At 73.4% G+C, this 55,545-nt stretch carries 52 protein-coding genes and 3 pseudogenes (1 of these 55 only partly in view); 26 read left to right on the top strand and 29 right to left on the bottom strand.

Annotated elements, in window-relative coordinates:
• Positions 1-468, bottom strand: partial view of a GNAT family N-acetyltransferase gene (locus CCN29_RS01430; protein ID WP_420711898.1) — the 5' portion only. Its footprint begins 15 nt before the window's first position; the window shows 468 of its 483 coding nt (coding positions 1-468); its start codon is at positions 466-468; the stop codon falls past the left edge of the window.
• A 175-nt stretch (positions 469-643) separates the two neighbouring features.
• Positions 644-1,219, bottom strand: a complete 576-nt coding sequence (locus CCN29_RS01425; RefSeq protein WP_086679677.1) for a TetR/AcrR family transcriptional regulator — start codon at positions 1,217-1,219, stop codon at positions 644-646.
• A gap of 296 nt (positions 1,220-1,515) precedes the next feature.
• Between CCN29_RS01425 and CCN29_RS01420 the strand changes: the two genes are divergently transcribed.
• Positions 1,516-2,367 carry an SGNH/GDSL hydrolase family protein gene (locus CCN29_RS01420; RefSeq protein ID WP_199814957.1) on the top strand — a complete coding sequence of 284 codons (852 nt, stop codon included), beginning with the start codon at positions 1,516-1,518 and terminating at the stop codon, positions 2,365-2,367.
• A gap of 14 nt (positions 2,368-2,381) precedes the next feature.
• Here CCN29_RS01420 and CCN29_RS01415 read toward each other — a convergent pair whose 3' ends face one another.
• On the bottom strand, positions 2,382-3,281 hold the full coding sequence (locus CCN29_RS01415) for an SDR family NAD(P)-dependent oxidoreductase (protein WP_086679674.1): 900 nt from the start codon (positions 3,279-3,281) through the stop codon (positions 2,382-2,384).
• A 106-nt stretch (positions 3,282-3,387) separates the two neighbouring features.
• Between CCN29_RS01415 and CCN29_RS01410 the strand changes: the two genes are divergently transcribed.
• From CCN29_RS01410 to CCN29_RS01400, 3 genes are all read left to right on the top strand, one after another.
• Positions 3,388-4,053 carry a TetR/AcrR family transcriptional regulator gene (locus CCN29_RS01410; protein ID WP_086679671.1) on the top strand — a complete coding sequence of 222 codons (666 nt, stop codon included), beginning with the start codon at positions 3,388-3,390 and terminating at the stop codon, positions 4,051-4,053.
• 297 nt (positions 4,054-4,350) lie between these two features.
• Entirely contained in the window at positions 4,351-5,379 is a 1,029-nt protein-coding gene (locus CCN29_RS01405) for a S66 family peptidase (protein ID WP_086679668.1), read from the top strand.
• Between the two features lie 44 nt (positions 5,380-5,423).
• Entirely contained in the window at positions 5,424-6,503 is a 1,080-nt protein-coding gene (locus tag CCN29_RS01400) for a protein kinase family protein (protein ID WP_086679688.1), read from the top strand.
• Here the strand turns inward: CCN29_RS01400 and CCN29_RS01395 are convergent.
• Positions 6,490-6,947 (bottom strand): annotated as a pseudogene (locus CCN29_RS01395) (PfkB family carbohydrate kinase); the annotation flags it as partial. The gene CCN29_RS01400 and the pseudogene CCN29_RS01395 sit on opposite strands and share 14 nt — an antisense overlap.
• Before the next feature lie 56 nt (positions 6,948-7,003).
• Between CCN29_RS01395 and CCN29_RS01390 the strand changes: the two are divergent.
• Positions 7,004-7,404 (top strand): annotated as a pseudogene (locus tag CCN29_RS01390) (GNAT family N-acetyltransferase).
• Between the two features lie 175 nt (positions 7,405-7,579).
• Positions 7,580-8,137 carry a CbrC family protein gene (locus CCN29_RS01385; RefSeq protein ID WP_442538202.1) on the top strand — a complete coding sequence of 186 codons (558 nt, stop codon included), beginning with the start codon at positions 7,580-7,582 and terminating at the stop codon, positions 8,135-8,137.
• A 146-nt stretch (positions 8,138-8,283) separates the two neighbouring features.
• On the opposite strand, the gene CCN29_RS01380 is transcribed toward CCN29_RS01385, so the two are convergent.
• Positions 8,284-8,535, bottom strand: a complete 252-nt coding sequence (locus CCN29_RS01380) for a twin-arginine translocase TatA/TatE family subunit (RefSeq protein ID WP_006132261.1) — start codon at positions 8,533-8,535, stop codon at positions 8,284-8,286.
• 28 nt (positions 8,536-8,563) lie between these two features.
• Positions 8,564-9,139: a TerD family protein gene (locus tag CCN29_RS01375; protein ID WP_086679663.1), complete on the bottom strand. Its 576-nt coding sequence runs from the start codon at positions 9,137-9,139 to the stop codon at positions 8,564-8,566.
• A 210-nt stretch (positions 9,140-9,349) separates the two neighbouring features.
• On the opposite strand from CCN29_RS01375, the gene CCN29_RS01370 reads away from it, so the two are divergent.
• On the top strand, positions 9,350-9,739 hold the full coding sequence (locus tag CCN29_RS01370; protein ID WP_006132263.1) for a BlaI/MecI/CopY family transcriptional regulator: 390 nt from the start codon (positions 9,350-9,352) through the stop codon (positions 9,737-9,739).
• Positions 9,740-9,745: 6 nt separating this feature from the next.
• Complete coding sequence (locus CCN29_RS01365; protein WP_086679660.1) at positions 9,746-10,690, top strand: M56 family metallopeptidase; 945 nt, start codon at positions 9,746-9,748, stop codon at positions 10,688-10,690.
• A 71-nt stretch (positions 10,691-10,761) separates the two neighbouring features.
• Here CCN29_RS01365 and CCN29_RS01360 read toward each other — a convergent pair whose 3' ends face one another.
• On the bottom strand, positions 10,762-11,217 hold the full coding sequence (locus tag CCN29_RS01360) for a tellurite resistance TerB family protein (RefSeq protein ID WP_006132265.1): 456 nt from the start codon (positions 11,215-11,217) through the stop codon (positions 10,762-10,764).
• A 136-nt stretch (positions 11,218-11,353) separates the two neighbouring features.
• Positions 11,354-12,364, bottom strand: coding sequence for a sporulation protein (locus CCN29_RS01355; RefSeq protein WP_442538201.1), 1,011 nt, complete (start codon positions 12,362-12,364; stop codon positions 11,354-11,356).
• A 331-nt stretch (positions 12,365-12,695) separates the two neighbouring features.
• Here CCN29_RS01355 and CCN29_RS01350 point away from each other — a divergent pair, with 331 nt between their 5' ends.
• Together CCN29_RS01350 and CCN29_RS01345 are read left to right on the top strand one after the other, a co-directional pair.
• Positions 12,696-13,400, top strand: a complete 705-nt coding sequence (locus tag CCN29_RS01350) for an SDR family NAD(P)-dependent oxidoreductase (RefSeq protein WP_442538200.1) — start codon at positions 12,696-12,698, stop codon at positions 13,398-13,400.
• Between the two features lie 97 nt (positions 13,401-13,497).
• Entirely contained in the window at positions 13,498-14,007 is a 510-nt protein-coding gene (locus tag CCN29_RS01345; RefSeq protein ID WP_006132268.1) for a DinB family protein, read from the top strand.
• A 27-nt stretch (positions 14,008-14,034) separates the two neighbouring features.
• Here CCN29_RS01345 and CCN29_RS01340 read toward each other — a convergent pair whose 3' ends face one another.
• Positions 14,035-15,438 carry an APC family permease gene (locus tag CCN29_RS01340; protein ID WP_006132269.1) on the bottom strand — a complete coding sequence of 468 codons (1,404 nt, stop codon included), beginning with the start codon at positions 15,436-15,438 and terminating at the stop codon, positions 14,035-14,037.
• Between the two features lie 198 nt (positions 15,439-15,636).
• Here CCN29_RS01340 and CCN29_RS01335 point away from each other — a divergent pair, with 198 nt between their 5' ends.
• Together CCN29_RS01335 and CCN29_RS01330 are read left to right on the top strand one after the other, a co-directional pair.
• Positions 15,637-16,152: a GNAT family N-acetyltransferase gene (locus tag CCN29_RS01335; protein ID WP_031061464.1), complete on the top strand. Its 516-nt coding sequence runs from the start codon at positions 15,637-15,639 to the stop codon at positions 16,150-16,152.
• A gap of 105 nt (positions 16,153-16,257) precedes the next feature.
• Positions 16,258-16,749, top strand: coding sequence for a hemerythrin domain-containing protein (locus tag CCN29_RS01330; RefSeq protein ID WP_006132271.1), 492 nt, complete (start codon positions 16,258-16,260; stop codon positions 16,747-16,749).
• A 100-nt stretch (positions 16,750-16,849) separates the two neighbouring features.
• On the opposite strand, the gene CCN29_RS01325 is transcribed toward CCN29_RS01330, so the two are convergent.
• From CCN29_RS01325 to CCN29_RS01310, 4 genes are all read right to left on the bottom strand, one after another.
• On the bottom strand, positions 16,850-17,323 hold the full coding sequence (locus tag CCN29_RS01325) for an SRPBCC family protein (RefSeq protein WP_006132272.1): 474 nt from the start codon (positions 17,321-17,323) through the stop codon (positions 16,850-16,852).
• Positions 17,324-17,445: 122 nt separating this feature from the next.
• The gene (locus tag CCN29_RS01320) at positions 17,446-18,267 is read right to left on the bottom strand and encodes a nucleotidyltransferase domain-containing protein (protein WP_086679655.1); all 822 of its coding nucleotides are present in this window, start codon (positions 18,265-18,267) and stop codon (positions 17,446-17,448) included.
• Positions 18,268-18,357: 90 nt separating this feature from the next.
• Positions 18,358-19,197 carry a patatin-like phospholipase family protein gene (locus CCN29_RS01315; protein WP_006132274.1) on the bottom strand — a complete coding sequence of 280 codons (840 nt, stop codon included), beginning with the start codon at positions 19,195-19,197 and terminating at the stop codon, positions 18,358-18,360.
• A gap of 127 nt (positions 19,198-19,324) precedes the next feature.
• Positions 19,325-20,479: a serine hydrolase domain-containing protein gene (locus tag CCN29_RS01310; protein ID WP_203350107.1), complete on the bottom strand. Its 1,155-nt coding sequence runs from the start codon at positions 20,477-20,479 to the stop codon at positions 19,325-19,327.
• A gap of 27 nt (positions 20,480-20,506) precedes the next feature.
• On the opposite strand from CCN29_RS01310, the pseudogene CCN29_RS01305 reads away from it, so the two are divergent.
• Positions 20,507-21,208: pseudogene (locus tag CCN29_RS01305) on the top strand (TetR/AcrR family transcriptional regulator).
• A 270-nt stretch (positions 21,209-21,478) separates the two neighbouring features.
• Here CCN29_RS01305 and CCN29_RS01295 read toward each other — a convergent pair.
• Complete coding sequence (locus CCN29_RS01295) at positions 21,479-22,588, bottom strand: TrbL/VirB6 family protein (RefSeq protein WP_086679649.1); 1,110 nt, start codon at positions 22,586-22,588, stop codon at positions 21,479-21,481.
• A gap of 67 nt (positions 22,589-22,655) precedes the next feature.
• A complete protein-coding gene (locus CCN29_RS01290; protein ID WP_006132277.1) occupies positions 22,656-24,974 on the bottom strand; it encodes an FdhF/YdeP family oxidoreductase in 2,319 nt (772 codons plus the stop codon).
• A 182-nt stretch (positions 24,975-25,156) separates the two neighbouring features.
• Between CCN29_RS01290 and CCN29_RS01285 the strand changes: the two genes are divergently transcribed.
• The 3 genes from CCN29_RS01285 to CCN29_RS01275 all read left to right on the top strand — a co-directional run bounded on the left by CCN29_RS01285 (position 25,157) and on the right by CCN29_RS01275 (position 27,790).
• Entirely contained in the window at positions 25,157-26,089 is a 933-nt protein-coding gene (locus CCN29_RS01285) for a PhzF family phenazine biosynthesis isomerase (RefSeq protein ID WP_031019028.1), read from the top strand.
• A gap of 92 nt (positions 26,090-26,181) precedes the next feature.
• Positions 26,182-26,715, top strand: coding sequence for an SRPBCC family protein (locus CCN29_RS01280; protein WP_031061445.1), 534 nt, complete (start codon positions 26,182-26,184; stop codon positions 26,713-26,715).
• Between the two features lie 157 nt (positions 26,716-26,872).
• Positions 26,873-27,790, top strand: a complete 918-nt coding sequence (locus tag CCN29_RS01275) for a hemerythrin domain-containing protein (protein ID WP_442538199.1) — start codon at positions 26,873-26,875, stop codon at positions 27,788-27,790.
• Here the strand turns inward: CCN29_RS01275 and CCN29_RS01270 are convergent.
• The 4 genes from CCN29_RS01270 to CCN29_RS01255 form a co-directional block, all read right to left on the bottom strand.
• Positions 27,732-28,442 carry a phosphodiesterase gene (locus CCN29_RS01270; RefSeq protein ID WP_086679646.1) on the bottom strand — a complete coding sequence of 237 codons (711 nt, stop codon included), beginning with the start codon at positions 28,440-28,442 and terminating at the stop codon, positions 27,732-27,734. The two genes, CCN29_RS01275 and CCN29_RS01270, sit on opposite strands and share 59 nt — an antisense overlap.
• Complete coding sequence (locus tag CCN29_RS01265) at positions 28,439-29,398, bottom strand: Rieske (2Fe-2S) protein (protein WP_086679643.1); 960 nt, start codon at positions 29,396-29,398, stop codon at positions 28,439-28,441. The genes CCN29_RS01270 and CCN29_RS01265 overlap by 4 nt, the downstream gene beginning before the upstream one ends.
• Before the next feature lie 80 nt (positions 29,399-29,478).
• Positions 29,479-30,549, bottom strand: a complete 1,071-nt coding sequence (locus CCN29_RS01260; protein WP_086679640.1) for a sulfite oxidase — start codon at positions 30,547-30,549, stop codon at positions 29,479-29,481.
• A gap of 78 nt (positions 30,550-30,627) precedes the next feature.
• Positions 30,628-31,479, bottom strand: a complete 852-nt coding sequence (locus CCN29_RS01255) for a phytanoyl-CoA dioxygenase family protein (RefSeq protein ID WP_086679637.1) — start codon at positions 31,477-31,479, stop codon at positions 30,628-30,630.
• 165 nt (positions 31,480-31,644) lie between these two features.
• Here CCN29_RS01255 and CCN29_RS01250 point away from each other — a divergent pair, with 165 nt between their 5' ends.
• Together CCN29_RS01250 and CCN29_RS01245 are read left to right on the top strand one after the other, a co-directional pair.
• Positions 31,645-32,658, top strand: a complete 1,014-nt coding sequence (locus CCN29_RS01250) for a LacI family DNA-binding transcriptional regulator (protein ID WP_086679634.1) — start codon at positions 31,645-31,647, stop codon at positions 32,656-32,658.
• A gap of 212 nt (positions 32,659-32,870) precedes the next feature.
• On the top strand, positions 32,871-34,388 hold the full coding sequence (locus tag CCN29_RS01245) for an MFS transporter (RefSeq protein WP_006130914.1): 1,518 nt from the start codon (positions 32,871-32,873) through the stop codon (positions 34,386-34,388).
• Between the two features lie 12 nt (positions 34,389-34,400).
• Here the strand turns inward: CCN29_RS01245 and CCN29_RS01240 are convergent, their stop codons facing one another.
• Positions 34,401-35,450 (bottom strand): zinc-binding dehydrogenase, encoded by a 1,050-nt coding sequence (locus CCN29_RS01240; RefSeq protein ID WP_086679632.1) that lies wholly within the window; start codon positions 35,448-35,450, stop codon positions 34,401-34,403.
• Between the two features lie 90 nt (positions 35,451-35,540).
• On the opposite strand from CCN29_RS01240, the gene CCN29_RS01235 reads away from it, so the two are divergent.
• Complete coding sequence (locus CCN29_RS01235; protein ID WP_086679629.1) at positions 35,541-36,119, top strand: TetR/AcrR family transcriptional regulator; 579 nt, start codon at positions 35,541-35,543, stop codon at positions 36,117-36,119.
• 10 nt (positions 36,120-36,129) lie between these two features.
• Here the strand turns inward: CCN29_RS01235 and CCN29_RS01230 are convergent, their stop codons facing one another.
• Together CCN29_RS01230 and CCN29_RS01225 are read right to left on the bottom strand one after the other, a co-directional pair.
• Complete coding sequence (locus CCN29_RS01230; protein WP_086679626.1) at positions 36,130-36,597, bottom strand: universal stress protein; 468 nt, start codon at positions 36,595-36,597, stop codon at positions 36,130-36,132.
• A gap of 164 nt (positions 36,598-36,761) precedes the next feature.
• Entirely contained in the window at positions 36,762-37,916 is a 1,155-nt protein-coding gene (locus CCN29_RS01225; protein ID WP_086679622.1) for a DUF3103 family protein, read from the bottom strand.
• 258 nt (positions 37,917-38,174) lie between these two features.
• Between CCN29_RS01225 and CCN29_RS01220 the strand changes: the two genes are divergently transcribed.
• The 3 genes from CCN29_RS01220 to CCN29_RS01210 all read left to right on the top strand — a co-directional run bounded on the left by CCN29_RS01220 (position 38,175) and on the right by CCN29_RS01210 (position 43,353).
• Positions 38,175-40,340, top strand: coding sequence for an FUSC family protein (locus tag CCN29_RS01220; RefSeq protein WP_086679619.1), 2,166 nt, complete (start codon positions 38,175-38,177; stop codon positions 40,338-40,340).
• Between the two features lie 160 nt (positions 40,341-40,500).
• The gene (locus CCN29_RS01215; protein ID WP_086679616.1) at positions 40,501-42,060 is read left to right on the top strand and encodes an SDR family oxidoreductase; all 1,560 of its coding nucleotides are present in this window, start codon (positions 40,501-40,503) and stop codon (positions 42,058-42,060) included.
• Positions 42,061-42,210: 150 nt separating this feature from the next.
• Entirely contained in the window at positions 42,211-43,353 is a 1,143-nt protein-coding gene (locus tag CCN29_RS01210; protein ID WP_039986654.1) for a polyprenyl synthetase family protein, read from the top strand.
• A 57-nt stretch (positions 43,354-43,410) separates the two neighbouring features.
• Here the strand turns inward: CCN29_RS01210 and CCN29_RS01205 are convergent, their stop codons facing one another.
• Positions 43,411-43,989 (bottom strand): Dps family protein, encoded by a 579-nt coding sequence (locus CCN29_RS01205; protein ID WP_006130923.1) that lies wholly within the window; start codon positions 43,987-43,989, stop codon positions 43,411-43,413.
• Between the two features lie 183 nt (positions 43,990-44,172).
• On the opposite strand from CCN29_RS01205, the gene CCN29_RS01200 reads away from it, so the two are divergent.
• Complete coding sequence (locus tag CCN29_RS01200) at positions 44,173-44,673, top strand: hypothetical protein (protein WP_006130924.1); 501 nt, start codon at positions 44,173-44,175, stop codon at positions 44,671-44,673.
• A gap of 3 nt (positions 44,674-44,676) precedes the next feature.
• Here the strand turns inward: CCN29_RS01200 and CCN29_RS01195 are convergent, their stop codons facing one another.
• On the bottom strand, positions 44,677-45,582 hold the full coding sequence (locus CCN29_RS01195) for an AraC family transcriptional regulator (protein WP_086679613.1): 906 nt from the start codon (positions 45,580-45,582) through the stop codon (positions 44,677-44,679).
• A 144-nt stretch (positions 45,583-45,726) separates the two neighbouring features.
• Between CCN29_RS01195 and CCN29_RS01190 the strand changes: the two genes are divergently transcribed.
• Together CCN29_RS01190 and CCN29_RS01185 are read left to right on the top strand one after the other, a co-directional pair.
• Positions 45,727-46,059 carry a putative quinol monooxygenase gene (locus CCN29_RS01190; protein ID WP_086679686.1) on the top strand — a complete coding sequence of 111 codons (333 nt, stop codon included), beginning with the start codon at positions 45,727-45,729 and terminating at the stop codon, positions 46,057-46,059.
• Between the two features lie 32 nt (positions 46,060-46,091).
• On the top strand, positions 46,092-47,078 hold the full coding sequence (locus tag CCN29_RS01185; protein ID WP_086679610.1) for an alpha/beta hydrolase: 987 nt from the start codon (positions 46,092-46,094) through the stop codon (positions 47,076-47,078).
• Positions 47,079-47,099: 21 nt separating this feature from the next.
• Here CCN29_RS01185 and CCN29_RS01180 read toward each other — a convergent pair whose 3' ends face one another.
• From CCN29_RS01180 to CCN29_RS01170, 3 genes are all read right to left on the bottom strand, one after another.
• Positions 47,100-47,474 carry a hypothetical protein gene (locus CCN29_RS01180; protein ID WP_086679607.1) on the bottom strand — a complete coding sequence of 125 codons (375 nt, stop codon included), beginning with the start codon at positions 47,472-47,474 and terminating at the stop codon, positions 47,100-47,102.
• Positions 47,474-49,189 carry an aa3-type cytochrome oxidase subunit I gene (gene ctaD / locus CCN29_RS01175; RefSeq protein ID WP_442538198.1) on the bottom strand — a complete coding sequence of 572 codons (1,716 nt, stop codon included), beginning with the start codon at positions 49,187-49,189 and terminating at the stop codon, positions 47,474-47,476. The genes CCN29_RS01180 and ctaD overlap by 1 nt, the downstream gene beginning before the upstream one ends.
• 233 nt (positions 49,190-49,422) lie before the next feature.
• Positions 49,423-51,150: a PP2C family protein-serine/threonine phosphatase gene (locus CCN29_RS01170; RefSeq protein ID WP_086679601.1), complete on the bottom strand. Its 1,728-nt coding sequence runs from the start codon at positions 51,148-51,150 to the stop codon at positions 49,423-49,425.
• Positions 51,151-51,470: 320 nt separating this feature from the next.
• Between CCN29_RS01170 and CCN29_RS01165 the strand changes: the two genes are divergently transcribed.
• Complete coding sequence (locus CCN29_RS01165; protein WP_006130931.1) at positions 51,471-51,839, top strand: STAS domain-containing protein; 369 nt, start codon at positions 51,471-51,473, stop codon at positions 51,837-51,839.
• A 92-nt stretch (positions 51,840-51,931) separates the two neighbouring features.
• Here the strand turns inward: CCN29_RS01165 and CCN29_RS01160 are convergent, their stop codons facing one another.
• On the bottom strand, positions 51,932-53,692 hold the full coding sequence (locus CCN29_RS01160; RefSeq protein WP_006130932.1) for a lectin: 1,761 nt from the start codon (positions 53,690-53,692) through the stop codon (positions 51,932-51,934).
• A 14-nt stretch (positions 53,693-53,706) separates the two neighbouring features.
• On the bottom strand, positions 53,707-55,545 hold a 1,839-nt coding region (locus CCN29_RS01155; protein ID WP_143661262.1), incomplete at its 5' end, for a lectin.

The following is a 55,545-nucleotide window of genomic DNA, read 5'->3' as shown; positions in this document are numbered from 1 at the left end:
CCTTGGGCCCCACACGTACCGGACGTCCGGCTCCCGTTCCTCGTTCTGCCGGCCGTCGGTCCACTCCGCCGCGACGAAACCCTGTCGCTCGTAGAAGCCACGCGCCGCCTCGTTGACCTGGAACGTCCACAGCGTCAGTCCTGACGGGCTCCGCTCCTTCGCCAGGTCCACGAGGCGTCCTCCGATGCCCCTGCCGTGCCAGGCGGGGTCTACGTAGAGCTGGTCCAGGTCCTCGCCGTCCAGCACCATCATCGCGACGACCGTCTCGTCCACCGTCGCCACCCACGTCTCCCGGCAGGGAACGACCACCTCGCGGATCCACGCCCGCACCTCGTCGTCCGTATGCGCCCGGCGCACACTCGGCAGCGCCGCCGCGAAGGAACGCAGCCACACCTCGGCCACGGCGACGGCATCGGAACCGGCCGCACGGCGGACGACAACGTCGTTGGTCTCCACGTCAGTTTTCACGGCCACACATGCTCGCAGCTTCCCGGGGCGGACGCACCCGAGTTCTCCGCGCGCCCGGGTGCTGACGGCGGCGGGCCCCTGCGTGGGATCGGCCCACTCCGACCGGCTGCGACTGCCGGCCGGCGCGGTGACAAGAAGCGATCAAGGCGGCTGCCGGGAAGATACAGCGGGCCGTCTAGAGGACTTGGGAAACCAGGGAGCCCCGGGGAGTCAGCACCTCCTGGAGCAGGGTGCCGTACCGCGACACCAGTTCCGTGCGGTCCAGGCGGAGCAGGACATGGTCCTCGGCGACCCACAGGGCGTAGAGGAGTCCTCCCGCTACGGCGGCCGCCGTTCGCGCGCGGAGGTCGGCGTCGGGGCCGGTCAGCCGGCGGCGCAGGGGTTCGACGAAGAGGTGCTCGTGCGTGTCCCTCAGCCGGTCGCGGATGTGCGGCTCGTCGCCGCCGTGCACCAGCGCGAGGAAGACGCCGCGTGCCGAGCCGCCGAGGTCGAGGAGGAGTTCGGCGAGGCGTTCGCCCAGGCGGTCCAGCGGTGCGTCGAACAGCGGTCCGAGGTCGAGCGTCATGTGCATCGTCCCCAGGAACAGCAGTTCCTTGCTCCTGAAGTGACGGATCACCAGGGCGGGGTCCGTGCCGGCCTCGGCGGCGATCCGGCGGACGGTGGTCCGTGCACAGCCGCTGGTCCGGAACAGCCGGGCGGCGGCCGAGTGGATGAACTCGCGGGTCGAGACGCGGGAGCCGGTCTGCAGCATGCGGGTCAGGATAGGCGGCGCCGTGCTTCGCGACTGCGCGTTCACACGTTCACGGGGGGCGGACGCGGACTGCGTGTGTGTTTCGAGAAGTTCGGTCAACAATGTTGACTCCCGCTCGGGGCGGCTGCACATTACTTGACGGTAGAACCAGCTGGTAACCGCTCGACCAGGCACTCTTTCCCGCCCGCCGCGCCCGCAGCCTTCGCAGCCCCCGCACCCGCAGCTCCGCCCTCCCTCCGGAAAGGGATCACATGCAGAAGCATGTCTCGCGCCGTCATGTCACGTGTCGCAATGTCATGAGCGCATCAGTCGCGCTGGCCGGTGTGCTCGCCCTGAGCGTCACGGCCGGCGGCACGGCCCAGGCGTCGTCCGACCCGCTCCGGTACGTCGCCCTCGGCGACAGCTACAGCGCCGGCTCCGGCGTCCTGCCCGTGGACACGAGTAACCTCCTGTGCCTGCGCTCCACGGCGAACTATCCGCACGTGATCGCGGACCGGACGGGCGCCCGCCTCAAGGACGTGACCTGCGGCGCCGCCGAGACCAAGGACTTCACCTCGTCGCAGTACCTAGGCGTCCCGCCGCAGGTGAACGCGCTCGGCGCGGACACCGACCTGGTGACGCTGACGATCGGCGGCAACGACAACGGCACCTTCATCAACGCCATCACGGCCTGCGGCAGCGCGGGGCTGCTCACCGCGGGCAAGGGCAGCCCGTGCAAGGACCTGTACGGCACGACCTTCACCGACCAGATCGAGAAGAACACGTACCCGGCGCTGAAGAGCGCCCTGCGGGCCGTGCGCGCCAAGGCGCCCAACGCCCGTGTGGCGGTGCTGGGTTATCCCTGGATCACCCCGGCGCAGGCCGACCCGTCGTGCTACCTGAAGCTGCCGGTCGCCGCCGGTGACGTGCCGTACCTGCGTGACGTGCAGACCCACCTGAACGCGGCGGTGGAGCGCGCCAGCGAGGAGACGGGCGCGACCTTCGTCGACTTCGCCGAGGTCTCCGACGGCCACGACGCGTGCACGCCCCTCGGCACGCGCTGGATCGAGCCCCTGCTGTTCGGCACCAGTCCGGTGCCCGTCCACCCGAACGCCCTGGGCGAGCGGCGGATGGCCGAGCACACGATGGAGGTGCTGGGCCTGGGATGAGGCCGGCTGTGCCGTCACACGGGGAACGTCACGCCCGTGAGTTCCTCGGAGACGGTCCACAGGCGCTGCTGCACGGCCCGGTCATGGGAGTCGCGGCTGGACCGCACCAGTGTCGGGTGGCCGCGGACCTCCTGGAAGCCGCTGGGGCCGTAGTACTGGCCGCCGCGTACGTCGGGACCGGTGGCGGCGCGCAGCGTGGGCAGGGCGCCCATCGTGGCATTCTGGGTGATCAGCGGCGCGAGCCAGGTGATCGGCAGGCGGAACGCGGCGGGCGAGTTGCGGAGCAGTTCGGTGTTGGAGACGCCGGGGTGCGCGGCCACCGCGACCGTGGCGCCGTGCCGCGCGAGCCGGCGCTGCAGTTCGTACGTGAACATCAGGTTGGCCAGCTTCGACTGGCCGTACGCGCCGACGCGGCTGTACGAGCGCTCCCACTGCAGGTCGTCGAAGTGGATGGCGGCGCGGATGCGGTGGCCGACGCTGCTGACCGTGACGACGCGGGAGCCGGGGACGTCGAGGAGCCGGTCGAGCAGCAGGCCGGTGAGGGCGAAGTGGCCCAGGTGGTTCGTGCCGAACTGCAGCTCGAAGCCGTCGGCGGTGGTCCGCTTCGGCGGGTACATCACGCCCGCGTTGTTGATCAGCAGGTCGATGCGCGGATGCAGGGCGCGCAGGTCGGCCGCCGCCGACCGGATCGAGTCGAGGGAGGCCAGGTCGAGGGCCTGGACGCCGACGTCGCCGTGGATGCGGGCGGCGGCCTGCTTGCCCTTCTCGACGTCCCGGACGGCCAGGACCACCCGGGCGCCCCGCTCGGCGAGCATCCTCGCCGTCTCGAAGCCCAGCCCGGTGTTCGCGCCGGTCACGATCGCCACCCGGCCGTGTTGGTCGGGGATGTTCCGCTCGTCCCACTTCTCACTCATGACGCACTCCTGAAGCTTTAAGGAACCGTTGGTCTGTTATCAACGAACGTAAGAGACCGGCGGTATGATGTCAAGAGACCGATGGTCTGTAAGCTAGACTGCGGACATGACCTTCAAGCGGGCGCGAAGCGAGGAGCAGCGGGCGATACGCCGCCGGGCGATCCTGGACACGGCGGCCGCGATGCTCGACGAGATGCCGGTGGCCGAGGTCAGTCTCAACGGGCTCAGCCGGCGCGTGGGCCTGGCCAAGTCCAACGTCCTGCGCTACTTCGAGTCGCGCGAGGCGGTGCTGCTGGAACTGCTCGACGACTTCCTGGGCAGCTGGCTGGAGGCGCTGGCGGACGAACTGGCCCGGGAGGTCGACGCGGGAGCGGCACCGGAGGTGCGGGCACGCCAGGCGGCCGAGGTGATCAGCCGGTCGCTCGCGGAGCGCACGGTGCTGTGTGACCTGTTCGGCGCGCAGGGCGGCGTTCTCGAACGCAACGTCTCGGTCGAGGTCGTCAAGCGGCACAAGCGGGCGTCCATCGCGAGGCTCGCGACCATGGCCGAGCTGCTGCGCGGCCACGTGCCCGAGATCGGTGACGCCGCGGAGAACTTCTGCCTGATGGCCCTGGCCGTGGCGGGCGCCCTGGACACGTACGTTCCGCCGCCGCCCAGTGTGCTCGCCGCCTACGCGGAGGAGCCCGAACTGGGCGTGCTGCACATGGAGTTGCCGGACGCGCTACGGCTCGCCGTCACGTCCCTGCTGCTGGGAGTGCTCCCCCGCGACTGAACAAGGTCTGCGGCGCCTCGGCGAGCACCGCCTCGACGTCGTCGACGCTGAGCGCCGGCTGGGCCGCCATGTCACCGTCGTGCTGCCGGAGATGCAGAGGGTGCGGGAGTGTCCGGAGACGAGCTCCCCCTGGGGTTGCGGGCGGGGCTGGCCGAACGGGCGAGGGAGGTGGCGGCGCTGTACGAAGACCGGTGACGGAAGCCGGAGTTGACCGCGCGTGTCGGACGCGTCCCGTACGGGCCTGGGCGCGCCGAAACCCGCTGTCGCGGCGACGCCGTCCCGTGTCAGGATCACCGCATGTCAGTGCGCTTTCCGATGCCCCTGCGTCCCGGTGACCGTGTCGGTGTGACCGCTCCGTCGAGCGGAGTGCCGGAAGCGATGCGCGGACGGCTGGACGTCGCCCTCGGTGACATACGGGCACGGGGGTACGAGGTCGTCGTCGGAGCCTGCATGGACGGTTCCGGGCACGTCAGCGCCCCGGCCGCCGAGCGTGCGGACGAGCTGATGTCGATGCTCACCGACCCCGCCGTCAAGGCGATCGTGCCGCCGTGGGGCGGGGAGACCGCGATCGACCTGATCCCGCTGCTCGACTGGGACCGGCTGCGTGAAGCCGAACCGACGTGGGTCGTCGGCTTCTCCGACATGTCGACCCTGATGACTCCCCTCACGCTGCTCACGGGCACGGCGACCCTGCACGGCAACAACCTCATGGACACGCCCTACCGCGTGCCGGACGGGCTGCTGTCCTGGCTGGACATCGTGGCCGCGCCACCCGGCCACCGCTTCACGCAGACCCCGCCCGGACGCCACCGGACCGTGGGCTTCGACGACTACGTCCTCCACCCCGACGTACGCGAGTACACGCTCGACGCGCGGGGCGGCTGGACGCGTCTGGGCGGCGACGGCGACGTGGTGGCCGAGGGCCGACTGATCGGCGGCTGCGTCGACGTGCTGTGCAACCTGGCCGGGACGCCGTACCTCGACGTCCCCGCCTTCGCCCGGGAAAGGTCCCCCGAGGGACTCCTCGTGTACGTGGAGGTCTGCGAGAGCGACGCGTTCACCACCTGTCGCCAGCTGCACGGCATGAGGCTCGCCGGCTTCTTCGACGGCGCGAACGCCATCCTCGTCGGCCGGACCGGCGCAGCGGACCGCCCGTCCCTCAGCCAGCACGAAGCGGTCCTCGACGCGCTCGGCTCCCTGAACGTCCCCATCATTGCCGACGTCGAGTGCGGGCACGTCCCGCCGTACATGCCGATCGTCAACGGGGCGCACGGGCGTGTGGTGCACACGGCGAGCCGGAGCGAACTGACGCAGACACTGCGGTGACGGGTCCACCGCGTGACGGGGAGGCGGGCGTGAAGCACCGCGACATGTCCCGCGACGCCCGCCTGACCGCCCACGGCGCCGTGTCCACCTCGCTGGCCCTGTGCGGTGACCGCAAACTGCGTGAACTCGTGGACGCCGGAACGCCGATCGGTTCCGGTATCGGCGGACGGACCGTACTGCTGGACGTGGCCGGGACTCCGGTGTGCGTCAAGCAGGTGCGACTGACCGATCTCGAGCGGCGACCGGACCACTTGCACTCCACGGCGAACCTGTTCGATCTCCCGCTCTTCTGCCACTACGGAGTCGGCACGATCGGCGGCCCTGGCTTCGGCGCGTGGCGGGAGCTGGCCGCGCATCACATGACGACCAACTGGGTCATCGGGGGCGACTACGAGGGCTTTCCGCTGATGTACCACTGGCGCGTGCTGCCGGACGACGGCGGCCACCCTCTGCCGGACGAACTGGCCGACGTCGAACGCGCCGTCGCCTACTGGGGAGGCGCGGCCGAAGTACGGGGGCGCATCGCGGGTCTGGAGCAGTCCTCGGCCAGTCTGTTCCTGTTCATGGAGTACATCCCGCAGAACCTGCACGACTGGCTGAGTGAGCGGATGAGCCACGGTGTGGAGACCGCCGAACGGGCGTGTGCGCTGGTGGACGGTGAGTTGAGGGCCGGGATCTCGTTCATGAACGCGGGCGGCCTGCTGCATTTCGACGCGCACTTCCAGAACATCCTCACCGACGGCCGGCGGCTCTTCTTCACAGACTTCGGCCTCGCACTCTCCTCGCGCTTCGAACTCGCGGCGGACGAAGCTGACTTCGTCGAGCAGCACCGCACGTACGACCCGTGTTACGCCGTCACGCATCTCGTGGACTGGCTGGCCGTGGCTCTGCTCGGACACGGGCCGGAGGAGCGTAGAGCGTTCGTGCGGGCGTGCGCGGAGGGGGTGCGCCCCCGGGGGATGCCGGCTGGAATCGCCGGTCTCGTTGCCCGCTACGCACCGGTCGCGGACGTGATGGGGGACTTCCACCGACGGTTCCGAGAAGAGAGCCGGATGGCTGCTTACCCGTCGGAGGCGCTCCGGCGGGTCGGATCGCCGCTGCTTCTCGCCCTCAACGCCCGGTGAGTGACTGCCACTCCTCGTCGCTCAGGCTCAGCAGGCGTTCCGTCTCCCGCGGGGGCGGTAGGGGGCCGTGGTCGGCGGTCACCTGGAGGGCCGAGACCGCGGTGATGTGGCCGAGGCGCAGCGCGCGGGTGAGGGTTTCGCCGCGCAGGACGCCCGTCAGGAAGCCCGCCGCGAAGGCGTCTCCCGCTCCCACCGGTTCCACCACGCGTGTGCGCAGCGCGGGGACGGTGGCCGGGCCCTCGGGTGTGAAGGCGTCGCCGTCCGGGATCCGTCCTTGACGACGACGATCCCCGGAACGGGCAGCAGATGCCGCACGTCGTCGGCGGTGAGGGCGCTTCCCCACAGCCCTTGTGCCTCGTCCAGGCCGACGAAGACGATGTCCGCCTTGTCCGCCAGTCGCCGGAGGACCGGTGCGGCGACGTCGGCGGACCACAGGGCGGCTCGTGTGGTGTGCCGTCCGGGGTCAGCAGGCAGATGCCGGTGTCCGCCGCGGCGATCCAGTGGCCGGGGCGGCCGGCCACCGGCGCCACCGCGCCCAGCGCATACGCGCCCTGAACGCCCTGCACGCCAAGGGTTCGAGGGCCCGGTCGGGCGGACGGACTGGAGGAGCAGGCTGGAGCGGCACAGTCTCGGGTGGGTGTGTGCACGGGACGGCGCGGAGCTGGTCGGGTTCGTCAATGTCGCCTGGGACGGCGGGATCCACGCCTTCGTGCTGGACACCGTGGTGGCACAACGGTGCCGTGGCCACGGCGTGGGAACCGCCCTCGTCCGTGCCGCCGCCGAGGGGAGCCGCGCGGCGGGCTGCACATGGCTCCACGTCGACTTCGAGGCGCCCCTGCGCGCGTTCTGTCTCAGCGCCTGCGGGTTCAGGGAAACGGCTGCCGGACTCATCGCGCTGTGACCAGTCCGGGCAGCCGCCCCGGGACGCGGTCCGGGAGGCGGATGTCCGACCGGGCGGGGCTGACCGCGACCTGCTGAACGGACGCGTCCGACCCCGCGCGGCACACCGTGGTCCTGGAACGCCGGACGCGCGACCGCGCTTGATCGACGGCGGGCTCACGGACACACTGCTCCTCATGAGCCAAGTCCGGGAACCGGCGACGCATGACGACCTGCCCTTCTTCCGCTACCACCCGGACCCTCTGGCCACCGGGTCCATCCGCGCGTCCGCCGACAGGTGCGCGTGCTGTGAGCGCGGCAGGGGCTGGATCTACACGGCCAGCTTCCACACGGCGCACGAGGTCGGCGGACCGCTCTGCCCGTGGTGCATCGCGGACGGAAGCGCGGCCGAACGCTTCGAGGGTGACTTCACCGACTCCTACGGGCTCGACGGCGTCAGCGAGGACGTCCTGCACGAGGTCACCCGACGCACACCCGGCTTCTCCGCCTGGCAGGATCCGCACTGGCTGGTCCACTGCCAGGACGCGGCGGCCTTCGTCGGCGAGGTCGGGTATGCCGAGCTGACGGAACACCCGGAAGCCCTGGAGCAGTTGAGGTCGGAAATGCGTCTCATGGGCCTGTACGACGAGGAGCAGATCGAACCCCTCCTGACCCGCCTGGGCGGCGGTGCGACCGCCATGCTCTTCCGCTGCACGGTCTGCGGTGCGCATCTCGCGTACGTGGACGCCAGTTAGGACGTCGCCCCGGCCTTCGCAAGCGCCGAGGTCAATGTCGGCTCACCTGCGGCGGCGTCTGCGGCGCAGGGCCAAGGGCACCGGAAGAACGGCTGTCGGACTCGTCGCGCTGTGGTGAGTCCGGCAGCCGTCCCCCGTCGTGCCCGTTACGGGCGCCCGGTGTCCCGGTGGACGTCCGGGTGGGGGTGGTCCGTGGGGGCCTGGATCGTCTCGCCCTGGATGATCCGCGGAGGCGTGTCCGTCTGCTGCTGCTTCTCCGCCTCCTTCATGGCGCGCGCCTCGGCCTTGAGGATGCGGGCCGACTTGCCCGCGTTGCGCGCCAGTTCGGGGCCCTTCCTGGCCAGGACGATCACGATGACGACGATGAGGATGATGGCCAGTTCGCTCAGTCCGAACATGGTCTTCCGCTCCCTCTGTCTTCCCGGGTCAGACGTTCACGCCGAAGTCGGCGGCGATGCCGGCCAGGCCGGAGGCGTAACCCTGCCCGACGGCGCGGAACTTCCACTCGGCGCCGTGCCGGTAGAGCTCGCCGAAGACCATCGCGGTCTCGGTGGACGCGTCCTCGGACAGGTCGTAGCGGGCGAGCTCCGCGCCGCCGTTCTGGTTGACGATCCGGATGAACGCGTTGCGGACCTGGCCGAAGCTCTGGCCGCGGTTCTCCGCGTCGTGGATGGAGACGGGGAACACGATCCGGCCGACCTCGGCGGGCACGGCCGCGAGGTTCACCTTGACGCTCTCGTCGTCGCCCTCGCCCTCACCGGTGAGGTTGTCGCCGGTGTGCTCCACCGAACCGTCGGGGCTGCGCAGGTTGTTGTAGAAGACGAAGTGCTGGTCCGACAGCACCTTGCCGGAGGCGTCGAGGAGCAGGGCGGACGCGTCGAGGTCGTAGTCGGTGCCGGTGGTCGTACGGACGTCCCAGCCGAGGCCGACGAGGACGGCGGTCAGACCCGGCGCCTCCTTGCTGAGCGAGACGTTGCCGCCCTTGGACAGGGAAACTCCCACGGTGTGCTCCTTCTTGGCCGGTGCGGTCGGACCCGCGGCTGGGTTCCTGAGCTACGAATCTACATCACTGTAGAGATCACGGGGCAGGGCATGGGACCGTACGTCCCGTGGACGGGCCGCGCGCCCGCACAGGGCGCGCGGCAGACGGACACGCGGGCGTCTATACGATGTCCGCGCGGGAAACGCACGGCGGCAGGAGGGAGACAGGGCGTGGGCGAGCAGCGGCAGCGTCCCCGGCGGCGGGGGCAGGGCGAGCTGGAGGCGCTGGTCCTGTCGGCGCTCAAGGAGGCCGACGGCCCGGCCACCGCGGGCTGGGTGCAGGAGCGTCTCGGCGGTGATCTGGCGTACACGACCGTGATCACCATTCTGACCCGGCTGCTGGCCAAGGGCGCCGTCACGCGGGAGCGGTCGGGGCGGTCGTTCGCCTGGACGTGCGCGCTGGACCAGGCGGGGCTGGCCGCCCGGCGGATGCGCAAGGTGCTGGACTCGGAGAGCGACCGTGAGGCCGTGCTGGCCAGCTTCGTGACCGGCCTGGGGCCGGACGACGAGCGGCTGCTGCGGGAGCTGCTGCGTCCGGCGGGGCCCGACGGGGAAGACTGAGGCCTCATGGGGGTCTTCGTCTTCCTTCCGCTGGTGCTGCCGCTGACGGCGTGGCCGATCGCGCGCCTGGCCGAGCAGCACCTGCATCCGCGGACCGCGACGCGGCTGCTGACCTGGGTGGCCGCGGTGATGGCGGTGTGCAGCACGCTCTGCCTCGCCCTGGTGATGGTGGTGGGCACCGCGCAGCTGCCCGGCAATCCGCTGCCCGACGGCTGGTCGGACCCGGAGGTGCGGGCGGCGGTGCCCTACGACGAGGTGGCGGGCAAGGCGGCGATTCCCGCGCTGTTCGCCGTGCTGGCCGTGTGCGGCCGGACGTGGTGGCGGCAGGCACGGGTGCGCCGCCGGGCCCATCGGGCCCTGGCGGGGCTGCGGGACACGGAGGTGGCCGTCCTGCCGGACGGCGTCCCGTACGCGTACGCGCTGCCGGGCGGCGGCCGGCGGGGCCGTGTGGTGGTCACGACGGGTCTGCTGGCGTGTCTGGAACCGGCCGAGCGGCGGGCGCTGTTCGCCCATGAGCGGGCGCATCTGGCCGCCCGGCACCACCGGTTCCTGCTCGCGGTGCGCCTGGCCGCGCAGGCCAACCCGTTCCTGCGTCCGCTGCGCACGGCGGTGTCGTACACGACGGAGCGGTGGGCGGACGAGGACGCGGCGCGGACGGTCGGCAGCCGCCGTACCGTGGCCCGGGCGATCGGCAAGGCGGCGCTGGTGTCCCCGGGCGCCCCGGCCGCCGCGCCGGCGGGTCTGGCCGGTCTGGCCGCGGCGGGCCCGGTGCCGCGCCGGGTGGCCGCGCTGCTCGGGCCCGCGCCGGCGGTGCGTTCGTGGCCCTCGCTGTTCACGGCGGTGGGCGTCGCTGCCTGGGGTGCGGCCACGGGGGCCGTCGTGTCGGCGATGTCGTCCGCGAACTCGGCGGTGACGATGGTGCTCATCCTGCACGCCGCCACACCGTTGTGACCGTGCGCGCGTGACATGCCCGGAGGGCCGGCCCCGTGCGGGTGCCGGCCCTCCGTGCGTCGCGCGGTCGGTCAGAGGTCGAACTCGTGGGGCGGCAGGTCCAGCGCGTAGCACGCCTCGCGGACCACAGCCCGCTCGTCCGCGTCGAAGTCGCCGTCGGCGCCGCCGATGACGATGCCGATCTGGATCACGGCCCGCGCCTCGGCGGGCTTCTTCTTCGCCTTGGCGATCTCCTGGAGGATGCTCACCTTGCCGAAGTCGAAGTCGGTGGTGAGCTTGTTCAGGTTGTCCTCGAAGCGGCGGCGCAGGTCGTCGGCGGGGAAGTTCTGCAGCACCTCGTTGGTGGCGATGAGCTGGGCGACGCGCTGACGCTCGGCGGGGTCGACGGTGCCGTCGGCGGCGGCGACCAGCGCGCACATCGCCATGCTCGCGTCCCGGAAGGCGCCGCTCTTCAGGTCGTTCTTCTTCGCCATGAGCTGGGTCTGCATCGACGATGCGGACTCCTTGAGGCGGTCCCACAGGGCCATGAGAGCTCCGTACGTGTCGGGTGGGAGCCCGGACGGAAGGGGGTCGTCCGGGCTCCCTGTATTTCTACATCACTGTAGAAGTTACCAGGAGTGGACGGCTGACGCGATCAGCCGCGCCTCCCCGTACGGGCGGCCCTCAGTCCTCGCCCTCCTCCTCGTCGCCTTCGAAGAAGTCGCCGACCTCGTCGACGACTTCGGCCGCGACCATGCCGCCGACGACACCGACGGCCAGACCCGCCGCGCCCGCCGCGACGGCGGTGCCCACGCCCGGTCCGCTCCGGCGCTCGCCGCCGTGGTCGTGGTGACCGCCGTGGTCGTGGTGGTCGTGCACGGCGTACGGGGCGCCGTGACCGTGGACGACGCCCTGATGCCCGTACGCCGCGCGGTGCTCGGTCAACTGGCGCACCCACGCGTCCACTTCGGCGTTCCAGTCGCGCGTGTCGTGGTGGCCGACGGTGAAGCGGGTCAGCGCGTCGTGGCCGCCGGAGAAGAGGCCGCCGCGCTTGTCGGCCTCCAGGACCACCTCGATGCCGCCCGGGCCGGCCAGGAAGGTCACCTCGATCTCGTTGACCTGGTGGGCGTACTGGGGCGCCGGGGTGAGCTCGATCTCCTGGTAGAACGGCAGTTGCTGGCCGGTGCCGGCGATGTGGCCGTACTCGAGGTCCGCGGACCTGAAGCCGAAGCCGAGCTGTCCGAACGCCTCGAGGATCGCCTCCTGGACGGGCAGCGGGGCGATGGCCAGCGGGTCCAGGTCGCCCTTGTCCTTGGCGCCCGCCACCGCGAGTTCGGTGCGCACGCCGAGGACGATGCCGAGCTGCTGGCCGTGCAGTTCGGTGACCGGCGTCTCCCACGGCAGCGTCACCGAGAAGGGGACGCTGTGCCGCTGCCCCGCGGCGAGGCGGAAGCCGCCCCCGACGGTGAACCGTTCGAAGGCGACGACGCCCTCGCTCTCGCCCTCGGCGTGCTCGGCCTCGACCCGGGCCACCAGCTCCAGGGTGAGGTGCTCGATGTCGAAGTCGGCCTGCCCGCCCTCGAGATGGACCTGGCCGGTCAGTGCGCCGCCGGGCCGGGCCGGGCCGGGGTCGAGGACCGTGTCGACCGTGGGGCCGCCCACCCCGAGAGATCCGAGCAGTCGTTTGAACACCATGGTGGCGTCCACTCCTTTGTGCGTGCGTGCGTGTGTCCGGCCCGCGTCCGGCGGGCCGTTCTACAAACGCGTAGAAGCATAAGGCGCGGCCGGCCCGCGATCCGCGTGATCGGGAGGGGTTCGCCGGGAACGGCCGAAAACACCCAGGCGCACGGCGCGGGAGGATCGAGCAAGAGGCGAGGAGGATCGTTGTTTCCCGCCGGCCGGCCGCGCGATTGCCTGGAGGTGTCCCTTTCCGTAGGGAGCTCGCGGGCTCCGAGGCCTCAGGGAGGCACACCATGAAGGTTGCCGTCGTCACCGGCCCAGCTCGGGCATCGGGCGCAGTACGGCCGTGGAGATCGCGCGGCGGGGGTCGGGCGCCGTTCTGACCTGGAGCTCCAACGAGCAGGGCGCCAAGGAGACCGTCTGGGAGATCGAGCGGCTGGGCGGCACGGCGGTGGCGCTGCCGCTGGACATCGCCGACACGGCCGGATTCCCGGCCTTCCGCGAGGCCGTGGCCGGTGCGCTGCGCGGGACGTTCGGGCGGGACTCGTTCGACCAGCTGGTCAACAACGCGGGGTTCGCCGGGTCGGCGCTGATCGAGGACACCACCGAGCAGGCGTTCGATCGGCTGACCGCGGGGCTGTTCAAGGGCCCGTTCTTCCTGACGCAGACCCTGCTGCCGCTGCTCGCCGACGGCGCCGCGATCGTCAACGTGACCAGCAATTCGGCCCTCCCCCACGTGACCGAGCCGGGATACTCCGTGTACGCCTCCCTCAAGGGCGCCATGGCGGTTCTCACCCGGTACATGGCCAAGGAGTTCAGCACGCGCGGCATCCGCGTCAACGCCGTCGCCCCCGGCGCCACGCGCACCCGTTTCGCCGACGACGCCTTCGCCCGGCACCCCGGGATCGTCCCGGAGCTGGCGCGGCAGTTCGCGCTCGGGCGGATCGGCGAGCCCGACGACATCGGCCTGGCCGTCGCGGCGCTGGTGTCCGAGGAGGGGCGCTGGATCACCGGCCAGACCGTCGAGGTGTCGGGCGGCCACCACCTCTGACCCGGCCCGCACGAGGGTCCCGCACAGGGCCCCCGCCGGGTGCGCGTCGCGGGACGGGCATACTCGTACGCCCACGTACGCGAAGGAGTTCACCGCAGTGACGAGCGACAGCCGGGTCGGACCGCCCCTTTTCGGCAGCGAGCGCGAGACGCTGCGCGCCTTCCTCGACTACCACCGGGCGACTCTCGCCATGAAGTGCGAGGGGCTCGGCGACGATGAGCTGCGGCAGCGGTCGATGCCGCCGTCCACGCTGTCCCTGCTCGGGCTGGTGCGGCACATGGCCGAGGTGGAACGCGCCTGGTTCCGCCGGGTGTTCCAGGACAACGACGCGCCCATGGTCTGGTCGGACACGGTCGACTTCCAGGCCGCCTACGACGCCGACGCGTCGACCAGGCGGGAGGCGTTCACGGCGTGGGAGGCGGAGGTGGAGAACTCGCGCCGGATCGAGCGGGAGGCGTCCTCGCTCGACCAGGCCGGGCACCAGCCGAGGTGGGGCGAGGACGTGTCGCTGCGGATGGTCATGGTGCACGTCCTGCTGGAGTACGCCCGTCACAACGGGCACGCCGACTTCCTGCGCGAGGGCATCGACGGGACCGTGGGGGCCTGACCACGCGGGCCCGTCACCCGGCCACGGTCAGCCGGGCTGCGGGGCGTCCTCGTCCGCGCCCCGGTCCGCCGCCTCCTCCTCCCCCGCCCTCCGCGAGCGCCGGGCGACGCTGATCGCGGCCAGCACCGTGCCGACCGCCACGATCGCCAGGCCCCGCAGCCACACCGCCGCCTCGATCTGCGTGGCGAGCAGCACGCACGACGCGATGCCCAGCACCGGCAGGACGACCGGCGTGCGGAAGTGGTCGGCCCTCCCCGGGTCGCGGCGCAGCACCAGCACCGCGGTGTTGACCATGAGGAAGACGACGAGCAGCAGCAGGACCAGGGTGGACGCGAGGGTGGCGACGCTGCCGGTGAGGGCGAGGAGCATCGCCAGACCGGTGGTGACGGCGATGGCGGCCCAGGGGGTGCGGCGGCCCGGCAGGACCTTGGTCAGCGTGCCCGGCAGCAACCCGTCCTTCGCCATGCCGTAGGCGAGGCGGGAGGACATGATGCCGGTCAGCAGGGCGCCGTTGGCCACGGCGACGAGCGCGATCGCGCTGAACAGCTTGGGCGGCACGCCGCCCGCCTCCTTGACGACCTCCAGCAGCGGACCGCTGGATCCGGCCAGTTGGGCGGTGGGCACGGCGGCGGACGCGGCCAGGCCGACCAGCACGTACACGGCGCCTGCGGTGGCCAGCGCGCCGAACAGGGCGCGCGGGTAGGAGCGGCGCGGGTCGCGGGTCTCCTCGGCGACGTTCACGGAGGTCTCGAACCCGACGAACGAGTAGTACGCCAGCACGGAGCCGCTCAGCACGGCGGCCGCCGCGCCCTTCTCCGGCGTGCCGAGCTCGGTGAGGCGCCCCAGGTCGCCGTCGCCGCGCAGCAGCAGCCACGCGCCGAGCACGACGACGACGGCCAGGCCGCCCACCTCGACGACGGTGGCGACGACGTTGGCGCGGGTGGACTCCTTGATGCCGCGCGCGTTGACCAGCGCCAGCAGGCCCAGGAAGACCACGGCGACGAGCCCCACCGGCAGGGCGACGAAGGCCGACAGGTAGTCGCCGCCGAAGCCGCGGGCGAGGGCCGCCACCGAGACGATGCCGGCGGCGAGCATGCAGAACCCCGCGACGAACCCGGCGAACGGCCCGAAGGCGCGCGTCGCGTAGTGGGAGGCGCCGCCGGCCCGCGGGTACTTCGTCGCCAGCTCGGCGTACGAGGCGGCCGTCAGCAGCGCCAGCAGCAGGGCGACGACGAGCGGTACCCACACCGCTCCGCCGGCGTCGGCGGCGACCTGTCCGACCAGGACGTACACGCCGGCGCCGAGCACGTCGCCCAGGATGAAGAAGTACAGCAGCGGGGTCGTCAGCGCGCGCTGGAGAGCCGTCGGCTCCTGTCCTGCTCCCCGCGCGCCCGCCCGCGTCCCTGCCCTGTCACCGACTCGTCTCGCCATACGGCACCGTGTCCCCCGTACCGGCGAAAACACGCCCGCCGGTGTGACGGAGTCACCATGGTGCGTCCGGCTTCGGTCGTGGTGGATCGGTTCCCGCCCCCTCGTCAGTACGCGACCGGACGGGACGTCCGCGCGTGACAGGTCCCGCCGGGGCGCTCGACTCAGTAGGGTCCGTCCAGGCTCAGCGAGGAGGGCGCCGTGCGGTTGCGGGATGTGGTGGCGGACGACGTGGACGCGTACGTCCGGATGCGGTGCGACCCGGTGATGATGGCGGGACTGGGCGGCCCGCTGCCCCGGGAGGGCATGGCGGACAAGGTGCGCCGGGACGCCCGGGACGCGGCGGCGGACGTCGCGTGGATCAAGATGATCGTGCCGGACCCGGCCGCTCCCGAGGTCGTGGCCGGTTCGGTGACCATCTGGTCGCACGGCTCGGGCGACGGGCCCGTCGCGGAGATCGGCTGGATGGTCCTCCCCGAGTTCCAGGGCCGCGGCCTGGGCAAGCGCGCGACCCGGGTGCTGCTGGAGCGGGCCCGTGACGAGGACCGCTGGGGCGTGGTGCACGCGTTCCCGGCCACGGGCAACGGCGCCTCGAACGGCATCTGCCGCTCCCTGGGCTTCCGCTTCGTCGCGGAGCGGGAGGTGACCTTCGCGGGCCGGGTGCTGCGCAGCAACCACTGGGCGATCGATCCGCGCACCGATCTCACGCCGGGGTGACCGGCCGGCGGCCCTTCGGCGCTCCACGGAAACCGGGAGTACTCAGACCGGCGGGACGGGGCATGCGCTAGTCGCCGAGTCCGCTCAATGTAAGGAGTCAGTCCCATGCCGGAGACGTCGGACGTCGTCGAGCTCATCCTCCAGGACCACCGCCGCATGGAGGAGCTGTTCCGCCGGATGCGCAGTGTCGAGGACGACCGGGGCGCCGCGCTGCGCGAGTTCTCGGACCTGCTGGTCGCGCACGCGCTGGCCGAGGAGTCCAAGGTCTACCCCGCGCTGAAGCGGTACAAGAACATCGAGGACGACGAGGTCGAGCACGGCGAGGAGGAGCACGACGAGGGCAACCAGGCCCTGCTTGCCCTGCTCGAGGTGGAGGAGATCGGCGGCGACGAGTGGGACGAGAAGCTGGAGGAGCTCGTCGAGGCCGTCACGCACCACGCCGACGAGGAGGAGCGCACGATCCTCAACGGCGCCCGGGAGAACGTGGCGATGGAGCGCCGTGAGGAGCTGGGCAAGGCGTTCTGGGAGGAGCGGGGGCGGCAGCTCGCGTCCGGCTGCGGTTCGGTGGACAACGTCCGCAAGATCGTCGAGTCCTGACGCACGTCCGGTTCCGTACGGCCGTACGCCGCACGAAAGGCCGGCCCTCCCGCGTCCGCGGGGAGGGCCGGCCTTCGTACGTCCCGGGCCGGGCCCGGCCTCAGTGGCCGGCGGCCGGGTCCTCCGGGCGGATACGGCCGTGCCAGCCGCCCCCGCTGCCGCCGTTCTCGACGTACTCCTTGAAGCGGTGCAGGTCCCCCTTGACCCGGCGGTCGATGACGCCGAGGGCGTCCGCGCCCTTCTCGGCCATGCCGGTCGGCTCGACGTCCATGGTGAGTTCCACGCGGGTGTGCGTGTCGTCCAGCGGCTCGAACCGCACCGACCCGCGCTGCTGCGTCTCGCCCCCGACGGTCCGCCAGGTGACCCGGTCGTCGACGAGCTGGTCCACGATCTCGGTGTCGAACTCGCGCTTCACACCGGCGATCTTGGTGGTCCAGTGGTTGTGCCGGTCGTCGAGCTGGGTCACCTCCTCGACGCCCTCCATGAAACGCGGGAAGTCCTCGAACTGCGTCCACTGGTCGTAGGCCCGGCGGACGGGGACGTTCACGTCGACCGTTTCCTTGACCGTGCTCATGGATCCTCCTGGGTTCTGTGCGCGAAGGGCCGGCGTGCCGGGCACGCCGGGCCTCCTGTACGGGTCGTCGCGGCGACGGGTACCCGGAAGACCGCGCCTGAACAGTCCGAGTCGAAGCCGGCTCACTCCGCGGGGAGGCCGTCCAGTACGTCGGCGGCCAGCCGGCCGGCGGCGTCGAGCGCGGCCGTGACACGGTCCGGGGCGGCGTCGAGCGTGCCGAAGAGGGCCTGGGCGCGTGCGGTGAAACCGGCGGGGGCGCCGGGAAGGGCGCCCGCCGAGCGGACCGCGTCCTTCTCGTTGAGCACCCAGGCGCCGGCGTCGGCGTGCAGGGCGTGCACGAGGAGGCCGACCGCGCGGTGGAGGCAGCCGGCGACGTGGAAGGCGTCGCCGCGCGGGACGCCCTTGCGGGCGACGGCCAGGATGAACGGCGCCTCCCAACGCGCCTGCCCCACCAGGGCGTTGCGCAGCGGTCGGGGGTACCCGGAGCGGATCTCCTCCCGCAGTCCGGTCAGCTCGCCGGCAGGATCGGTGAGGATCCGGGCGAGGGCCACTTCGCCGGCGTAGGTGTGGGAGGAGAAGCCGTAGGGGTGACCGGCCTGGATGCCGGTCTCGACGTGTCCGTCCCGGCACTGCCGCCAGACGCGGCGGACGCGGTCGAGGTCGCGATAGATCCAGTCGACGGGGGTGCCGTCGACGGTCAGCCAGGCGCCGCCGTCCACCCAGGGTCCCCAGTCGCCCGGCTCGGTCACCTCCACCGCGTCCCCGGACAGCTCGGCGGCCAGCCGGCGCAGGGCCGCCGTGTCGAGCGGGGGCCGGTAGTACAGGCCCAGGTCGACGTCGGAGTCGGGACGGTGCGTGCCGCGGGCGCGGCTGCCGCCGAGGGCGACCGCGACGACTCCGTCGACCTGCTGGAGGCGGTGCGCGATGCGGGTGAGCTCGTCCATCGGGCCGAGTGTGCCGAACGGGGCCTGGAGGCGCGACCGCGTTTCCGTTCCGGCGCGGCCGTCAGCGGCCTCGGGGGCGCCTCGCGGCCGTCAGCGGCCCCATGTGTCGGCCACCTCGGCGGCGGCGCGGAGCGCCTGCTCGTACCCCGCGCGTGCCGCGGCAGGTCCGCGTGCCGTGTCGGCCATGTCGCGGCCCATCGCGCGGCGGGCGTCCCGGTCCGGGCTCAGCAGGACGACTCGCGCACCGTCCTCGGTCAGCCGCGCGGCCTGGTCGGCCGCGCTCGGGTGCGGACCCACCGCCCGCGGGATCGGCACGACGGCCAGTACCCGCCGACTGCCGCGCGCGAGCTGGAGGTTGGCGGTGGAGCGGCTGCCGCCGTCCATCCAGCGGCGGCCCGCCACGGTGACCGGGGGCCAGACGACGGGAACGGCGCAACTGGCCGCGACCGCTTCGACCAGCTTCACCCCGGAGCGCGCGTCGAACGCCTCCACCTCCCCGGTCCGGGCCTCGACGGCGGTGACGCGCAGCTCGCGCTCCGGCCAGTCGCGTGTCCCGCCGAGGAGCCGGCCCACCGTGTCGAACACGTCCGACTCGGGGCCGGTGCGGGCGCGCAGCGCCGTCCGGCCCAGCCGGGCGACCGAGCGTTCGGGGTCGCGGGAGCCGAGGGCCGCCCAGAGGAAGCGTGCCGTCCGGCGGGCGGTCACCGGCAGGCGGACGGCGTCGGCGCCGGACAGCTGACGCTCGTACAGTTCCGCGGCCGGGGTGCCGCGGCGCAGCCGTGCGCCGAAGACGGCGCCGGCGGAGGTGCCGATCAGGACGTCGGCGGTGTCGAGGTCGGTGCCCGTTTCGGTGAGACCGGCGAGCATCCCCGTCAGCCAGGCTCCGCCCACCGGCCCGCCGCCGCCCAGCACGAGTGTCCTGTCCAACATGGCTCGTCCTCTCCCCTGCCCACGCCCCGCCCACGGCAGAACCCCGAACGGGGAGTGCTCCCCGTTTCACCGGAACACCCTACCGCCGAACCGGGGAGCACTCCCCACTACCCTCGGGGAGTCGTCGTCACTTGCAGAACGCCGTGTCGACGGCGTCCATCACCGCCAGCGCCGTCTTCTCCTCGTCGCCGCCGAACGTCCCCGGCAGAGCGGTCACCGCCAGGCCGACCGAGCGGCCGTCGTCCGTGGCGCCGCCGCGGGTCTCGTAGCCGTCGATGTCTCCGCCGTGCCCCCAGTACACGCCGCCGCAGCTCAGCGGGACGCTGACGATGCCCAGCCCGTAGCGCCAGCCCGGCAGCACCGGGGCGTCGACCGTCGTGCGCATCTCCGCCAGCTGCTCGGGCGGCAGGAGCTCGCCGTCGAGCAGGGCGCGGGTGAAGCGGGCCAGGTCGCTCGGGGTGGAGATCAGCTGCCCGGCCGCGCCGCCCCAGGAGGGGTCCATCTCGGTCGCGTCGACCACCCGCTCGTCGTCGAGGCGCGCGAGGGCGTAGCCGTGCGGGTGCGGCCCGCGGATGCTCCGGTCGCCCGGCTGAGGCCAGTACGTGTGACGCAGATGCGCCTTGTTGATGACGCGTTCGGTGATCTCCTCCTGCACGGGGCGCCCGGTCACCCGCTCGACGATCAGTCCGGCGAGCAGGTAATTGGTGTTGCTGTACTCCCACTTGGCGCCGGGCGCGAACTTCGCCGGGTGGGCCAGGGCGGCGGCGAGCAGGTCGTGCGGGTGGAAGAAGCGGTTCTGGACCTTCTCGAAGTGCTCCAGCCCTATGTGCTCGGTGTAGTTGGGCAGTCCGCTGGTGTGCTGGAGCAGGTGCCGGACGGTGATCCGGTTCGCGTCGATGCCCTCGCCGCGCACGAGTCCGGGGAGGTAGCGCTCGACGGGCGCGTCCAGCCGGACCTTGCCCTCGGCGACCAGTTGCAGCACCACGACGGCGGTGAAGGTCTTGGTGTTGCTGCCCGCCCGGACCTGCCCGTCGTGCGGGACCGGCACCTTGCGGCCGAGCCGCGAGGAGCCGGAGACCAGCGAGGCCGTGCGGCCGTCCTCGCTGGTCCAGGCGAGCGCCGCGGGGAAGCTCTCCTCCTCGACGAGCCGGTCGAGGCTGCGCTGGAGGGGCGAGCGCGCGGGCGGGTCCGCCTCGGCGGCGCCCGTGACCGTGGTGCTCAGCAGGCCTGTGGCCGCGACGACGAGCAGACTTCCGCGCAGGACGGACTTCTTGTTCTTCAACACCGGAATTCCTTCTCCGTGGACCGAATGGATCATGTGGATCAGCACGAAGAACGATGCCGGTGCCGGTACCGCCGAGTCAGTGCGGCAGGCCCCCGAGTCGAGGTACCCCCAGCACTACCGACGGCCGGGGGCGGGCGAACGGGGGCCGGTCCACGGGGATTCGACGCCGAGGAAGCGCTGGAGACGGCCATGCTCGTCTTCTGGAAGCACGGCTACGAGGGGGCGAGCCTCGCCACCCTGACGCAGGCGATGGGCATCTCCACCACCAGCATGTACGCGGCCTTCGGCAACAAGGAGGAGCTGTTCCGCTAGGCGCTGGAGCGCTACACGGAGGGCCCCGGCGGCTACCTCATCCGTGCCCTCGAGGAGCCGACCGCCCATGAGGTCGCCACCGCGATCCTCACGGGGACCGTGCGGACCACCACCCGCCCGACGCCTCCCCGGGGATGTCTGGGCGTGCAGGCCGCCCTGAGCACCAGCGACGGCGGGCAGGCCGTGCGCGACCTGCTCGCCGCCTGGCGCAACGACGGCTGCGGCAGCGTGCGCGAACGCTTCGAACGGGCCGTCGCCGAAGGCGACCTGCCGCCCGGCGCCGACCCGGCCCTGCTCGCCCGCTACGTCACCACCCTGGCCTTCGGCATCGCCGTCCAGGCCGCGAGCGGGATCGGCCGGGAGGAACTCCAGGCCATGGCGGACGCGGCGCTGCGCACCTGGCCGCTCACCTGAACCCGAAGGGCCTGCGCGGCCCGGTCAGTCGGGCGGAGGCTCCCTCAGACCCGTCTCCAGGCGGTAGTCGACGGTGACCTCGTGGTAGTCCACGTCCGGCTCGACCGCGTCCGGGAGGTGCGTGCGCTCGCTCCGGCTGACCGACGTGCGCTCGCCCGTGCCCGGGAAGCGGACGGAGGTGCGGGGTGCGGCGGTGAAGCGGAGGCGGTCGGCGTGGACCGTCGTGTGGAAGGCGATGTCCCGCGGGTCGTCGCTGCCGGCGTCACGCGTTCACGGTGGTTCCCCGGGTTCCGCGGCGGGCGCGCGCCGCCGGGCCGGCCTCGGGGGCAACGTGCCGTCCTCGCCGCGGACCCGGCGTCCGCGGGTGGCGCCCTCGGCCGCCGTGCGCTTCTTGGCGGCCGACCTGGTCGCCTTGCGGGCGGGCGCCGTCGCGCGTCCCGCCGTGTCCGTGACCTGCTGTCCGGCCGCCCCGGCGACGGTCTCCCCCGCTCCCTCGACGACCTGCCCCGTCTGCGCGCCGACGCCTCCGACGGTGCGTGCCACGCCCCCGCCCGCCGTTTCCACGGCCTGCCCCGCACCGCGTCCGACGTCCTCCGCGACCGCGCCGACCCCACCGCCCACGTCCTGGACGGCCTCCCCGGCGCCCGCGCCGACGTCCTGCACGGCCCCGCCGGCCCCGGCGCCGACGTCCCGTACGGCGCCCCCGGCGCCCGCGCCCACATCCCGCACCGCGCCTCCGGCGCCCCGGCCGACCTCCTCGACGGCTCCTCCCGCGCCCCGGCCCACATCCCGTACCGCGCCGCCCGCACCCGCGCCGACGTCCTGGACGGCCTGTCCGGCGCCCGCGCCGACCGCGCCCACCGCTTCACGGGCTCCGCCGCCGACGTCCCGCACGGCGGCGCTCACGCCCCGGGCCAGTTCGGTGAGGATCTCCGGGTTGCGGTCCACGGTGGTGAGCACCCGGTTGACGATCACCGCCACGTTGTCGAGGCGCACCCTGAGCTGCGCCTGGGCCTCCACGCCGGAGATGCCCAGGTGCACCCGGCCGAGGGAGACGTCCGCGCCGACGCTGAGCTTCAGCAGGTCGAGCACCTCGGCCTGGAGCGACACATGGGCGCGGAGGTCCTCGACGTCCAGGTCGATCTTGTCGACCTTCAGCAGCGGGACGTCCAGGAAGACGTCCGTGTCGGTGGGCGCGGCCGGAGCCCGGGGGACGGTCGTCCCCTCGTCGCCCGCCTCGTACGCTTCCTCGATCCCGGCCGCGTCGGTCTCGGGGCCGTCGTGCTCGGTGTCGTCGTACTCGGTGTCGTCGTACTCGGTGTCGTAAGGCTCGGTGTCCTGAGCCTCGGTGTCATCGGCGTTGTCGGCGTTGTCGCCCATCACCGCACCTCCCGGGTCGCCTGCCCCCTGCTTCCCATCCTGGGGTGCGGGGCGCGCCGCCGCACGGTCAGCCGGGGACCTCGGCCGGAGCCGGCCGGGGCGCGTGCTCCAGGCGGACGACGACGCTCTTCGAGGCCGGCTGGTTGCTGCCGTCGGCGACGCTGTCAAGGGGCACCAGGACGTTGGTCTCCGGGTAGTAGGCGGCCGCCGTCCCGGCCTTCGTCGGGTAGGCGACGATCGTGAACCCGTCGGCGCGCCGTTCCGAGCCGTCCTTCCACACCCCGACGAGGTCGACCCGGTCCCCGTCGGCGAGACCCAGCTCGGTGAGGTCGTCGGGGTTGACGAGGACGACGCGCCTGCTGCCGTGAATGCCCCGGTAGCGGTCGTTGTCCGTGTACGGCACGGTGTTCCACTGGTCGTGGGAGCGCAGCGTCTGGAGCAGCAGGTGCCCGTCGGGGACGCTGGGCGCCTCGTGCTCGTTGCGGGTGAACCGCGCCTTGGCGGTCTCGGTGTGGAACACGCCCTCGTTGACGGCGTTCGGGAGCCGGATGCCGCCGGGGCGCACCACGCGCCGGTTGAAGTCGTGCAGCCCCGGCACGATGCGGGAGATGCGGTCGCGGATCTCGCCGTAGTCCGACTCGAACAGGCCCCAGGGGATGTCGGGGCCGCGTCCCGCGAGGGTGCGGTGGGCGAGGCGGCAGAGGATGGCGACCTCGCTGAGCAGCACCGTGGAGGCCGGCTTGAGGCGTCCGCGTGAGGTGTGCACCTCGCTCATCGAGTTCTCCACGGTGACGAACTGCTCGCCGCCGGACTGCACGTCCCGTTCGGTGCGGCCGAGGGTCGGCAGGATCAGCGCGGTACGGCCGCAGACGGTGTGCGTCCGGTTGAGCTTGGTGGAGATGTGCGCGGTGAGCCGGCAAGCGCGCATGGCCTCCTCGGTGACCATGCTGTCGGGTGCGGCGCGCACGAAGTTGCCGGCGAGGGAGAGGAAGAACTTCACGCGGCCCTCGAGCATCGCGCGGATCGCGTTGACCGAGTCGAGTCCGTGGTGGCGCGGCGGGTCGAAGCCGAACTCCTCCTGGAGGGAGTCGAGGAAGGAGTCCGGCATCTTCTCCCAGATGCCCATGGTCCGGTCACCCTGCACGTTGCTGTGTCCGCGCACCGGGCAGGCTCCGGCGCCCGCCCGGCCCAGGTTGCCGCGCAGCATGAGGAAGTTGACGAATTCGCGGATGGTGGGCACGGCGTGCTTGTGCTGGGTGATGCCCATCGCCCAGCAGACGATGACGCGTTCGGAGCGCAGCACCTCGTCGCGGACCTGCTCGATCTCCTGGCGGGTGAGCCCGGTCGCGGCGGTGATGTCGTCCCAGTCGACGGAGCGGATGTGCCGGGCGAACGCCTCGAACCCGTCGGTGTTCTCGCGGATGAAGTCGTGGTCGAGGACGGTGCCGGGGCGGGCGTCCTCGGCCTCCAGGAGCAGCCGGTTGAGGCCCTGGAACAGGGCGAGGTCGCCGCCGACGCGGATGTGCAGGAACCGGTCGGCGATCGGGGTGCCGCGGCCGATGATGCCGCGCGGCTTCTGGGGGTTCTTGAACCGCAGCAGCCCGGCCTCGGGCAGCGGGTTGACCGCGACGATGCGGGCGCCGTTGCGCTTGGCCTCCTCCAGCGCGGACAGCTGGCGGGGGTGGTTGGAGCCGGGGTTCTGTCCCACGACGAAGATCAGGTCGGCGTGGTGCATGTCCTCCAGGCTGACCGTGCCCTTGCCGGTGCCGAGGGTCTCGTGCAGGGCGTGACCGCTGGACTCGTGGCACAGGTTGCTGCAGTCGGGGAGATTGTTGGTGCCGAAGGCGCGGGCGAACAGCTGGAGGACGAAGGCGGCCTCGTTGCTGGCGCGACCCGAGGTGTAGAAGACGGCCTCGTCGGGCGAGTCCAGCAGGTTGAGTTCCTGGGCGAGCAGTCCGAAGGCGTCGTGCCAGCTGATCGGCTCGTAGTGGTCGGAGTCGGGCCGCTTGACCATCGGTTCGGTGAGCCGGCCCTGGTCGTTGAGCCACTTGTCGGAGCGGCGGGCGAGCTCGGACACCGGGTGCTCGCGGAAGAAGTCGCGGCCGATGCGGCGGGTGGTCGCCTCGTCGTTGATGTGCTTGGCGCCGTTCTCGCAGTACTCGTTGCGGTGCCGGTGTCCGGGGGCCGGGTCCGCCCAGGCGCAGCCGGGGCAGTCGATCCCGCCGACCTGGTTCATCGTCAGCAGCGTCTGCCCGGTGCGCACGGGGGTGGTCTGGTCGAGGGAGTACTCCAGCGCGTGCAGCACCGCGGGCGCTCCAGTGGCCCACTTCTTGGGCGGTGTCACGGTGAGCCGTTCCTGGGAACCGTCGTCGGGCCGCTCGGGCATGGACTCTCCTTCACCGGACACGCGGACGCCCTCCAGTCTCACGCTCCCGGTGGGTGGCGGCCACATGATCTTCCGCCGATGGGGTGGCCCCGGCCGCCACGCGGCCAGGAGGAAGCGCGGGGAGCGGGTTCCCTCTCCTCGGCCGGGGGAACATCACGATCTCCGCTCGTGTTGTCGGCCATATGACAACCACCGCTTCACGGCCCGAGGTGCTGCGCTACACCGCCTTCTCCACTGACCCCGCGGGCGGGAACCCCGCCGGTGTGGTGCTGGACGCCCGTGCGCTGGACGACGGGGAGATGCTGGCCGTCGCCGCGGACCTCGGATACTCGGAGTCCGCCTTCCTGACCGGCCCGCCGGAGGGCCTGGACGACACCGAGGGGCGGGTCGGGCCCGAGGGACTGGACGCGCCCGAGGGACTGGACGGCCCCGAGGGGCGGACGTACCGCATCCGCTACTTCAGTCCGAAGGCCGAGGTGCCGTTCTGCGGGCACGCGACCGTGGCGGCGGCCGTGGCGCTCGCCGAGCGGCTGGGCCCGGGACCGCTGCTCTTCGCGACGCAGGCCGGTCCGGTGCCGGTGGACGTGACGGCGGAGGACGACGGCACGGTGCGGGCCACGCTCACCAGCGTCGAGCCGTACGTCGAGGAGGTCGCCGACGCCGACCTGGCGGAGGCGCTGGCCGCGCTGGACTGGCCGGCCGCCGACCTCGACCCGGCCTTCCCGCCGCGCATCGCCTACGCGGGCGCCCGCCATCTGGTGCTGGCGGCGGCGACCCGCGCCCGACTGGCGGACCTCGCCTACGACTTCGCGCGTCTCGAGGCGCTGATGCACCGCCTGGACCTGACCACCGTGCAGCTGGTGTGGCGGGAGTCGCCGACGCTCTTCCATGTGCGGGACCCGTTCCCCGTGGGCGGGGTCGTCGAGGATCCGGCGACCGGGGCGGCGGCCGCGGCGTTCGGCGGGTACGCCCGTGAGCTGGGCCTGGTTCCCGAGGACGTCGTCCTCACGCTGCGTCAGGGCGAGGACCTGGGGCGTCCCGGCGAGCTCACGGTGGCCCTGCGGGCGGGCGACCCCCGGGTGCGGGTCAGCGGAGCGGGCGTGCGCATCGGGTGACGGTGTGGGCGGGGGGCTGGCGCGCGGGGACGCGTGGTAGCGGTGCGGCATGCGGGGCACACTGAGGAGAAACCCGAACGACAGGTGGGGCCATGCCGTCAGCAGCCGCGCAGTCCGTCGAAGAGGCGATCGAGGTCGCCGTTCCCGTGCACACCGCCTACAACCAGTGGACCCAGTTCAAGACCTTCCCGCGCTTCATGCGCTGGGTGAGGGGCGTCGAGCAGCTCCGCCCGAACCTCACCCGGTGGGAGGTCGGCACCGGCTGGGCGACCTGGACGTTCCTGGCGGAGGTCGTCGAACAGCGTCCCGACGAGCTGATCGCGTGGCAGGGTCTCGGCCGCTGGGCCGGGCACCGGGGCGAGGTGCGGTTCCGCGCCCTCGCCCCGGACCGTACGGAGATCGTGGTGAGCCTGCGGTCCGTGACCCGGCCGTCCCGGCGGCACCTGGCGCACCGGACGCCGCTGACGCCGCGGCTGGTGCGGTCCGAGCTGGCCCGCTTCCGGCAGTTCATCGAAGGGGTGGGCCAGGAATGCGGCGCCTGGCGCGGCGTCATCCGCAACGGGCAGGTGCGGCCCCAGGAGGAGAAGCCGGCGAGGAGCCGGGTGGCGGGCTGGCCGGTCGGCTGACCCGCGGGCGCCGGAGGGTCCGCACCGCGAAAAGGCCCGCGCAGGGCTGCGCGGTCCGCTCCGTCCGGGGAACCCGGCGCTCGGAACCGACCCGAGGAGCCACCATGAGCACCCCCTACGACAGCCGCCGGGACACGAACGCGCGCGGAGGACGGCCGTGACCGCGCCCGCCGTGTCGATCTCCGGACTGGACGCCGACGCGCTCGGCGGCGACGACAGCATCCTGATGCGCCAGCGCCGGGACCACGCACGGCTCGACGCCATGATGAACCGCTACCTGTCCGAGGACCTCCCCCCGGGCGAACCGGACGCCGTGTGGTCGGACATCGTCCAGCTGGTGTTCAGCCACGCCTTCGCCGAGGAGACCGTGCTGTGGCCGCTGCTGCGGCACATCGCTCCCGACGGGGAGGAGCTGACCCGCCGGGTCGAGGAGGAGCACCAGGCGATCAACGAGCTGATCGCCCGGATCGAGCACTCCCCCGGCGACCCCCGGCGCGCGGAGTGGATCCGGCAGGCGTTCACGCTGATCCGGCAGGACATCCGCGACGAGGAGGACGAGCTGCTGCCGCGGCTGCGGACCGCGTTCGGCGACCGCAGGCTGCGGCGCGTCGGCGCGGCGTGGGAGGCCGTACGGGCGACGGCCCCGTCCCGGCCGCACCCCGGCGTTCCCCGGAGGCCGCCCGGAAACGCGGTACGGGGTGTCCCGCTCAGCGCGTTCGACCGGCTGCGGGACCTGGCGCCGGTCGGCGGCCCTGCCACTCGGCGCGCCGCCTCACCGCAGCGGGTGCGCTCGCGGCCGCCGGCACGGTCACCCTGGCCGTACGCGCAGCCCGCCGGCCCGGCTGAGACGGCCTCCGGCCTGACTGGGGCGGCGTCCGGCCTGGCTGAGACGGTGACCGGCCCGGCCGAGACGGCCACCGGCCCGGCCGAGACGGCCACCGGCCCGGCTGAGACGGCCTCCGGCCTGGCGGAGACGGTCAGGACGTCAGCGGCGGCGACAACCAGCAGGTCAGCGGTCAGGTGGCGCCGCGTCCCCGGCGGGAGCCGGCGTACGCGGCGTCGCGCAGCCGGTTGAGGCGCCCGGCCGGGCACAGGCCGGGCAGGCTGTGCGCGACGGGGTCGTACGACACCGTGGTCTCCGCGGGAGCGGGATGCACCGCTTCCAGGGTGAGGGACGCGAACGGCCGCCAGGGCTCACCGCTCGCGGCCGCGCACAGCCGGAACCGGACGGGACGGCAGGCGAGTTCCTGCCACAGCGTCGGCCGTGGCGTGTACGGCGGATCGAGCACCGGGAAGGCGGCGAGCACCCGCTCGCGCTCCCCCGTCCGGTACGTCAGCAGCGTCGAGTACGCGCCGGTGAGCGCGTCGGGGCGGAGCAGCGGCACGTGGCGGCCGAGGCGGCCCGTGCCGCTGGAGGTGAACAGCAGGTCGAGCGGCCGTTCCGGGCCGCCCGCGTGCTCGACGCGGACGGCGAGGCCGAGCGCGTCCGGCAGCCGCCGGGGCGTGCCGAGGGCGTGGGACCAGCGCACGATCGCCGGGTACGAGGCGTGCCGGTCCAGCCAGGGCACGCCCCACGCGGCGTCGCGGCCGGCGACGTGCAGGGTGCCGGAGCACAGCACGCCGGTGGGGTGCACGGCAGGGGCGTCCCGCCACCGGGCCACGCTCTCGGCGGCCCGGCGGGCGGTCTCCCGGACGCCCGCCATGGTCACCACGTCCCGCGCGGTCACTTCGACGGCCGGTGCCCGTCGGTGGACGTCCGTGCGAGTGCGTCGCTGCCGTACGGCGTCTCCGGTACGGCCTCCACCGGCAGGCGGACCTCGACGTGGCCGTCGACCACCCGTGTGTCGAACGCGGGCTGGGGAGCGGTGGCGGGGCCCTCGACGTTCCAGCCGTCGGAGAGCCGGAAGACGCTGCCGTGCCAGGGGCATTGCACGCAGCCGTCGGCGACCGTGCCCTCGGACAGCGGTCCCGCCAGGTGGCTGCACCGTTCGGCGAGGGCGTGGACCTCCCCGCCGGTCTCGCGCACCACCAGCACCGGCACGTCGTCCACGACGCACCGCACGGCCTCGCCCGCCGGGAACTCGTCGACGCCGCCGACACGGTGCCAGCCGTCGCTGACGACGTGCGGCACCTCCTCGGCGTGGTTGACGCCGGCCGCCTGCCGGTACGCCAGGTGCCCGCCGAGCAGGCCGCCGGCGCCGACCGCGGTCAGCCCGAGGTACCCGAGGGCGCGGCCCGCCCTGCCCCGGCCGGTGAGGCGCAGCACGAGGGAGGTGCCGTAGAGGCCGACGGCGGCCGTGTTGGCCACGGCGTGCACCAGGCCCACGCGCTGCTGTTCGCGGTGGAGTTCCGCCCAGTCGGTGAGGCCGGTCGCGGCGGCGGGGACGGCCCCGGCGAGCCCGAGGGCGACCAGGAGGTCCGCCTGCCGGGACCGGCCCGGCTTGAGGTCCAGCACGGCGGCGGACATCCAGCTGCCGATGGGCAGATGGATCGCCATCGGATGCACGGGGTGGCCGAGCCACGTGCCGTGCAGGATGTCCCGGACGCGTCCGAGCGGCAGCGCGCGGACGCGGCGGCCGAGCGCGTCGATCAGCTGGTCGCGGCCGGGATCGCGCTCCAGCGCGTCCAGCAGCCACAGCATCCGGTTCTGTCCGAGGAGGCGACGCCCAGGCTTGTTGTCCATGGGCGCTGAGTTTCCCCGCGCGCGGCGGGCAAACAGCGGCGCGGGGTGGCGCGCGGTGGCGCGCGGCCGGGGGGGGGCGGTCAGCGGACGCGCAGCAGCACGCGGGGCCAGGAGGTGGTGACGTAGCCCTTCGGGTTCCACACGGCGGCCGGGGACCGGGGCATGCCCGCGCCGGAGGAGTCCCAGGCGCGGGCCAGGACGTGCACGTCGCCGGCCGGCAGGTCGAGGGTGGTACGCCAGCGCTGCCACACCCCGGGACCGGAGGTCTCCTCGAGCGCGGCGCGGGACCAGGCGCGTCCGCCGTCCACGGACACCTCGACGCGGGCGACGGTACGGCCTTCGCCGGCGAGCGCGTACCCGGTGACCCGCACCGGGCCGCGCGGCACGACGTCGCCGTCGCGGGGGGTCAGGACGGCGCAGTCGAGCGGGAGCGGGCCGAGGGTGACGCCCTCCGGGGCGCTCGCGGTCGGCGGGAGGCGGTAGGCGGTGGCCTGGAACCAGCCGTCGGAGGGGGTGGAGCGCGCGGTGACGCGGGTGAGCCACTTGACGGAGCGGGCGCCGATCCAGCCGGGCACGACCACCCGCAGGGGCGCGCCGTGGACGGCGGGCAGCGGGGCGCCGTTCATCTCCCAGGCCAGCAGCACGTCCGGTGCGAGCGCCCGGTCACGGGGGACGGACACCTCGTACGGCTGGGGCGGGTCGGCGGACGGGGAGACGTCGGGGGCGTGGAACGCGATGTGGGCGGCGTCGGGGGCGAGACCGGCCCGGGCGAGGACGTCGGCGAGGCGCACCCCGCGGAACCGGGCGGTCGAGAGGGCGCCCGGTCCCCACGGCGTCTCGCCGGGGACGGCGCGGACGGCGGTCAGGTCGGCGCGCCGGTTGCCCGCGCACTGGAGGGTGACGGTCGCCTCGGCCGCGTCGAAGCCGGACCGCAGGCCGGCCAGGGTCAGCAGCAGCGGGCGCGTCACGAGGCCGTCGACGGTGAGCCGCCAGTCGGCCGGGCCGAGACGGGGCACCGGGCCGTGGTTGCGGGCGTAGAAGGTGTCGGCGGGTGTGACGGCGGTGCGGGCGAGCGCGGTCCCGGGCGGCTCCGCGTTGAACGGCTCCCGCCCGTGGACCACCATGTCGTCCCGCTTGCCCCACAGGCCCATGCTCGTGATTGTCCGCCTGTCCCCCGGGACATGCCCGCTGTCCAGGCACGCCCGGCCGGTGCGGGGTCCGGGACGGGCTCAGGCGTCGCCCATGACCAGGCCCTCGATGGTGTGCTTCTGCGTCACCGGCCGCAGCTCGTCGACGACCTCGCAGTCCAGGTGGCGCCGTACCCGCTCCGGCAAGCTGTCCCAGTAGGCGCGGGTGACGGCCGTGTCGTGCCGTTCGCCGTTGGTCGCCTCGGGTCCGTCGACGCCCAGCACGAGCACGGGCCGGGACGTCGCGGAGTGGTTGCGGGTGCCGCGGTGGATGGTCAGGGCCGAGCGCGCCGAGATGTCGCCGCGCCGCGGGTACTTGCGCACCGCCCGCTCCTCGTAGCGCGGGTAGTGCGAGCGGGGCGGGAACATGCCGTGTGCGAACTCGGGGCTGTCGTCCCACTGGGTGCCGGGGGCGATCTCGAAGGGGCCCATGTCCTCCTCGGTGTCGACCGCGGTCACGTTGAACGCCAGCGAGGTCAGCCGCCGCTCGGCCCGGGTCTCCTCGGGCATCGGGAAGTCGCGGTGCCACGGCTGGTTGACGGCGCCCTCCAGCGGCACGTCGAAGCCGACCTCGACGATGCGGTAGTCGGGGCCGAGGACCGCCGTGCAGACGGAGCGCACCCAGGGGTGGTCGGCGAGGTCGACGAAGCCGCGCAGCTGCTCGGGGTGGATCTCCACGTAGTAGCGGTGGGGCCCGCGGCCGACCGCGCCGCCGGGACGGCTGCGCGCCTCGTCGAAGGCGGCCTCGATGTCCTCGCGGAGCCGGTCGGCCCACTCGTGGGTGAACGCGCCTTTCCGGGCGGTGATGCCGTCCTCGTAGAGGGCCTCCACGTCGGCCGTGACGTCGACGTCGAGCGCGTCCGGGGTGACGCCGGGGTGGGTGTGCGGGCTCATGGGTGCCTCCTTGCGACGAACCGCCGGCCGGTGTCTGCCGGGCACCGGTCCGGCAGCCATCGTTGCATCGTTGATTTCAACGTGGCAATACCCTGGCGCGCATGGGCCTGCCGTCGATCGCGGGTGCGTGGCTCGCGGGCGGGCGGCGCATGCCACGATGTGCGGGTGAGCAGCAGCCTGAAGGACGTGGCGGCGCGCGCGGGGGTGTCGGCGCGCACGGTGTCGAACGTGGTCAACGGATCGGCCCGGGTGGCGCCGGAGACCCGCCGGCGGGTGCAGGAGGCGATCGACGAGCTGGGCTACCGCCCCAACCTCGCGGCGCGCAGCCTCCGGGCGGGCCGTACCGGCATCATCGGCCTGGCGATCCCGGAGCTGCACTCCCCCTACTTCGCCGAGCTGGCCGGGCTGCTCGTGGACGAGGCGCGCCGCCGGTCGTGGACGGTGGTCATCGACCAGACGCGGGGCGGCGCCGAGGCGGAGCGGCGTCTGCTGACCGGCGACGGCGGCCGGGTGATGGACGGCCTGATCATCAGCCCGTGGGCGCTGCCCGCCGAGGACATCACCGCGGCCGCCCGCCCGCTGCCCGTGGTGCTGCTCGGCGAGCGCAGTCCGCACGGGCTGGCGGACCGGGTGGCCGTGGACAACGTGGCCGCCGCCGACGAGGCCACGGCCCATCTGCTGTCCCTGGGCCGCCGCCGCGTCGCCGCGATCGGCCTCCAGCCCCATCTGCGCAACGGCACGGCGGAACTGCGCGCCGAGGGGTACCGTGCGGCGCTCCGGCGCGCCGGGATCGCCCCGCGTCCCGCGTGGGAACGCCCGGTGACGGCGCTGCACCGGAGCGACGGCGCCCGCGCGATGGCCGAACTGCTCGACGCCGGCGCCGAGCCGGACGCGGTGTTCGCGTTCAGCGACGAACTGGCGCTCGGCGCCCTGCACACGGCGCACGAGCGGGGGCTGCGGGTGCCGCAGGACGTGGCCGTCGTCGGGTTCGACGACATCGAGGACGGCCGGTTCAGTCACCCGACGCTCACCACCGTGTCCCCCGACAAGGGGCAGATCGCCGCGCGTGCGCTGCAGTGTCTCGCCGACCGCATCTACAGCCCGCGCCACGACCTGCCCGCCGCCGACCTCACGGTCCCGCACCGGCTGGTGGTACGCGGGAGCAGCGCCACGGTCTGACCCGGCCCCCTGAGGGGACGGCGGTACGCGCCGGTCGCCCGCCCTTTTGCGGCATGCCGGGTGTGCGCGGGGCCCGGGCGGGGAACATGTTCGCCCTGTTCGGGCGGCGCGCCCGGTCCGGGCCATGTGCCCTGTTCCGGCCGTACGCCCTGTTCGGGCCGTGCCCCCACGTCGGGCCGTGCCCCGTGTCGGGCCGTGCGAGAGGACTGCGTGTGACAGCGTCGGCGTCAGGGTCGGGTGACCGGCAGCCCGGGGCCCAGGGGGACGCGTACGAGCCGGACCCCCGCCGGTGGCGGGCGCTCTGGGTGACGCTGGTCGCCGGTTTCATGAGCCTGCTGGACGTCACGATCGTCGCGGTCGCGCTGCCCACCGTGCAGAGGGACCTGGGCGCCTCCCCCGCCGACGTGCAGTGGGTGGTGTCCGGGTACGCGCTGACGTTCGCGCTCGCCCTCGTGACGGCGGGCCGGCTGGGGGACGCGCTGGACCGGCGGAGGATCTTCCTCATCGCCCTGTGCGGCTTCGTGCTGTGCAGCGCGGCCTGCGGCGCGGCGCCCGGCATCACCCTGCTGGTCGTGGCGCGTCTCGCCCAGGGCCTGGCGGCGGGCTTCATGGCGCCGCAGAACTCGGCGCTGATCCAGCAGATGTTCCGGGGCGCCGAACGCGGCCGTGCGTTCGGCTACTTCGGCGCGACGGTCGGCATCTCCTCCGCGTCCGGGCCGATCGTCGGCGGCGCGATCCTCGCCCTGGCCGACGGCATGCAGGGCTGGCGCTGGATCTTCTACGTCAACGTGCCGATCGGCGTCCTCGCCGTGCTGCTGGGCCGCCGCCTGCTGCCGCGGACCCGGAAGTCGGGGCGGGGGCATGTGGACGTGCCGGGTGTGCTGCTGCTCGGCCTGGGCGTGCTCGCGTTCATGTATCCGCTGGTGCAGGCGGAGTCGGGCGGGCTGAGCCGGCTGTGGTGGCTGTTCCTCGCCGGCGCGGCGGTGCTCGCCGTGTTCGTGCGGCGGCAGCGCCGGCTGCTCGCCCGGGGGACGACGCCGCTGCTCGACCCGCGTCTGTTCTCCACCGTGCGCGGCTACGCCATCGGCGCGGGCGTCGGCACCCTGTACTTCATCGGCTTCAGCGGCGTCTGGCTGGTGTTCGCGCTGTTCTACCAGCGCGGTCTGCACTACTCCCCGCTGGAGTCGGGGCTCGCCGTGACGCCGTTCGCCATCGGCTCGGCGGGGGCCGCGGTGGTGTCGGGGCGGCTGGTCGACCGGTTCGGGCGGCTGCTCACCGTGTGGGGTCTCACGGGCGTGATCGTGGGCCTGGGCACGGCCGCCGTGCTGCTGCGGTTCGCGCCCCTGGACGTGGCGCCGTGGCTGGCCGCGCCGGCGCTGTTCGCCGGGGGCATCGGCGGCGGGTTCGTCGTGTCGCCCAACATCACGATGACGCTGCGGGACGTGCCGGTGCGGATGGCGGGCGCGGCGGGCGGGGCCCTCCAGACGGGGCAGCGGCTGGGCGCGGCGGTCGGTACGGCGGCCCTGCCGGGCCTCTTCTATCTGGTGCTCGGCCGCGGTGACGACTTCCAGGTGGCTCTGTTCGTCGCACTGTGCGCGGCCCTCGGGGCGATGCTGACGTCGCTGGCGCTGGCCGCGTACGACTGGCTGCGCGACCGTCGCAGGCGCGCGGCGCACGGGGAGTGCCCGGAGGAGGTCGCGAACAGCCCGGTGCATTCCCGGTCGCTCTGACACCCCGGACGGTCAGGCCACCGCCGGCGCCCCCGGGTGCAGGACGATCTTGCCGACGTGCTCCCTGCGGGCGAGTTCCTCCTGCGCCCGCGCCGCCTGCTCCAGCGGGTACGCGGCGGCGACGACCGGTGTGACGGCGGCCCGCCGGGCCATGTCCATCAGCAGGTCGAAGTGCGCCGGCGTGTGCATCGCCGAGCCGATCACCTGGGCGTTGTGGAGGTAGAGACGGCGTACGTCCAGGGTCACCTGGTACCCGCCGAGCGCCCCGGCGATCACCCAGCGTCCGCCCTCGCGCAGCAGCGGCACTCCGTCGCTCACCAGGCCCCCGGCGACGACGTCAAGCGCCACGTCGACGCCCTCGGGCGCGGCGGCGCGGAGGCCCGCGACGACGTCCCCCGCCCGGTCGACGACGGCGTGCGCGCCCGCCTGGCGCACGGCGTCGGTCTTCGGGCCGCTGCTGACGGCGACCACCCGGGCGCCCCGGGCGCGGGCGATCTGCACCGCCGCGAGCCCGACGCCGCCGGACGCGCCCGTCACCAGGACGGTCTCCCCCTCCCGCACCCGGCCGCGTTCGATCATGCCGAGCGCCGTGCCGTAGGCGGTGGGCAGGGAGGCGAGCTGGTCGTCGGTGAGCGGGGAGCCGGTGACGTCGTGCAGGCGCTCCAGCGGGGCGACGACGAACTCGGCGTAGCCGCCGTCGCGTTCGCTGCCCATCAGCCCCACCGGGTGGGCGTCGGGGCCGTCGCCGTCGTAGAGCGCCGGGTCGACCACCACGCGGCGGCCGACCAGCCCCGCGTCGCCGCCGGGACCCACGGCCTCGACCCGGCCGGCCACGTCGGCGCCCTGGATACGGGGAAAGGCGACGGGCCCGCGCCAGCCCGAGCGCGCCTCCGGGTCACCGGGGCGTCCGTAGGCGCCCTCGCGGGTCCACAGGTCGGTGTTGTTCAGGGCCACCGCCGCGACCCGTACCAATGCCTCGCCGGCCCCTGGGACGGGCACGGGCACGTCGGTCACCTCCAGCACCTCCGGTCCCCCGTGCCGTGTGATGCGCACCGCGCGCATGTGCTCGGACAAGACCCTCACCTCCTCGCGGATATACTGATCTGTATACTCCACATCTCACCGTACACCGATCAGTGAAGGTCCGTGCGCATGGACATCGGCAGTGACGCCCCTCCCCTGACGCCGGCCGGGCGTCGCATCGTCGACGCGGCCGAGGAGCTGTTCTACGAGCGCGGCATCACGGCGGTCGGCGTGGACCTGATCGCCGAGCACTCCGGCGTGACCAAGCGGACGCTGTACAACCGTTTCGGGTCGAAGGACAACCTCGTGGCGGCGTATCTCGCCGAGCGCGACCGGCGCTGGCGGTCGGCGGTCCGCGCGGCCGTGGACGCGAGCGACGGCGCCGAGGAGGCGGTCACCGCGCCGTTCGAGGCGCTGCGGAGCTGGACGACGACGTACACCCGGGGGTGCGCCTTCCTCAACGCCCTGGCCGAGCTGCCCGATCCGCGGCACCCCGGACACCGTGTCGCCGCGGAGCAGAAGCGGTGGCTGCTCGGCCTGTTCGAGGAGCTGGCCGCGGCGGCCGGCTGCCACGGACCGGCCACGCTCGCCACCCGGCTGTTCGTGCTGCACGAGGGCGCGGTGGCCACCGCGCCCCTGTCCCTCGGGACGGTCGCGGCGGCCGGGGATCTGGCGCGGGCGCTGGTGCGGGCGGCCGTGCGACGGTGAGCCGGAGCGCTCAGGCCTCCTCGCCGACACTGGTGACGGTGTCCTCCCGGACCACGACGACCGGACAGGCGGCGTGCTGCACGCAGTGCTGGGCGACGGAGCCGAGGAGGAGACCGGCGAAGCCGCCCAGGCCCCGGCTGCCCACCACGAGCAGGGACGCGTCACGCGCCGCGCGCAGCAGCACACTGGCCGGCGTTCCGTACCGCACCTCCGTGCGCACGTCCGCCGACGGGTGTGCGCCCAGCGTCTCCTCGACGCACGGGGTCAGGTCCTCGCGCGCCCTGGCCTCCAGGGCCTCCTCGTCACCGCTCGACGGGGGCAGCCAGCCCAGCGCGCCGTGGTACTGCGGGTAGTCCCAGGAGGTCAGCGCCGGCACCGTCCCTCCGGTGAGCGCGGCCTGGCGGGCCGCCCAGCGCAGCGCCTGGCGCAAGGACGGCGAGCCGTCCACCCCGACCACGATGCGGTCCTGATCGTCCACGGTCTCTCCTCACGCTCGGCGGGCCGGGGCGGCAGGCGCGAGCCCCGCCCGGTTCCCAGCCTCCGGCGGAGAGCGCCGCTTGCCGAGCCCGGCGGGTCCGGACGGGGCAGCGGGGCCTCGCGGCGGACGGAGCGAATCCGTCGCGAGGCCCTGGGAGGAGTAGCTCAGAATTCCTGCACGAAGTACGGCTCCACGGTCATCCACCCGTTGCCGCGCGCCCCGTACCGGGTGCCGTTGTCGGTGCGGGCGAGGGTGTACCAGGAGTCGACGTAGTCGGGGTCGTCCGTCCACCAGTCGTCCGGGATCGCGTCCAGCACCGCGTTCACCAGCGGGATGTACGTGCCCTGGTCGGTGACGGTGAGCAGGACGGCGGCGATGGCCTTGGCGAGGTCGCGGTAGTTGGTGCTGCCGTCGTCCTCCATCATCACGGCGTCGGCCAGGTCGTACTTGTACGACGACCAGTTGACCAGGATCTGCTGGGGCCGGTAGACGGTGCCGTCGCTGTCCAGGTACGGCATGTCGACCGGGTCCACCCGCACCGTGCCGTCGTGCCCGAAGCCGGTGACGAGGGTGTAGATCTCGGCGTCGCCCTTGATCCACGGCTCCTCGTCGTCGGACAACGAGACCGCGCTGATGCGCATGGTCCAGAAGCCCGCCGCGGCGGCCGAGGTGCGCGCCCGCTTCGGCTCGGCGGAGGCCGGGGCGGCGGACCGCACGCCGCGGCGGGCGAGTTCCTCATGGAGGACGTCCAGGCCGGCGGCCAGCGCACGGGAGCCGTCGAGGTCGACGACGTACACGGGGCGCGCGGGGGTCTCGCGGGCGTCGAGCGTGTGGGCCCGGCCCTCGCTGTCGTACGCGGTGACGGGGCCGTCGTCCGAGGTGGCGGCGGCGACCCAGGGCTCCGTCCCGGCGGTGAGCGCGCCGCGCATGGACGGGTCGCCGAGCCGCAGCCGCAGCAGAGGGCCGACGCCGGGGCCGAGTCCCTTGGCGGCGGCGATCCGGCGGTCGGCCGAGGCGAGGGCGGTCTTGAGGGCGCCGTCGGCGAGGGCCGTGACGGCGACCTCGTGCGAGGTGAGGGCGGCCCGGCTGACGCGGGCGCGCCAGGCGGGGTCGGTGAGCGCGACGGCGATCGCCCGCGCGGCCGTGTCCTCGGCGGCGTGGACCTGGGCCGCGGTCGAGGTGCGGGCCTGCGGGGTGGCCGCCGGGGCGGGTGCGGCTGCGGCCTGCGGGGCGGTGAGGGTCTGGCCGGCGCACAGGACGGCCAGGGCCGTCGCGGCGGCGGCGAGGGCGCCGCGACGGCGGAGGTGACGGGGTCTCACGTGGATCGAGCCTCCTGGGACGAGTGGTCGACAGGGCACTGCGTGGAGCTCGCGAGTGTGAACCGTGCGGGAGACATGGGATCCGTGCGGGATCCGCGCGAATCTATGCGGGTAGATACTCGCGAGTAGCGATGATGACGGTGCCATGACAGGTCACGCAAGAGGGCGTCGGCGGCGGTCCGCCGGTCGGGCGGTCCCGCCGCGCACGCCGGTGCGGCCCGCCGGCCCTCGCGTGCCGGCCCGGCAGGATGGTGCGCCATGTGGCACCGGGAACGCCCCGCCGGGCACGCGCGTTCCTGGCGGACCTTGCTGCCGGAGCAGCCGTCGCGGGCGGACTCCGCGCCCGCGGTCCGGGGCGCGGTCCGCGTCACGGTCGCCGCCGTCGCCGGGTTCTACCCCGCGATCCATCTGCTGGACCGTCCGGTGCTCGCGCTCTACACGCTGTTCGTCCCGGTCGCCTTCGGGCTGCTGTCGCCGCTCCCCGGTGCGGGACGCCGCCGCGCCGGCACCGTGCTGCGCGCCGTGCCGGCCGCCGCGGCGCTGATCACGCTCGGCACGTATCTCGCGGCGGCGACCTGGTCGGCGGCGCTCGGCATGCTGCTCGTGGGGTTCGTCCTGGTGGTCGGCGCCTCCCTCGGGCCCCGGGCGGCCGGGGTCGTCCCCGCTCTCCAGCTCTGCTACATCCTGGCCTGCTTCCCGCCGTACGCGCCGGGGACGCTGTCGGACCGGCTCGCCGGACTCGCCGTCGGCGCGACGGCGACGGTCCTGTGCGAACGGCTGCTGCTGCCGGAGCCCGAGCGGCCGTCGTACCGTTCCCGGGTCGCCGACGGACTCGAACTCGCCGTGCGCGCCGTGCGGGAGCTGCTGCGGGGCGGCGCCGACGGCCGGGAGACGGCCGAGCGGCTGCGGGCGGCGGGCCGGGAGCTGCGCCTGTCACGGACGGCGCCCGGCACCCGGCCCACCGGGGCGGGGGCGAGGGACCGTGCGCTGGCCCAGGCCGGCTACGCGACCCGCCGGTTCCTGGACCTGCTCGCCGTCCTCGCGCCACAGCTCCGCCCGCCGGTCGACCTGCCCTCGGCCGTGCTGCTGCGCGGGCTCGCCGCCGCCTGCGCCGACGAGGCCGCCGCCCTGCGCGGCTCGCGCCAGGCGCCCGGCTTCGAGCGGATCGAGGAGATGATCGAGCGCTACGCGGCGGCGCGGGGCGTGCCCCCGGACCTGCGCGGGGATCCCCATCCGCTGCTGCGCCGGCAGTCGACGCTGCTGGCCGCCGCGGTGTCCGCCGTGACGGTGAGCGCGGCCCTCGCCCTGACGGCCGGCCGGCGCCGGCCGACGACCGGGCTGCCGGTCGAGGAGTTCTGGTACGCCGGAGCGTCCACGCCCCGGCTGTGGTGGGTACGGATCGCCGACCACCTCACCCCGCGCTCCGTCGTCTTCCAGAACGCGGTGCGTACGGCCTCCGGGCTGGCGCTGGCCCGGCTGGTCGCGGGGTCGCTGGATCTGTCGCACGGCTTCTGGGTGCTGCTGGGCATGCTGACGCTGGGCCGCACCACGGCGGGCGCCACCTGGTCCGCGGTGCGGTCGGCGACGGCGGGGACCCTCGTCGGGTCGCTGGCGGCCGGTGTGCTGCTGGTGTCGGCGGGCGACGCGACCGAGGTCTACGCGGCGCTGCTGGTGCCGATGATGCTGGTGGCGTTCTCGGCGGGCCCCGTCGGCGGGCCGGCCTGGGGCCAGGGCCTGTTCACGCTGGTGGTGTCCACGGCGTTCGCGCAGATCGCCCCGGTGACCTGGCAGCTGGCGGAGGCCCGGATCGTCGACGTGCTGACGGGCAGTGTGATCGGGCTGGTGTGCGGGGTGCTGGCCTGGCCCGCCGGCGCCCGGGGCGAGATGCGGCGCGGCGCCGCCGCCCTGCTCCGCGGCGCGGCGCCGCTGATCCGGATCACCGTGGAGCGTGCGGCGACCGGGCGCTCCGCGCCCACGGCCCGCGCCGACGCGGCGGCGGCCCTGCGGCGGGCGCTGCTGGACCGGCGCATCGCCCACGCCGCGTACGCGCAGCTGCGCACCGAGCCCCCGTCCCGGCGCCCCGTGGACACCGGGCCCGACTGGCTCGCCGCGCTGAACTTCGGCTCCCGCGTGCTGACCGGCACCTCCTGGCTGCCCTGGTCCGAGGGGTCGGCGTGGCCTCCCGACGCGGTCACCTGGGCGCGCGAGGCGACGGAGGAGGTGGTGTCGGCGACGCTGCGGGCGGCGGCCTTTCCGGCGGACGGCGTGACCGTACGGCCGCCGCCCCTGCCGCCGGGCATCCTGACGCGGCTGCCGGCGCCGTCCGTGTCACATCTGGTCGACGTGGAGGTGTGGCTGCACGCGCTCGCCTCCGACCTGGCGGCGGTGGGGCCGGGCGGCACGGTGAAGGGCGGCCTCTGGTGACGGCCGCCCTGCCGGTCACCCGTACGGCCCCCGTCGCGGGCCTCCGTCCTGCCGCGTTCGACCCCCGCGGCGCCGGACAGCGCGCGGCGGCGGGCGTGTGCGGTGAGGATCGGTATGGCGACGAGGTTCGCCACAGGTGTCGCATCGACCGTGCGGAGGGATGACCGTGGACGGGCAGGGGCGAGGAAGCGGAGCGGGACTGCACTGCCTGGTCACCGGGGCTTCGGGCTACATCGGCGGACGGCTGGTCCCCGACCTCCTCGACGCCGGCCACCGGGTGCGCTGCCTGGCCCGCTCCCCCGACAAGCTGCGCGACCACCCCTGGGCGCCGGACGTCGAGACGGTGCGCGGCGACGTCACCGACGCGGCGTCCGTGGCCGCGGCGATGCGGGGCGTCGACGTGGCGTACTACCTGGTCCACGCGCTGGGCAGCGGCGCGGACTTCGAGGACACCGACCGCCGGGCGGCCCGCACGTTCGCCGAGCAGGCGCACGCGGCCGGGGTGGGCCGGATCGTCTACCTCGGCGGGCTCACCCCGCACGGGGTGCCGGAGCACACGCTCTCGCCGCATCTGCGGTCCCGTGCCGAGGTGGGGCGGATCTTCCTCGACTCGCCGGTGCCCGCGACCGTGCTGCGGGCGGCCGTCGTCATCGGCTCGGGGTCGGCGTCGTTCGAGATGCTGCGCTATCTGACCGAGCGGCTGCCCGTGATGGTCACGCCCAGCTGGGTGCACACCCGTACCCAGCCCGTCGCGGTGCGCGACGTGCTGCGCTACCTGGTCGCCTCGGCCTCGATGCCGCCCGACGTCGACCGGGCCTTCGACATCGGCGGCCCGGACGTGCTGACGTACCGCGACATGATGCGCCGCTACGCCGAGGTCGCCGGTCTGCGCCGGCGGGTCATCGTGCCGGTGCCGGTGCTCACCCCCGGGCTGTCGAGCCACTGGGTCGGGCTGGTCACCCCGGTGCCCGCCGGTATCGCCCGGCCGCTCACCGAGTCGCTGCGCCACGAGGTGGTGTGCCGTGAGCACGACATCGCGCGGTACGTGCCGGACGCCCCCGGCCGGCCTCTGCCCTTCGACGAGGCGCTGCGGCTGGCGCTGGCGCGCGTGCGGGAGGCGCAGGTCGCCACCCGCTGGTCGTCCGCCTCGGTGCCGGGCGCGCCGAGCGATCCGCTGCCCACCGACCCCCGGTGGGCGGGCGGCAGCCTCTACCGGGACGAGCGGGACCAGGTGGTGCCCGCGTCGCGGGAGGCGCTGTGGAAGGTGATCGAGGGCATCGGCGGCGAGCACGGCTGGTACTCCTTCCCGCTGGCGTGGGCGGTGCGCGGGCGGCTGGACCGGATCGTGGGCGGGGTGGGACTGCGCCGCGGACGGCGTGACCCGCACCGGCTGCGGGCGGGCGACTCGCTGGACTTCTGGCGGGTGGAGGAGATCGAGCCGGGGCGGCTGCTGCGGCTGCGCGCCGAGATGCGGCTACCGGGTCTGGCGTGGCTGGAGCTGCGCGTGGACACGGACGAGGCGGGCCGCACCCGGTACCGGCAGCGCGCCCTGTTCCATCCGCGGGGTCTGCTGGGCCACGCGTACTGGTGGTCGGTGTCGCCCTTCCACGCCCTCGTGTTCGGCGGGATGGCCCGCAACATCGCGCTCGCGGCGGCCGAGGGCGCGGACGGGCCGGGCAGCCGGCGGACCCGCCGGCGCCGCGAAGGCGTCCGTCGCTGATGCCCGGGTTCGCGCCCGGGGCGCCCCGCGTACGCACCGGCGCGCCGGTCCGGGCGGTCACGCGAACCGGGGAAGGTCGTCGGGCCCGTTCGCGGGTACCCGGTGGCGAGCGCGAACGTGTGGGCGACGGACGAGGTGAAGGGGCTGTGCATGCGTGAACTGCGGTCGGCGGCGGAGGAACCGGCGGACCGGGCCGGTGGACCTCTCACCGCCGACGCCGCGACCAGGGCCGTACGGCGGGTCCTGGGCGAGGTGCTGGACGAGCGGATGTCGCAGGCGTACGACCTCGACGCCGTGTTCGCCCGTGACGTGGCGGGCCGCGTCTCCGCGTTCGCCCGGCGTGGCGGGAAGCGGCTGCGCACGGCGTTCGCCTGGTGCGGCTGGCGGGCCGGCGGCGGCACGGGCGACCCCGGCCCGCTGCTGCGGACGGGCGTGGCGCTCGAACTGGTGCAGACGTGCGCGCTCGTGCACGACGACGTGATGGACGGGTCGCATCTACGGCGCGGGGCGCCCTCCATGCACGTGGACCTGGCGCGGATGCACCGGGCGGAGGGCATGACGGGCGGCGCCGAGGCGTTCGGGCACTCGGCCGCGGTGCTCGCCGGCGACCTGGCCCTGGCCTGGGCGGACGACCTGATGACGGAGACCGCGCTCGCCGCGCCGAACGGGCCGCGCCTGTACCAGGAGTGGCGGGCGATGCGCGAGGAGATGGTGGCCGGACAGTACCGCGACCTCCAGGCGCAGGCGGCCGGCGCGTCCGGGGTCGAGGAGGCGCTGACCATCGCGACGCTGAAGAGCGCCCTCTACACGGTGGAGCGGCCGCTGGCCCTCGGCGCGTCGCTGGCCGGGGCGGACGAGGCGGTGACGGCGGCGCTGCGCGCGGCCGGCCGGTGCGCGGGGCTCGCCTTCCAGCTGCGGGACGACCTGCTGGGCGCCTTCGGTGATCCGGCGCTGACCGGGAAGCCGGTGGGGGACGACCTGCGGGCCCGCAAGCTCACCTATCTGCTGGCCGTCGCCCTGGAACTGGGCGCGGCGACCGGGGACGAGGAGGCGGTGGCGCTCCTGTCCCCCGGTGTGCCGGCGCTGCCGGAGCGCGCCGTGGAGGGCGTACGGGCGGCGCTGGAGCGGACGGGCGCCCGGGACGTGGTGGAGGCGAAGATCGCCGAGCTGGCGGACTCCGCGCTGCGGCACTTCGGCGGGACGGACGCGGACGACGCGGTGCGGCGGGAGTTCGCCGCGCTGGTCGCCCGGGCGTCGGGCGTCACGACCCGGCAGGTGCGGGAAGCGGTGTGAGGCCGGCGGCCCGCCGACGTCCTCGAGCGTGGCGGGCCGCCGGTTCGTGCGGGACGGTCAGGGCTGGCGGCGGGCCTGCTCGGCGGCCTGGCCGGCGGCCCCGGTCTCGGTGGTGGCGCCGCGGGTGCTGAGCTTGCCGCCGGCGGACTCGAGATGGGCGCGGACGAACCACTGGAACAGCTCCAGGCCGCGCAGCTGCTCGATGAGCATGTCCTGGGTGACCGGGTCGGACTCCTCGGTCTCCCGCATCGCCTCCCGATGGTCCTCGATGACGTTCGTGTACACCATGTCGAGCGCGCCCAGGTGCTCGATCGCCTCGGCCCGGCCGATGGAGTAGTCGCTCCAGGAGCGGGCGGCGACCAGCGCGCCGGGGGTGCCGTCCGGCTCGCCGCCGAGGGTGGAGATCCGCTCGGCGATGTCGTCGGTCATGTCCCGCACCTTGTCGACCTGCGGGTCGATCATCTCGTGCACGGCGATGAAGTGCGGTCCGACGACGTTCCAGTGCACGTGCTTCAGCGTCAGGTGCAGGTCGTTGAGGGCGTGGAGTCGCATCTGCAACAGCTCGATGATCCGTCCGCTGTCCTGGGTGCGCAGGCCCGGCACGGTGTACGAGGGGTCGGCAGGCTGTGACGGCACGAGGGGCTCCTTGCGATCGTCCGATGCTCGAACATCCAGATAAGCGGTTCATCTGCCGTTTGCGGCCTTCACCGCCGCGCACCCCCGCGCGTCTCACCGGTCTGGAGCAGCGCACCCTGGCGGTCACGGCCGGCGCGCATATTCCTTTGCCGGGCGGGACGGGCGCGTGGTTGGCTCCGGCCCATGAGCTGGCTACCGCGTGACTTCGTCCACCCCTCGCACGTCGACATCCCCGGCGGGGCGGGCCATCGGCTGCGCCCGATCAGCGGCGCCGACGCGCCGCTGGACTACCCGACCGTGATGGGGTCGCGCGAGCGGCTGTGGTCCATCTTCGGCCCCGCCTGGGGCTGGCCCTCGGCCACCATGACGTACGAGGCGAACCTCGCCGACCTGGAGCGGCACGCGGCCGAGATCGAGGCGCACGAGTCGTTCAACTACACGATCGAGAACGCGGAGCGCACGGCACTGCGCGGCTGCGTCTACATCGACCCGCCGGAGAAGGAGGGCGCGGACGCCGAGATCTCCTGGTGGGTGGTGGACGACGAGGTGGGCGGGCCGCTGGAACGGGCGCTGGACGCGTTCGTCCCGCGGTGGATCGCCGAGGACTGGCCGTTCGAGCGGCCCCGCTTCATCGGCCGGGACCTCACCTGGGAGGAGTGGCTGAAGCTGCCCGACCTCGCCTGAGGGTCAGAGCGTCAGCGCCGCGGGGGCCCGGCCCGCCTCGCGGAGGCGGGCCGCGTCACGGCTCGGGGGCGCGCCGAACAGGCGCCGGTACTCCCGGCTGAACTGGGAGGGGTTGTCGTAGCCGACGCGCCGTCCGACGGCGGTGACGTCGCCCGGGCGGGTGGCCAGCAGCAGCCGGGCCTGCTGGAGCCGGATCTGCTTCTGGAACTGGATGGGGCTCATCGCCGTCACCGTCTGGAAGTTGCGGTGGAACGCGGAGACGCTCATGCCGGTCATCCGCGCCACGTCCTCCACCCGGAAGGACTCCGCGTAGTTCTCGCGGATCCAGCGCACCGCCCGGGACACATGGCTGAGGCCGCTGTCGGCGAGCCCCAACTGACGTACTGCTGCTCCCTGTTCTCCCGTCATCAGGCGCCAGAGGATCTCCCGCACGATCATCGGTGCGAGCACCTCCCGGTCGCGCGGCTGGTCGAACAGCCGCAGCAGCCGGACGACCGCGTCGAGCAGCGGCTCCGGGGCGTCGCTGACGGCGAGCGCGGACGGCGCCCCGCCGGACCGGGGCAGCCCTCCGGGGCCGGCCCGCAGCAGGAGTTCGGCGATGACTGCGGGGTCGAGCTCGAGCCCGAAGCCGAGGGCCGGGCGGTCGGGGCCGATGTCGAGCCAGTGGCCGGTGACGGGCAGGTCGACGGACGCGATCAGGTACTGGCCGGACCCGTACTCGTACACCCGGTCGCCGAGGGCGAGACGTTTGGCGCCCTGCGCGACGACGGCGAGGACCGTGCCGGACATGGAGAGTCCCGGAGGGTCCTGCCGGTCGATCCGCGAGACATGCACGCCGGCGACGGGCGTGGTCCCGTCGGGACGGGCGTACCGCTCCAGCAGGGTGCGCAGCTCTTCGAGGAGGGCCATGTCCCCATTGCAGCACAGCCCGCGGTGCGGCACTCCCGGAGCTGAGAGGATCGTGCAAGTACCGGAGAGGATCGCTCTAACGTTCGCGCAGCTCAGGGCCCTTCAATGGAGTCACAGCACTCCACCGCACGGAAGAAGGCCGCCATGATCGTCCACCACGGCTTCCAGGCCACGATGACCGCCCTCACGGGCAGGGGCGAGGAGCTCGCCGGACTGCTCCTCACCGGCATGGACGCGGGGAACCCCGCCGCGAGCGAGCACTGCGTCGTCTATCTCGTCTCCCGTTCCGCCTCCGACCCGGACGTCGTCCACATCACCGAGGGCTGGACGAGCAGGGAGGAGCACGAGCGGCTGTTCGCCGGCGAGGCCGCGCAGACGCTCGTGGCCCGTATCTCGGGGTTGCCGGCGGGCGAGCCGGTCCGCACCGACCTCGTCCCGGTCCGCGGCAAGGCCGCCTTCGGGGCGGGTGCCGCGTGAACCCCGCCCTCACCGCCCCGGAAGGCACACCCATGACCTCGATGCCGCGCCCCGCCGTCGACCCCGAACTGCACGCCCTGCTCGCCGGGATGCCCCTGGTGGAGCGGATGGACGAGCAGATCCTCGCCCAGTTGCGGGCCCTGCCGTCCCCGTCGCCCGACTCCTTGCTCGCCGGCCGCCGCGTGGTCCGGCGGGAGGTGGACGTGCCCGCCGAGGACGGCGCCGCCGTACGGCTCTCGGTGCTCCACCCCGCGGACCGCGACCCGGGCGTCCCCGCACCGTGCGTGTACTGGATGCACGGCGGCGGGATGGTCCTGGGCGACCGCTTCGGCCAGATCGACATCCCGCTGGAGTGGCTGGAGCGGTTCGGCGTGGTCGTCGTGACCGTGGAGTACCGGCTCGCCCCGGAGGCCACCGGAACCGCCGCCGTCGAGGACTGCCACCGGGGGCTGGCCTGGGTGGCCGCGCACGCCGGGGAACTGGGCGTCGACCCCGGCCGCATCGTCGTCGCCGGGATCAGCGCGGGCGGGGGTCTCGCCGCCGGGCTGTGCCTGCTGGCCCGCGACCGGGGCACGCCCGCGATCGCCGCGCAACTGCTGATCTGTCCCATGCTCGACCACCGCAACGTGACCGTCTCCAGCCGGCAGTACTCCGGGGAGCCCGGGGTGTGGACCCGGGAGACGAACGAGTTCGCCTGGCGCACTCTGCTCGGCGGTCGGGACGACGGCGAGGTGTCACCGTACGTCTCCCCCGCACGGGCCACCGACCTGTCCGGGCTGCCCACCGCCTACGTGGACACCGGCTCGGCCGAGGTGTTCCGCGACGAGGACGTGGCGTACGCCTCCGCCATCTGGGCGGCGGGCGGACAGGCGGAACTCCATGTGTGGGCAGGCGGCCCCCACGGCTTCGACGCGCAGTTCCCGCAGGCGCAGCTGTCGGTGACCGCCCGCCGGACGCGGGGGGAATGGCTGGGCCGGATTCTGCGGGGCGCGGCGGTCGGTGGGGCAGCGGGACGGTGACCAGCGGCCGCGCGGCCGCTGTCAGCGCGTGAGCAGCCAGAGCGTCGCGTTGGTTCCCGTGGCGCAGGCCAGCAGGCCGGATGCCCAGGCCACGTGGCGTCTGAGGAGCGTGCCGCGCAGGTCGGTGTACCGGGTCTCGTACTCGTGGCGCAGTTCGTCGGCGCGGCGGGCCGTGGTGCGGAGCATCTGCCGGGTGAGGTCGATGCGCCGGTCGAGGTAGCGCCGGGTGAGGTCCTCGGCCTGACCGGTGGTCAGCCAGGGCAGGTCGGCGCAGAGCGCCTCCGCCTCCCGGCGCGCCTCGGCGAGGTGGGAGCGCGCCAGCACGATGCCCTCCGCCTCGGCCAGGACGGCCGAGGCGTCGTGCGCGAGGGACCGGCGCGACCGCGACCTGGGCATCAGCGGTCGCCCTTGTGGCCGCCGGGGTCGATGACGTCGCGCTTCCCGGTGTTCTCCGCCTGGTCGACTCCGGCCAGCGCGGGGTGGCGCAGGTCGAAGGCGGGCGACTCGGAGCGGATGCGGGGCAGGGTGACGAAGTTGTGGCGGGGCGGGGGGCAGGAGGTGGCCCACTCCAGCGAACGCCCGTATCCCCAGGGGTCGTCGACCTCGATCTTCTCGCCCCGCTGGGCGGTCTTCCAGACGTTGTAGAGGAAGGGCAGCGTGGACAGGCCGAGCAGGAAGGCGCCGATGGAGGACACCGTGTTGAGGGCGGTGAACCCGTCGGCGGCGAGGTAGTCGGCGTAGCGGCGCGGCATGCCCTCCGCGCCCAGCCAGTGCTGGAGCAGGAAGGTGGTGTGGAAGCCGACGAACAGCGTCCAGAAGTGCACCTTCTCCAGACGGTGGTCGAGCATCGTGCCGGTCATCTTCGGCCACCAGAAGCTGAATCCGCCGAACATGGCGAACACGATCGTGCCGAACAGCACGTAGTGGAAGTGGGCGACGACGAAGTAGCTGTCATGGACGTGGAAGTCCATCGGCGGGGACGCCAGCAGCACACCCGTCAGACCGCCGAAGAGGAAGGTGACGAGGAAGCCGACCGCCCACAGCATCGGTGGTTCGAAGGAGAGACTGCCCTTCCACATGGTGCCGATCCAGTTGAAGAACTTCACGCCCGTCGGCACGGCGATGAGGAAGCTCATGAAGGAGAAGAACGGCAGCAGCACCGCGCCGGTGGCGAACATGTGGTGGGCCCACACCGTGGCGGACAGGCCGGTGATGGTGATGGTCGCCCCGACGAGCCCCATGTACCCGAAGATCGGCTTGCGGGAGAACACCGGGATGATCTCGCTGACCACGCCGAAGAACGGCAGCGCCAGGATGTAGACCTCGGGGTGGCCGAAGAACCAGAACAGGTGCTGCCACAGCAGGGCCCCGCCGTTCTCCGGTTCGAAGATCCGCGCGCCGAACCGCCGGTCCGCCTCCAGGGCGAGCAGCGCCGCCGCGAGCACCGGGAAGGCCAGCAGCACCAGCAGCGAGGTGAGCAGCACGTTCCAGGTGAAGATCGGCATGCGGAACATGGTCATGCCGGGCGCGCGCATGCAGATGATCGTGGTGACGAAGTTGACGGCGCCGAGGATCGTGCCGAAGCCGGACAGCGCCAGGCCCATGATCCACAGGTCGCCGCCCTCGGTCGGCATGCGCTCCCCGCCGCTGAGCGGCGTGTACGCCGTCCATCCGAAGTCCGCGGCGCCCTGGGGGGTGAGGAAGCTGGACATCACGATGAGCCCGCCGAAGGCGAACAGCCAGTACGACAGCATGTTCAGCCGGGGGAACGCGACGTCCGGGGAGCCGATCTGGAGCGGCATGATCGCGTTGGCGAACCCGGCGAAGGTGGGCGTCGCGAACAGCAGCAGCATGATCGTGCCGTGCATGGTGAAGGACTGGTTGTACTGCTCCTGGGACACGATCTGAAGCCCGGGCCGGGCCAGTTCCGCGCGGATCACCATGGCGAACAGACCGCCCACCAGGAAGAGGACGAACGAGGTGATCAGGTAGAGGTGCCCGATCTTCTTGTGGTCGGTGGTCGTCAGCCAGGAGACGACCACGCGCCCCCTCCCTCGTCGTCCCTCCGCCGCCGGCGCCGGGGACAGGGGTTCGGTCGTGTGTGTCGCCATCGGGTTCCTTCGGGTGACTACGAGGAGCTCGGCCGGGGGGAGGAACGCACGCCGCTGCGGGCGCGATCGGCACGCGCGTGCCGGATCGACGCTATGTCAGGTGACCGGACGTCGGGTTCTGACATCCGCCGAGCGGACGGGGACTTCACCCGTGCGAGTGGTGTCGCTTCGAGAGCGGCTTGTGACCGGTTCCGTGGGGTCGGTTCCGTGGGGTCGGTTCCGTGGGGTCCGGGTCAGCCGCGTTCCGGGCGGGCGCCGACGCGGACCACGAGGAGGGCGACGTCGTCGTCGTTGTCCGCGGGGCGGGCCCGGCGGAGCAGTTCGTCGGCGAACACCTCGACGGGGCGATGGGCGAGCACGGCGGCGTGCCGGCGCAGCCGCTCCAGCCCTTCGTCGATGGGGTGGCTGGGCGCCTCGATCAGCCCGTCCGTGTAGAGGACGAGGGTGGAGCCAGGCGGCAGGACCGTCGATCCGTCGGCGCGCGGCCGGTCGGTGCCGGTGCCGGTGCCCAGCAGCATCCCGCCGCCGCCCGTGAGATACCCGGCCACGCCTTCGCGGGTGACCAGCAGCGGGGGCGGGTGGCCGGCGTTGGTCCAGGACATCGTCCACCGCCCCTCCTCGTCCGTGCCGAGGACGGCGAGCACCAGGGTGGCCATGGAGACGTCGGTGATGCGCAGCACGGCACGGTCCACCCGCTCGACGACCCGGCCGGGCGGCTCGTGCCGGAAGGACCACGCGTAGGAGCGCAGCACGTTGCGGAGCTGCGCCATGCCCGCGGCGGCGTCCAGGTCGTGTCCGGAGACGTCGCCGATGACCAGGGCGGTGTCGCCGTCCCCGAGGGGGAAGGCGTCGTACCAGTCGCCGCCGACGTGGGAGGCGTCGGGTGCGGGCAGGTAGCGGGACGTCGTCTCCAGGCCGGGAACGCGCGGCAGCTGGGGCAGCAGGTAGCGCTGCATGGTCTCGGCGACCTTGCGCTGCCGCTGGTAGAGGCGGGCGTTGTCCAGGGCCAGTCCGGCGCGGCGGGTGATGTCCTCGAGCAGGGTGAGGTCGGCGGTGGTGAACGCGTCGGGCTGCTCGGAGCGGCCGAGGGTCAGGGCGCCGAGGACGTCGCGCAGACCACGGATGGGCGCGATGGCGGCGGAGTGCATGCCCGTGGCCTCGAACAGCTTGCGCTGCTCGACGGCGATGCCCGAGTCGGGGGCCCCCTGGTAGGTGTCGGGTCCTGCGATGGTCGAGGAGGCGCCTCGCAGGGCCCGGGACAGCGGCATCGGGGACTCGGCGGGAACGGGCGCCATCGGCCCTTCGAGGTCCCGGCGGGAGACCGGGACGCCGTCCTCGAAGTGCACCACCTTGGTGCGCCACACCTCGTCCCGTTCGCTGATCAGGTCGATCACCGCCCAGTCCGCGAGGCGTGGCAGCACCAGGGTCACCAGCCGGTGCAGCGCCTCGTCGACGGACAGGGTGGAGGTCAGCTGGGTGGTCGTCTCCGCCAGCAGGGCGAGCCGCTCCAGTTCGTCGGGCGCCCCTTCGCGGGCCGTGGCCGTGCCGGGCGCCTCGGCGGCGGCCTCGCGGGGATGGAAGAGGACGAGCGCGCTCGTGTCGTCCGCACCGGTGTCGTAGGGGGTGATGCTCCAGGCGATGGCGAGCAGCGTGCCGTCGTCCTTCTCGAACCAGTCGTGGTCGTTCTGCGCCGGGCGGCTCGCGAGGAAGGCAGGCCGCATACGGCACTGGGAGGTCGGCACGGTCTCACCGTGGGCGCTGCGGTGCAGCAGGTCGTGCGCGTCGGCGCCGACGAGTGCCGCGGCGGGCCGGCCCAGCAGCCGCTCGGCGGCGGCGTTGACGGCGACGATCCTCCCGCGTCCGTCCACCACGTAGGCGCCGGTGCCGATCGCGGTGAGCGCGACACCGGTCGCGCCGGGCCGTCCGGCGCCGGGGCCCGGCCCTTCGCCCGCCGTCTCCATGTCCCCTCCTCGCCGACCGCCGTTCGGGGACCGGTCACGGTTCCCACTGTTCGCGTGCCCGGCCGGACCGTCGTGGACGGCCGAAGAGCACGATGTGACCACCTCAGATCATCACGCGTGTCCCACATACGCAGGGCGTCCGCCCCGCAGGGAGGGGCAGCCGCATGGAGCGTACCGTGGCGGGTAGGCGGGGCGACGGACCGGGGCGTGCACGAGTCACCTGCCCGGACTTCGTAGGATGAACCGGCCGGCCGGGCACCTGGGGATGGGCGGAGGTCGGGCTCACCCGCATGCGACGAACACCCCGCCGAGGAGATTTCGTGTCCGTACCGGACGAGACGTTCACCGTCACCCCCCGCCCGAGCGCCGCGGGCCCCTATGTGCTGGAGGTGTCAGGGGAGCTCGACCACCACACGGCGCCGCTGCTGGCGGAGGCGGTCAACGACGCGCCGTTCGGTCCGTACGGTGTGGTGCTCGACCTGTCGGGGCTGACCTTCTGCGACTCGTCGGGGATCACGGTGTTCGTGTCGGCCCACCGTCGGTCACGGGCCCAGGGTTCGCAGCTCAGCCTGGCCGGGGTGGCCCCCGCCCAGATGCGCATCCTTCGCATGGTGGGGCTGGACGAGGTGTTCACCTTCCACGCCGGCGTCGACGAGGCGTTGCGCGCCGCCCGGCCGTCCCGGCCCTGACAGCGGGACGGGACCCCGTCCGTGCGACGGGGTCCCGCCCTTCGGCTCACGAGCGGCCCTGAGGGTCACGCGGCCGGCCTGCGAGGATCACCTCAGGGGAGGGTCCACTTCTGGTTGGGGCCGGTGTGGCAGGTCCACAGGTGGACCGGTGTGCGGTCCTCCCAGGTGCCGCCGGAGGCGTCCATGCACTTGCCCGACTGCGGATTGCGCACCGTGCCGTCCGACTGCGCCGCCCACTTCTGCGCGCCGGTCCCGTTGCACGTCCACAGCTGGATCCGGGTGCCGTCCGCGCTGCCGCCGCCGGACACGTCCAGGCACTTGCCGAGCGCCCGCAGCGACCCGTCGTCCGCCACGGTCCACCGCTGCGCGGCGGAGGAGTTGCAGGTGTAGATCTGCACGCCGGTCCCGTCCGCCGTGCCCGCGTTGTCCACGTCGAGGCACTTGCCGTTGACGCCCCGGATCTCACCGGTGCGCGGTCCGGGGGTGGCCCCGTCCTGCCTCAGGCGGATGTTGCGGAAGGAGACCTCGTCGCCGTCGCCGTGGTTCTGAAGCCCGATATAGCCCTGACGGAGGCTGCGGGCGGGGTCGGTGTTGGTGAAGTCGTTGATCTTCCGGCCGTTGAGGAAGATCTCCAGCCGTTCGCCGGTGACGCGGAGCTCGTACGTGTTCCACTCCCCCGGCGGGTTGAGGGCCGCGTCCCGGGCGGCGAGGTCGGCGGACTTGAAGCCGTAGACGGAGCCGGTGGTGCGGTCGGCGGTGTCGGTGGCGTCGATCTGGATCTCGTAGCCGTTGTCGACGGCGGACCACGGGTCGTCGGAGGCGGGGAAGCCCAGGAAGACGCCGGAGTTGTCGTCGCCGTGCAGCTTCCAGTCGAGCTTGAGGGAGTAGTCGCCGGTGATCTCCCGGTCGTACCGGAACAGGCCCATGCCGCCCTGGGAGGTGAGGGTGCCGTCGTTCAGGGTGAAGCCGCCGGGGCCCGCCTGTTTCCAGCCGGAGGTGCCGGTGCCGTCGAACAGCGGGGTGTAGCCGGTCTCGGGGCGGCAGTCGGCGTGGGTGACGCCGGCGGCCCAGCGGATGCCGCCGAGGAGGTGGCGGCGGAAGGCGGGATCGGCGTACGACTCCTCGGTGTGGCCGCCGCCGGTGTAGAAGGCGCGGCCGCCGGCGTAGTCCTTGCACCAGGCGATCGGATGGTCGCCGGACATGGAGCCGCCCGAGTAGCTGGACTCGTCCAGCGACGCGAGGACGTGGGCGGTGGTGCGGGGGTTGGTGCGGTAGTTGTACCACTCGTCGGTGCGCTGCCAGGTGGCGCCCAGGTGGGCGGTGGCGTCGTGCGCCCGGTCCTCTACCTCGACGGTGGCGGGCTGGATGGCGGGGTGGGACTGGAAGAGGGCGCCGGCCAGTCCCGCGTAGAAGGGCCAGTCGTACTCGGTGTCGGCGGCGGCGTGGACGCCGACGTAGCCGCCGCCCGCGCCCATGTACTGCTCGAGCGCGCTCTCCTGGGCGGACCCGAGGACGTCGCCGGTGGTGGAGAGGAAGACGACGGCCCGGTACCGGGCGAGGTTGGCGGTGGTGAAGGCCGCCGGGTCCTCGGTGGCGTCGACGGTGAAGTTGTTCGCCGCCCCGAGGTCACGCAGCGCGGTCACGCCCTCGTCGATGGAGGAGTGGCGGAAGCCCGCGGTCCGGGAGAAGACGAGGATCCGGTACGCGGGGTCGGCCGCCGGTGCGGCCGCCCGGGGTGCGGCGGGCGCGGTGCCGGGAGTCGCGGCGGCCTGAGGGGTCAGGCCCTGGGGGGTCACGCAGAGCACGGCGGCGGTGCACAGGCCGAGCGCGGTTCTGAAGAGGGTGCGCATCATGGGTCGCCTCCTTTCTACGGCAGGGTCCACTTCTGGTTGGCGCCGGCGTGGCAGGTCCACAGGTGGACGGGCGTGCCGTCCTCCCAGGTGCCGCCGGAGGCGTCCATGCACTTGCCCGACTGCGGATTGCGCACCGTGCCGTCCGACTGGGCCGCCCACTTCTGCGCCCCCGTGCCGTTGCACGTCCACAGCTGGATCCGCGTCCCGTCCGCGCTGCCGCCGCCGGACACGTCCAGGCACTTGCCGAGCGCCCGCAGCGACCCGTCGTCGGCCACCGTCCAGCGCTGTGCCGCCGAGGAGTTGCACGTCCAGATCTGGATCTCGGTGCCGTCCGCCGTGCCGGCGTTGTCCACGTCGAGGCACTTGCCGTTGACGCCCTTCACCTCGCCCGTGCGGGTGCCGCCGGTGCCGGTCGTGAAGGAGAACTCGTCCACGTCGTAGAGCGCGCCGCTGCCGCCCTTGAATACGAGGTACAGGGTGGTGGTGCCGGCCGGCTGACCGGTCAGGGACGCCGTGACGTCCTGGAAGGTCTCCCAGTCGCCGGTGACCGGCACGGTGGCCGTGCCGAGCAGGGTGCCGGCCGGGGAGCCCGCGCGGACCTCGAGGGTGCCGCCGGCGCCGGCCGAGGAGACGCGGGCGGTGAAGCCGGTGGTGTTGTCGAGGCTGTAGGGGGTGAAGGAGATCCAGTCGCCGTTCTGGATCTCGCCGACCGTCTTGCCGCCGTGCGCGTTGGAGTGGTTGATCACCTGGACGCCGGAGGAGTCGCCGTAGTGCTCGGCCTGGCGGTGGCTGGGCTGGGTGATGTGCTGGTCGTGCGCGGTGAGCGCGGGCTGGCCGTTCGCGCCGTTGTCGGTGTACTCGGCGTCGAGGACGCCGAAGATGTTGGCGTTGGGGTCGTGTTCGCCGTCCGCCAGGGTGTGCAGGGTGCCGGTGCAGCCGGTGGCGGAGGTCTGCGGGTGTCCGTGGCTGTCGTGGCCGACGATGAAGGTGACCTTGACCTTGGCGCAGTCGATCGTGCCGTCCTCGGGGTCGGTGACGGTGACCTTGAACGGGATGGCGGCGCCGAAGTCGTAGATCCGTCCGTCGGCGGGGGTGTCGAGCCGCACGGTCGGGGCGGTGTTGCCGACGGTGATCTGCACGGACGCCGTGGCGGACTTGCCGGTGGGGTCGGTGACCTTCAGCGTGGCGGTGTACTGGCCGTTGGCGGTGTAGGTGTGGGACGGGTTGGCGGCGGTGGAGGTGGCGCCGTCGCCGAAGGTCCAGGCGTAGGCGAGCGCGCCCCCGTCCGGGTCGGAGCTGCCCGCCGAGGAGAAGGTCACGTTCAGCGGCGCCTTGCCTGAGGTGGTGTTCGCCTTGGCCTGGGCGAGCGGTGCGCGTCCGCCGGTGATGTGCTCGATGCGGTACAGGGCGGAGTTGGCGTCGCCGTTGAAGTAGCCGGTGCCGTAGTCGAGGACGTAGAGGGCGCCGTCCGGGCCGAAGGCCATGTCCATCACCTGGGTGCCGGTCCAGGGGAAGGCGTTGATGGACTGTACGGTGCCGTCGCCGCCGGTCTCGATGCGCTTGATCCAGCGGCGGCCGAACTCACCGGCGAAGAAGTCGCCGTCGTACTCGGCGGGGAACTTCACGTCGGAGGTGGAGTTCGCGTCGTAGCGGTAGACGGGTCCGCCCATGGGGGACTCGGATCCGTTGCCGAACTCGGGGACGGATCCGCCGTCGTAGGGGATCCACGCGGGCTGGACGGGCGGCAGGTCGGTCAGGCCGGTGTTGCGCGGCGAGGTGTTCCGCGGCGCCGAGCAGTTGAAGGCCGAGCCGGAGGCGCCGGTGGCGAAGTCGTAGTCGACGTAGGCGTCGTT

Origin of the sequence: Streptomyces pseudogriseolus, assembly GCA_002154585.1 — a bacterium.
Classification (GTDB): domain Bacteria; phylum Actinomycetota; class Actinomycetes; order Streptomycetales; family Streptomycetaceae; genus Streptomyces; species Streptomyces pseudogriseolus.
Note: the sequence above shows the minus strand (reverse complement) of the source record. Positions and strands in the feature narration are given on the sequence as shown.

Excerpts from the sequence above, each read along its gene's own strand:
- CCN29_RS01425 (WP_086679677.1), bottom strand. The coding sequence starts at position 1,219 with ATGCTGCAGACCGGCTCCCGCGTCTCGACCCGCGAGTTCATCCACTCG.
- CCN29_RS01420 (WP_199814957.1), top strand. The coding sequence starts at position 1,516 with ATGAGCGCATCAGTCGCGCTGGCCGGTGTGCTCGCCCTGAGCGTCACG.
- CCN29_RS01415 (WP_086679674.1), bottom strand. The coding sequence starts at position 3,281 with ATGAGTGAGAAGTGGGACGAGCGGAACATCCCCGACCAACACGGCCGG.
- CCN29_RS01410 (WP_086679671.1), top strand. The coding sequence starts at position 3,388 with ATGACCTTCAAGCGGGCGCGAAGCGAGGAGCAGCGGGCGATACGCCGC.
- CCN29_RS01405 (WP_086679668.1), top strand. The coding sequence starts at position 4,351 with ATGTCAGTGCGCTTTCCGATGCCCCTGCGTCCCGGTGACCGTGTCGGT.
- CCN29_RS01400 (WP_086679688.1), top strand. The coding sequence starts at position 5,424 with ATGTCCCGCGACGCCCGCCTGACCGCCCACGGCGCCGTGTCCACCTCG.
- CCN29_RS01385 (WP_442538202.1), top strand. The coding sequence starts at position 7,580 with ATGAGCCAAGTCCGGGAACCGGCGACGCATGACGACCTGCCCTTCTTC.
- CCN29_RS01380 (WP_006132261.1), bottom strand. The coding sequence starts at position 8,535 with ATGTTCGGACTGAGCGAACTGGCCATCATCCTCATCGTCGTCATCGTG.
- CCN29_RS01365 (WP_086679660.1), top strand. The coding sequence starts at position 9,746 with ATGGGGGTCTTCGTCTTCCTTCCGCTGGTGCTGCCGCTGACGGCGTGG.
- CCN29_RS01360 (WP_006132265.1), bottom strand. The coding sequence starts at position 11,217 with ATGGCCCTGTGGGACCGCCTCAAGGAGTCCGCATCGTCGATGCAGACC.
- CCN29_RS01355 (WP_442538201.1), bottom strand. The coding sequence starts at position 12,364 with ATGGTGTTCAAACGACTGCTCGGATCTCTCGGGGTGGGCGGCCCCACG.
- CCN29_RS01340 (WP_006132269.1), bottom strand. The coding sequence starts at position 15,438 with ATGGCGAGACGAGTCGGTGACAGGGCAGGGACGCGGGCGGGCGCGCGG.
- CCN29_RS01330 (WP_006132271.1), top strand. The coding sequence starts at position 16,258 with ATGCCGGAGACGTCGGACGTCGTCGAGCTCATCCTCCAGGACCACCGC.
- CCN29_RS01325 (WP_006132272.1), bottom strand. The coding sequence starts at position 17,323 with ATGAGCACGGTCAAGGAAACGGTCGACGTGAACGTCCCCGTCCGCCGG.
- CCN29_RS01320 (WP_086679655.1), bottom strand. The coding sequence starts at position 18,267 with ATGGACGAGCTCACCCGCATCGCGCACCGCCTCCAGCAGGTCGACGGA.
- CCN29_RS01315 (WP_006132274.1), bottom strand. The coding sequence starts at position 19,197 with ATGTTGGACAGGACACTCGTGCTGGGCGGCGGCGGGCCGGTGGGCGGA.
- CCN29_RS01295 (WP_086679649.1), bottom strand. The coding sequence starts at position 22,588 with ATGGGCGACAACGCCGACAACGCCGATGACACCGAGGCTCAGGACACC.
- CCN29_RS01290 (WP_006132277.1), bottom strand. The coding sequence starts at position 24,974 with ATGCCCGAGCGGCCCGACGACGGTTCCCAGGAACGGCTCACCGTGACA.
- CCN29_RS01285 (WP_031019028.1), top strand. The coding sequence starts at position 25,157 with ATGACAACCACCGCTTCACGGCCCGAGGTGCTGCGCTACACCGCCTTC.
- CCN29_RS01280 (WP_031061445.1), top strand. The coding sequence starts at position 26,182 with ATGCCGTCAGCAGCCGCGCAGTCCGTCGAAGAGGCGATCGAGGTCGCC.
- CCN29_RS01265 (WP_086679643.1), bottom strand. The coding sequence starts at position 29,398 with ATGGACAACAAGCCTGGGCGTCGCCTCCTCGGACAGAACCGGATGCTG.
- CCN29_RS01260 (WP_086679640.1), bottom strand. The coding sequence starts at position 30,549 with ATGGGCCTGTGGGGCAAGCGGGACGACATGGTGGTCCACGGGCGGGAG.
- CCN29_RS01255 (WP_086679637.1), bottom strand. The coding sequence starts at position 31,479 with ATGAGCCCGCACACCCACCCCGGCGTCACCCCGGACGCGCTCGACGTC.
- CCN29_RS01240 (WP_086679632.1), bottom strand. The coding sequence starts at position 35,450 with ATGCGCGCGGTGCGCATCACACGGCACGGGGGACCGGAGGTGCTGGAG.
- CCN29_RS01235 (WP_086679629.1), top strand. The coding sequence starts at position 35,541 with ATGGACATCGGCAGTGACGCCCCTCCCCTGACGCCGGCCGGGCGTCGC.
- CCN29_RS01220 (WP_086679619.1), top strand. The coding sequence starts at position 38,175 with ATGTGGCACCGGGAACGCCCCGCCGGGCACGCGCGTTCCTGGCGGACC.
- CCN29_RS01215 (WP_086679616.1), top strand. The coding sequence starts at position 40,501 with ATGACCGTGGACGGGCAGGGGCGAGGAAGCGGAGCGGGACTGCACTGC.
- CCN29_RS01210 (WP_039986654.1), top strand. The coding sequence starts at position 42,211 with ATGCGTGAACTGCGGTCGGCGGCGGAGGAACCGGCGGACCGGGCCGGT.
- CCN29_RS01200 (WP_006130924.1), top strand. The coding sequence starts at position 44,173 with ATGAGCTGGCTACCGCGTGACTTCGTCCACCCCTCGCACGTCGACATC.
- CCN29_RS01195 (WP_086679613.1), bottom strand. The coding sequence starts at position 45,582 with ATGGCCCTCCTCGAAGAGCTGCGCACCCTGCTGGAGCGGTACGCCCGT.
- CCN29_RS01190 (WP_086679686.1), top strand. The coding sequence starts at position 45,727 with ATGATCGTCCACCACGGCTTCCAGGCCACGATGACCGCCCTCACGGGC.
- CCN29_RS01185 (WP_086679610.1), top strand. The coding sequence starts at position 46,092 with ATGACCTCGATGCCGCGCCCCGCCGTCGACCCCGAACTGCACGCCCTG.
- CCN29_RS01180 (WP_086679607.1), bottom strand. The coding sequence starts at position 47,474 with ATGCCCAGGTCGCGGTCGCGCCGGTCCCTCGCGCACGACGCCTCGGCC.
- ctaD (WP_442538198.1), bottom strand. The coding sequence starts at position 49,189 with ATGGCGACACACACGACCGAACCCCTGTCCCCGGCGCCGGCGGCGGAG.
- CCN29_RS01170 (WP_086679601.1), bottom strand. The coding sequence starts at position 51,150 with ATGGAGACGGCGGGCGAAGGGCCGGGCCCCGGCGCCGGACGGCCCGGC.
- CCN29_RS01160 (WP_006130932.1), bottom strand. The coding sequence starts at position 53,692 with ATGATGCGCACCCTCTTCAGAACCGCGCTCGGCCTGTGCACCGCCGCC.